This is a genomic window from Burkholderia sp. GW821-FHT14F03 (genome assembly GCF_058803765.1).
This window is the reverse complement of sequence record NZ_JBXAPG010000027.1, coordinates 5,342-63,012: the sequence shown is the minus strand read 5'-3', so window position 1 is coordinate 63,012 and position 57,671 is coordinate 5,342. Positions and strand designations below refer to the sequence as shown.

General features: G+C 67.5%; 43 protein-coding genes and 2 pseudogenes (1 of these 45 cut by a window edge). 20 read left to right on the top strand and 25 right to left on the bottom strand.

Translation table 11 applies throughout. The features are described 5' to 3' along the window. On the bottom strand, positions 1–249 hold the 5' end (the start) of the coding sequence (locus tag AC1RQF_RS19360) for a questin oxidase family protein (RefSeq protein WP_492872734.1). 807 nt of this gene lie to the left of the window's left edge; only the first 249 of its 1,056 coding nucleotides appear in the window; the start codon lies at positions 247–249; its stop codon lies off the left edge, out of view. 522 nt (positions 250–771) lie between these two features. On the opposite strand from AC1RQF_RS19360, the gene AC1RQF_RS19355 reads away from it, so the two are divergent. Both AC1RQF_RS19355 and AC1RQF_RS19350 read left to right on the top strand, forming a co-directional pair. Next, positions 772–2,190: a YeiH family protein gene (locus AC1RQF_RS19355; protein ID WP_492872733.1), complete on the top strand. Its 1,419-nt coding sequence runs from the start codon at positions 772–774 to the stop codon at positions 2,188–2,190. Then, positions 2,187–2,408 carry a hypothetical protein gene (locus AC1RQF_RS19350; protein WP_492872732.1) on the top strand — a complete coding sequence of 74 codons (222 nt, stop codon included), beginning with the start codon at positions 2,187–2,189 and terminating at the stop codon, positions 2,406–2,408. The genes AC1RQF_RS19355 and AC1RQF_RS19350 overlap by 4 nt, the downstream gene beginning before the upstream one ends. A gap of 63 nt (positions 2,409–2,471) precedes the next feature. Here AC1RQF_RS19350 and AC1RQF_RS19345 read toward each other — a convergent pair whose 3' ends face one another. Next, positions 2,472–2,717, bottom strand: a complete 246-nt coding sequence (locus AC1RQF_RS19345; protein ID WP_492872731.1) for a hypothetical protein — start codon at positions 2,715–2,717, stop codon at positions 2,472–2,474. Positions 2,718–2,989: 272 nt separating this feature from the next. Between AC1RQF_RS19345 and AC1RQF_RS19340 the strand changes: the two genes are divergently transcribed. The 4 genes from AC1RQF_RS19340 (at position 2,990) to AC1RQF_RS19325 (ending at position 8,782) form a co-directional block, all read left to right on the top strand. Continuing rightward, entirely contained in the window at positions 2,990–3,679 is a 690-nt protein-coding gene (locus tag AC1RQF_RS19340; protein ID WP_492872730.1) for a response regulator, read from the top strand. Further along, entirely contained in the window at positions 3,676–4,791 is a 1,116-nt protein-coding gene (locus AC1RQF_RS19335) for an ATP-binding protein (RefSeq protein ID WP_492872729.1), read from the top strand. Before AC1RQF_RS19340 ends, AC1RQF_RS19335 begins: the two co-directional genes overlap by 4 nt. A 114-nt stretch (positions 4,792–4,905) precedes the next feature. After that, positions 4,906–7,473 carry a S9 family peptidase gene (locus tag AC1RQF_RS19330; protein ID WP_273996991.1) on the top strand — a complete coding sequence of 856 codons (2,568 nt, stop codon included), beginning with the start codon at positions 4,906–4,908 and terminating at the stop codon, positions 7,471–7,473. 556 nt (positions 7,474–8,029) lie between these two features. Continuing rightward, positions 8,030–8,782, top strand: coding sequence for a hypothetical protein (locus AC1RQF_RS19325; RefSeq protein WP_273996989.1), 753 nt, complete (start codon positions 8,030–8,032; stop codon positions 8,780–8,782). On the opposite strand, the gene AC1RQF_RS19320 is transcribed toward AC1RQF_RS19325, so the two are convergent. Together AC1RQF_RS19320 and AC1RQF_RS19315 are read right to left on the bottom strand one after the other, a co-directional pair. After that, a complete protein-coding gene (locus AC1RQF_RS19320; RefSeq protein WP_273996988.1) occupies positions 8,779–9,858 on the bottom strand; it encodes an ATP-binding protein in 1,080 nt (359 codons plus the stop codon). The two genes, AC1RQF_RS19325 and AC1RQF_RS19320, sit on opposite strands and share 4 nt — an antisense overlap. Beyond that, positions 9,855–10,589 carry a response regulator gene (locus AC1RQF_RS19315; RefSeq protein ID WP_273998440.1) on the bottom strand — a complete coding sequence of 245 codons (735 nt, stop codon included), beginning with the start codon at positions 10,587–10,589 and terminating at the stop codon, positions 9,855–9,857. The genes AC1RQF_RS19320 and AC1RQF_RS19315 overlap by 4 nt, the downstream gene beginning before the upstream one ends. A 135-nt stretch (positions 10,590–10,724) precedes the next feature. On the opposite strand from AC1RQF_RS19315, the gene AC1RQF_RS19310 reads away from it, so the two are divergent. From AC1RQF_RS19310 to AC1RQF_RS19300, 3 genes are read left to right on the top strand one after another with little or no spacing between them, the layout of a single operon-like run. Continuing rightward, entirely contained in the window at positions 10,725–11,876 is a 1,152-nt protein-coding gene (locus AC1RQF_RS19310) for an efflux RND transporter periplasmic adaptor subunit (protein WP_492872728.1), read from the top strand. Between the two features lie 20 nt (positions 11,877–11,896). Beyond that, positions 11,897–15,037: a multidrug efflux RND transporter permease subunit gene (locus AC1RQF_RS19305; protein ID WP_492872727.1), complete on the top strand. Its 3,141-nt coding sequence runs from the start codon at positions 11,897–11,899 to the stop codon at positions 15,035–15,037. Between the two features lie 46 nt (positions 15,038–15,083). Then, entirely contained in the window at positions 15,084–16,520 is a 1,437-nt protein-coding gene (locus tag AC1RQF_RS19300) for an efflux transporter outer membrane subunit (RefSeq protein ID WP_492872726.1), read from the top strand. A 306-nt stretch (positions 16,521–16,826) separates the two neighbouring features. Here AC1RQF_RS19300 and AC1RQF_RS19295 read toward each other — a convergent pair whose 3' ends face one another. Beyond that, positions 16,827–17,909, bottom strand: coding sequence for an extracellular catalytic domain type 1 short-chain-length polyhydroxyalkanoate depolymerase (locus tag AC1RQF_RS19295; protein ID WP_492872725.1), 1,083 nt, complete (start codon positions 17,907–17,909; stop codon positions 16,827–16,829). 253 nt (positions 17,910–18,162) lie between these two features. On the opposite strand from AC1RQF_RS19295, the gene AC1RQF_RS19290 reads away from it, so the two are divergent. Beyond that, positions 18,163–18,855: a hypothetical protein gene (locus tag AC1RQF_RS19290; RefSeq protein WP_492872724.1), complete on the top strand. Its 693-nt coding sequence runs from the start codon at positions 18,163–18,165 to the stop codon at positions 18,853–18,855. Positions 18,856–19,025: 170 nt separating this feature from the next. On the opposite strand, the gene AC1RQF_RS19285 is transcribed toward AC1RQF_RS19290, so the two are convergent. From AC1RQF_RS19285 to AC1RQF_RS19265, 5 genes are all read right to left on the bottom strand, one after another. Then, positions 19,026–19,241: a DUF3820 family protein gene (locus tag AC1RQF_RS19285; protein ID WP_273998437.1), complete on the bottom strand. Its 216-nt coding sequence runs from the start codon at positions 19,239–19,241 to the stop codon at positions 19,026–19,028. A gap of 107 nt (positions 19,242–19,348) precedes the next feature. Beyond that, positions 19,349–19,846: a PIN domain-containing protein gene (locus AC1RQF_RS19280; RefSeq protein WP_492872723.1), complete on the bottom strand. Its 498-nt coding sequence runs from the start codon at positions 19,844–19,846 to the stop codon at positions 19,349–19,351. Then, positions 19,843–21,018, bottom strand: a complete 1,176-nt coding sequence (locus AC1RQF_RS19275; RefSeq protein ID WP_273996981.1) for an ImmA/IrrE family metallo-endopeptidase — start codon at positions 21,016–21,018, stop codon at positions 19,843–19,845. The genes AC1RQF_RS19280 and AC1RQF_RS19275 overlap by 4 nt, the downstream gene beginning before the upstream one ends. Positions 21,019–21,361: 343 nt before the next feature. Then, the gene (locus AC1RQF_RS19270; protein WP_492872722.1) at positions 21,362–22,255 is read right to left on the bottom strand and encodes a dihydrodipicolinate synthase family protein; all 894 of its coding nucleotides are present in this window, start codon (positions 22,253–22,255) and stop codon (positions 21,362–21,364) included. A gap of 32 nt (positions 22,256–22,287) precedes the next feature. Further along, positions 22,288–23,076 carry an aldolase gene (locus tag AC1RQF_RS19265; protein ID WP_492872721.1) on the bottom strand — a complete coding sequence of 263 codons (789 nt, stop codon included), beginning with the start codon at positions 23,074–23,076 and terminating at the stop codon, positions 22,288–22,290. A 157-nt stretch (positions 23,077–23,233) separates the two neighbouring features. Here AC1RQF_RS19265 and pdxR point away from each other — a divergent pair, with 157 nt between their 5' ends. Further along, on the top strand, positions 23,234–24,709 hold the full coding sequence (pdxR, locus tag AC1RQF_RS19260; protein ID WP_492872720.1) for a MocR-like pyridoxine biosynthesis transcription factor PdxR: 1,476 nt from the start codon (positions 23,234–23,236) through the stop codon (positions 24,707–24,709). Positions 24,710–24,736: 27 nt separating this feature from the next. Here pdxR and AC1RQF_RS19255 read toward each other — a convergent pair whose 3' ends face one another. The 3 genes from AC1RQF_RS19255 to sbcD form a co-directional block, all read right to left on the bottom strand. Then, positions 24,737–25,135 carry a DUF1801 domain-containing protein gene (locus tag AC1RQF_RS19255; RefSeq protein ID WP_273996977.1) on the bottom strand — a complete coding sequence of 133 codons (399 nt, stop codon included), beginning with the start codon at positions 25,133–25,135 and terminating at the stop codon, positions 24,737–24,739. Positions 25,136–25,227: 92 nt separating this feature from the next. Next, the gene (locus tag AC1RQF_RS19250; protein ID WP_492872719.1) at positions 25,228–28,728 is read right to left on the bottom strand and encodes an AAA family ATPase; all 3,501 of its coding nucleotides are present in this window, start codon (positions 28,726–28,728) and stop codon (positions 25,228–25,230) included. Continuing rightward, positions 28,725–29,966 carry an exonuclease subunit SbcD gene (gene sbcD / locus AC1RQF_RS19245; protein ID WP_492872718.1) on the bottom strand — a complete coding sequence of 414 codons (1,242 nt, stop codon included), beginning with the start codon at positions 29,964–29,966 and terminating at the stop codon, positions 28,725–28,727. Before sbcD ends, AC1RQF_RS19250 begins: the two co-directional genes overlap by 4 nt. A gap of 163 nt (positions 29,967–30,129) precedes the next feature. Between sbcD and AC1RQF_RS19240 the strand changes: the two genes are divergently transcribed. Then, entirely contained in the window at positions 30,130–30,906 is a 777-nt protein-coding gene (locus tag AC1RQF_RS19240; protein ID WP_492872717.1) for a DUF7868 domain-containing protein, read from the top strand. Between the two features lie 55 nt (positions 30,907–30,961). Here AC1RQF_RS19240 and AC1RQF_RS19235 read toward each other — a convergent pair whose 3' ends face one another. Next, positions 30,962–32,002: a serine hydrolase domain-containing protein gene (locus AC1RQF_RS19235; protein ID WP_492872716.1), complete on the bottom strand. Its 1,041-nt coding sequence runs from the start codon at positions 32,000–32,002 to the stop codon at positions 30,962–30,964. A 505-nt stretch (positions 32,003–32,507) separates the two neighbouring features. Between AC1RQF_RS19235 and AC1RQF_RS19230 the strand changes: the two genes are divergently transcribed. The 5 genes from AC1RQF_RS19230 to AC1RQF_RS19210 all read left to right on the top strand — a co-directional run bounded on the left by AC1RQF_RS19230 (position 32,508) and on the right by AC1RQF_RS19210 (position 42,291). Further along, positions 32,508–32,828, top strand: a complete 321-nt coding sequence (locus AC1RQF_RS19230; protein ID WP_492872715.1) for a hypothetical protein — start codon at positions 32,508–32,510, stop codon at positions 32,826–32,828. 248 nt (positions 32,829–33,076) lie between these two features. Next, the gene (locus tag AC1RQF_RS19225; protein ID WP_492872714.1) at positions 33,077–34,330 is read left to right on the top strand and encodes an efflux RND transporter periplasmic adaptor subunit; all 1,254 of its coding nucleotides are present in this window, start codon (positions 33,077–33,079) and stop codon (positions 34,328–34,330) included. A gap of 21 nt (positions 34,331–34,351) precedes the next feature. Continuing rightward, on the top strand, positions 34,352–37,495 hold the full coding sequence (locus AC1RQF_RS19220) for an efflux RND transporter permease subunit (protein WP_273996970.1): 3,144 nt from the start codon (positions 34,352–34,354) through the stop codon (positions 37,493–37,495). Further along, complete coding sequence (locus AC1RQF_RS19215; RefSeq protein WP_273996969.1) at positions 37,492–40,818, top strand: efflux RND transporter permease subunit; 3,327 nt, start codon at positions 37,492–37,494, stop codon at positions 40,816–40,818. The genes AC1RQF_RS19220 and AC1RQF_RS19215 overlap by 4 nt, the downstream gene beginning before the upstream one ends. A gap of 3 nt (positions 40,819–40,821) precedes the next feature. Next, positions 40,822–42,291 carry an efflux transporter outer membrane subunit gene (locus AC1RQF_RS19210; RefSeq protein ID WP_443111464.1) on the top strand — a complete coding sequence of 490 codons (1,470 nt, stop codon included), beginning with the start codon at positions 40,822–40,824 and terminating at the stop codon, positions 42,289–42,291. A 42-nt stretch (positions 42,292–42,333) separates the two neighbouring features. Here AC1RQF_RS19210 and AC1RQF_RS19205 read toward each other — a convergent pair whose 3' ends face one another. From AC1RQF_RS19205 to AC1RQF_RS19195, 3 genes are all read right to left on the bottom strand, one after another. Next, a complete protein-coding gene (locus AC1RQF_RS19205) occupies positions 42,334–42,981 on the bottom strand; it encodes a hypothetical protein (protein ID WP_492872713.1) in 648 nt (215 codons plus the stop codon). A 214-nt stretch (positions 42,982–43,195) separates the two neighbouring features. Next, entirely contained in the window at positions 43,196–43,972 is a 777-nt protein-coding gene (locus AC1RQF_RS19200) for a crotonase/enoyl-CoA hydratase family protein (RefSeq protein WP_492872712.1), read from the bottom strand. 156 nt (positions 43,973–44,128) lie between these two features. Continuing rightward, positions 44,129–44,701: a hypothetical protein gene (locus AC1RQF_RS19195; RefSeq protein ID WP_492872711.1), complete on the bottom strand. Its 573-nt coding sequence runs from the start codon at positions 44,699–44,701 to the stop codon at positions 44,129–44,131. 296 nt (positions 44,702–44,997) lie between these two features. Here AC1RQF_RS19195 and AC1RQF_RS19190 point away from each other — a divergent pair, with 296 nt between their 5' ends. Together AC1RQF_RS19190 and AC1RQF_RS19185 are read left to right on the top strand one after the other, a co-directional pair. Next, positions 44,998–45,561 (top strand): isochorismatase family protein, encoded by a 564-nt coding sequence (locus tag AC1RQF_RS19190; RefSeq protein WP_273996965.1) that lies wholly within the window; start codon positions 44,998–45,000, stop codon positions 45,559–45,561. Beyond that, positions 45,558–46,556 (top strand): GlxA family transcriptional regulator, encoded by a 999-nt coding sequence (locus AC1RQF_RS19185; RefSeq protein WP_492872710.1) that lies wholly within the window; start codon positions 45,558–45,560, stop codon positions 46,554–46,556. Before AC1RQF_RS19190 ends, AC1RQF_RS19185 begins: the two co-directional genes overlap by 4 nt. Before the next feature lie 142 nt (positions 46,557–46,698). Here the strand turns inward: AC1RQF_RS19185 and AC1RQF_RS19180 are convergent, their stop codons facing one another. The 6 genes and pseudogenes from AC1RQF_RS19180 to AC1RQF_RS19155 form a co-directional block, all read right to left on the bottom strand. Next, entirely contained in the window at positions 46,699–49,074 is a 2,376-nt protein-coding gene (locus tag AC1RQF_RS19180) for a DNA polymerase II (RefSeq protein WP_492872709.1), read from the bottom strand. A 660-nt stretch (positions 49,075–49,734) separates the two neighbouring features. Next, complete coding sequence (locus AC1RQF_RS19175) at positions 49,735–50,091, bottom strand: lysozyme inhibitor LprI family protein (protein ID WP_492872708.1); 357 nt, start codon at positions 50,089–50,091, stop codon at positions 49,735–49,737. Positions 50,092–50,267: 176 nt separating this feature from the next. Beyond that, positions 50,268–50,735, bottom strand: a complete 468-nt coding sequence (locus AC1RQF_RS19170; protein WP_492872707.1) for a hypothetical protein — start codon at positions 50,733–50,735, stop codon at positions 50,268–50,270. Positions 50,736–50,837: 102 nt separating this feature from the next. Then, entirely contained in the window at positions 50,838–50,972 is a 135-nt protein-coding gene (locus tag AC1RQF_RS19165) for a hypothetical protein (protein ID WP_492872706.1), read from the bottom strand. Between the two features lie 131 nt (positions 50,973–51,103). Beyond that, positions 51,104–51,640, bottom strand: coding sequence for a hypothetical protein (locus AC1RQF_RS19160; RefSeq protein ID WP_492872705.1), 537 nt, complete (start codon positions 51,638–51,640; stop codon positions 51,104–51,106). A 236-nt stretch (positions 51,641–51,876) separates the two neighbouring features. Continuing rightward, positions 51,877–52,566: pseudogene (locus tag AC1RQF_RS19155) on the bottom strand (phage late control D family protein); the annotation flags it as partial. A gap of 440 nt (positions 52,567–53,006) precedes the next feature. On the opposite strand from AC1RQF_RS19155, the pseudogene AC1RQF_RS19150 reads away from it, so the two are divergent. Then, positions 53,007–53,318 (top strand): annotated as a pseudogene (locus AC1RQF_RS19150) (type 2 periplasmic-binding domain-containing protein); the annotation flags it as partial. Positions 53,319–53,479: 161 nt separating this feature from the next. On the opposite strand, the gene AC1RQF_RS19145 reads toward AC1RQF_RS19150, so the two are convergent. Together AC1RQF_RS19145 and AC1RQF_RS19140 are read right to left on the bottom strand one after the other, a co-directional pair. Continuing rightward, on the bottom strand, positions 53,480–54,175 hold the full coding sequence (locus AC1RQF_RS19145; protein ID WP_273996959.1) for an OmpA family protein: 696 nt from the start codon (positions 54,173–54,175) through the stop codon (positions 53,480–53,482). Positions 54,176–54,278: 103 nt separating this feature from the next. Next, positions 54,279–57,671, bottom strand: a 3,393-nt coding sequence (locus AC1RQF_RS19140; protein ID WP_492872704.1) for a YadA-like family protein, incomplete at its 5' end; no start/stop codon positions are given.

Genomic DNA, 57,671 nt, shown 5'->3' with positions numbered 1-57,671 from the left:
TTTCGCGTCGCCGAGATGCCGCGCCCAGTCGCGCCGCGCGATGACGGTGTCGACCGGTGGGGCGTCCAGGGCGTATGTGCGCGTCCAATAGTCGAAGAAGGCCCGCAGCCGGGCCGGCGACGCGCCCATCCGGCGCAGCGCGACGAGCGCCATCGGGCAGTGGTTGGTCGTGCCCCGGCCGCCGAGCGCGAAGCGCGCATTGGCGTCGAGCAGTTCGGCCAGGGTCAGGTCTGCATCGCTCTTCCACATGGTTCGGGTTCCGGTTCGAGGAGATGTGTCGCAGTATAGAAGTTGAAGTTAACTTGAACTCAATATGATTTCTTTGTCCGCTTCGTTATCGGCAACGGACGTGCGTGGGCGTACTGCTCGCGGGAACGCGTCGTTGGGCGCGGAGGACTCGCGCGCATGGGTCGCGCGGCGCATGGCGACGATTTGATCGCGCCTTTCCCGCCTGCATCGACCGGGCTTGCCGGGCGCGCCGACGGCGCAATCGCCCTCATGACAAAGGGGACATGGGCGGCGCGCCGATCCGGAAACCGTTCGGTCGCCATTATTGCGCGGGTACGCGGCAAGCCGTCGCCACGGCGCGCGGGGCGTCTCCATTCGACTTGCGCAGGCGGGCATAAGCAAAGACAAATTCGTCATTTCCGGCGTCGCCTTGGCACTTCCATACTGGTTTATTGCGCGAGCCCGCGTGCTTGGCGCGCGAGCCCGCGCACGCGCCGCGTGTGCCATCGTCGCGGCTGTCATCACATCGTCAGGGGGAGCGCCATGAGCGATACGTCGATTCACCGCGCGCATGCGGCGAGCGACACGGCGGCCGGCACGGCCGGACGCCGGCCGTTCGGCACCGAGGACTGGTGGGCCGTCGCGATCGGCCTGTTCGTGATCGTCGTCGCCTATCTGCTGTTCGTCTTCGGCGGCAGCCTCAAGGGGCTCGCGGTCGCGCCGGCGAAGTGGGCGGAGGTCGGGCAGCTGGCCGGCGACCTGGGCCGGCACGCGTCGGGCTATGCCGCGCTGTTCGTCGCGTTCGCGCTCGTGTTCTCGGTGGCGATCGCCGCGCTGCGTTTGCCGGTCGCGCAATTCGTGCCGGGCTTTCTCGTCGTGTTCGCCGTCTCGGCCGCGATCGTCGCGATCGGCGCCTGGGCGCGGGCGAGCGCCTACAATCTCGAACCGCCGCTGCTCGCGCTGCTGCTCGGCCTGCTCGCATCGAACCTGTTCACGCTGCCCGCGTGGCTCGCGCCCGCGTTGCGCGTCGAGTTCTACATCAAGGTGGGCATCGTGCTGCTCGGCGCGACCCTGCCGCTCACCCTCATCGTCTGGGCCGGCCCGGTTGCCGTCGGACAGGCGACGATCGTGTCGCTCGTCACCTTCTTCGTGATCTATGCGGTCGCGCGCGCGTTGTCGCTCGATCGGCGCTTCGCTGCCGTGCTCGGCGTGGGCGGGGCGGTGTGCGGCGTGTCAGCCGCGATCGCGATCGCCGGCGCGGTGCGCGCGCGGCGCGAACAGGCCTCGGTGGCGATCTCGCTCGTGGTGGGATGGGCGATCGTGATGGTGTTCGCGCTGCCGGCCCTCGCGCGCGCGCTCGGCCTGCCGACCGGCATCGCGGGCGCGTGGATCGGCACCTCCGAATTCGCGGACGCCGCCGGGATCGCGGCGGCGCAAGCGTATGGCGATTTCGCGCGGCATGCGCCGGGCACAGTGGCGGGCGCGCCCGATGCGGCCTTGCAGGCGTTCGTGCTGATGAAGGTGGTCGGCCGCGACATCTGGATCGGCATCTGGGCGTTCGTGCTCGCGCTCGTCGCGACCACGCGCTGGGAGCGCGATGCCCAGGGCGAGCCGGTACGGGCCGAGGCGCGCGCGAAGGAGATCTGGACGCGTTTCCCGAAGTTCGTGATCGGTTTCGTGATCGCCTCGGTCTTCGTCACGTGGGTCGCGTCGCACTACACGCTGGCCGACTATCGCAGCATCGTCACCCCCGACTTCGTCGCGCCGATCGTCGCGTTGCGCACCTGGGCCTTCACGTTCTGCTTCCTGAGCATCGGCCTCACGACGCGTTTCGCGTTGCTCGCGTCGACCGGGATCCGGCCGTTCGCGGCCTTCACCGCCGGGGTCGCGGTCAACATCGTGATCGGCTATCTGTTGTCCGCGCATGTGTTCGCGCCATACTGGTCGGCGCTCGGGCAATGAACGCGCGCACGGATCCGGATGCGGCGGTCTGCCGCCATTGCGTGCACTGGCGCGACGATCGCGCGCTGCTCGAGGCGGCCATCGGCGGCCTGGCGTCGTTCGGGTCGGCGTATGGCGCGAGCGTGGGCGACAGCCGCCTGTGCGTGCGGCTGGATCGGCTCGTGTCACCGCGCGACGGCTGTGCCGGGTTCGCGCGCCGGGGAGACGTGAGGGAGTGACGCGGTGGGTGCGATGTCGTTCTTCGTCGCGTCGGCTTCGGGTGGGATGGGACGGCTGCCGCATTACCCTTGTGTACGGCGGAAAGGGAATTGCGCCGTGTCGAAATGCTCGACGAGATAGTTCGCGAACGAACGGACCTTGATCGGAAGATGACGCCGATTCGAATAGGCGACCTGGATTTCGAGGCTGGTAAGTTCGTATTCCTTCAGTAACTCGGCCGGCGCTCCCGACGCGATGTCGCGGGCCACGGTGTATTCCGACAGGCATGGCGATGCCGACTCAGCAGCGCCACCCGTCGTCGACTGCACGCGGTGCGAGCCGTGTCGGCCCGACACTTCCGCCTCGGCGCGCGCGACGCAGCCTGAGCGCGATGCGCCGCGACGCCTGGCGCGATGCGGTGCGGAACGCGCGGAAATCGTGTGTAGTTTCGGTGGAGGCGCAAGAAATATAGTCCCGATTTCGGCGCATCTCATCGCCAGTGTTGAGACAAAATTGAGGTTTCGTGGCGGGCATTGTTCTGTACTCCGGGCAACGCCACCATTGCACGACATTCCCGATTGCTCAACTGCTGGTCCCTACGATGAATTCGCTGATACTGATTGCTGAAGACGAGCCCGAAATCGCGGAGATACTCGAGGCATATCTGGTTCGCGAGGGTTTTCGCACCTATCGCGTCGGCAACGGCCAGGCCGTGCTCGATCTGCATCCGCTCCTGAAACCCGACCTGGTCCTGCTCGACATCAAGCTGCCCGAGAAGGACGGTTGGGAAGTGCTGACCGAATTGCGCCGGCGAGGCAACACGCCCGTCGTGATCATCACCGCGCTCGATCAGGACATCGATCGATTGCAGGGTCTGCGCATCGGCGCCGACGACTACATCTCCAAGCCGTTCAATCCCGTCGAGGTGGTCGCGCGCATCCGCGCCGTGCTGCGGCGCTCCGGCGCCACCGCGAACGGCAACGTGATCCGCGTGGGCAGCCTCGAGATCGATACCGAGAGCTACATGACGAAGGTTCGCGCGGAGGCCGGCGAGACCCTCGTGTCGCTGACGTTGACCGAATTCCGGCTGCTCGCGCACATGGCCAAGTCGCCGAGCCGCGTCTTCACGCGCGGCGAGCTGGTCGACGCCTGCCTGGGCGGCGGCGGCGCGCTCGAGCGCACGGTCGACAGCCACATCAGCCGGCTGCGCAAGAAGCTCGATTGCGCGGGCGCGCCCGGCATGCCGGAAGTGATGCGCGGCGTCGGCTATCGATTGCAGAAAATCCAGTGAACGCGCGCAGCCGGCTCAGCCAGCAGATCGTCCTGTCGATGAGTCTCGCGTCGATCGCCACGACCTTGTTCGTGTTCGTCGGCTCGTTCGTCATCTACGGGGTGGTCTATCGGCTGTCGCCGCCGCGGCACGGCGGCGCGCTCGACAGCGCGATTCCGCAGGCGAACGATTATCTGTTCTTCGCCCTGCTGCTGTTGACGGGGCTGGTCGCCGCCGTGATCGTCGCGACCCGGCTCGCGCGGCGCATTCTGAAGCCGCTCAATTCGCTCGCGGAGAGCGCGCGCCGGATCGCGGCCGGCGACCTGAGCGCGCGGGCCGCGCCCGGCGACCGCTCGCTCGCCGAGACGGCGCTGCTGGTCGACGATTTCAACGCGATGGCGGTGCGCCTGCAGGACATGGCGGCGGAGATGAGCGCGTGGAACGCGGCGGTCGCGCACGAGCTGCGCACCCCGCTCACGATCCTCAAGGGCCGGCTTCAGGGGCTCGGGGATCGCGTGTTCGAACTCGACGACACGCTGGTGCGCAACCTGCTCAGCCATGTCGAAGGGCTGACGCGGCTCGTCGACGATCTGCAGATCGTCACGCTGCAGGACACCGGACGGCTCGACATGAACATGCAGCCGACCGACATCGGGCTCGAGGTGCGCAACGCGGTCGATTCGATCGGCGACACGCTGCACGACGCGGGCTTCTCGGTCGAGCTGCTCGCCGCCGGCGCGGTGCTGCCCTGCGACGGCGCGCGCATTCGCCAGGCCCTGCTCGCGCTGCTCGACAACGCGCGGCGCTACGCGGTGCCCGGCAAGCTGCGCGTCGAACTCGCGGTGCGGGCCGCGAGCGTCGCGCTGCGCGTGGAGGACGAGGGGCCTGGCCTGAGCCCGGAGTTTGCACGCCATGCGTTCGATCCGTGGACGCGCGCGGACGTCTCGCGTTCGCGCCAGTTCGGCGGTTCGGGGCTGGGCTTGTCCGTGGTGCGGGCGATCGCGCATGCGCACGGCGGCCATGCGCGCTATCGCGCCTCGTGCCTCGGCGGCTCGCTGTTCGAGCTGGAGATCCCGCGCCGGGGCCGCTTCGCGCCGCACGCCGGGGCATCCATCGTTCCGCGGCTTTCGTAAAGCGGCCGGCGCGCCGGGCGGACCTCGCGCTATGATGTGCGTCGCCGTTGCGTGGCGCATTCCGGATCGTCGGGATCGGCCACGGGCTCCGATCCACCCTTCCGCGAATTCCAGATGACCCAGCGCTTCATCTCTTTCGTTCCATGCCGCATCGCATTCGCCGCCGCGACGCTCGCGCTGGCCGCCAGCGGCGTCGTCCTGGCCGCTCCGCCGCCGGTGTCCGACGCCGCCGCGTCCATTCCGGCGTCCGGGTATGCGCAGCCGCCCAAGCCGATCCTCGACGTGATGCGCGCGCCGCCCGTGCCGATGCCCGTCGTCAGCCCGACCGGCGACCGGCTGCTGCTCGTGTCGTGGCAGGACTATCCGTCGATTTCCCGTGTCGCCACGCCATTCCTGCGTCTGGCCGGCGTGCGCGTGGAGCCCGGCAATCACAGCCGTCACGACACGGAAGGCGGCTACGGGATCACGCCGTGCGCGACCCGCTTCTCGCTGGTCCATGCGCCGGCCGGCGCGGCGCGCACGGTCGCGCTGCCCGCCGGCGTGTGTGCGAGCCGCCCGCTGTGGAGCGCCGACGGCAAACGCTTCGCGTTCGAGAACACCACGGCCCGCTCGGTCGACCTGTGGATCGGCGACGGCGAGACCGGCGCGGTGCGCCAGGTGGCCGGCGTGCAGCTCAATCCGATGTTTGACGACGAACTCCAGTGGATGCCGGACCAGCATACGCTGCTCGTGAAGCTCGTGCCCGCGCGCCTCGGGCCGCCGCCGCCCGCGCCCGCGCTGCCGGAAGGGCCGAGCATCCAGCAGTCGGACGGCAAGTCCGGCCAGAGCAGCACCTATGAAGCGCGCGACACGCTCAAGAACGCGCACGACGTCGCGCTGTTCGACTACTACGCGGCGTCGCAGCTCGCGCTGGTCGATGCGCGCGACGCGCGCGTCACGCCGGTCGGCGGCGTGGGGCGCTACGACGGGCTCGCGCCCGCGCCGGACGGCCGCCACGTGCTCGTATCGACGATCGGCAAGCCATATTCGTACATCACGACGGCCGAGCGTTTCCCGCACGACTTCGTGGTCTGGGATCTCGCGGACCGCGCGCATCCCGCGACGCATGCGATCGCGTCGCGCCCGCTGACCGACCGGGTGCCGATCGGCGGCGTGCCGCTCGGGCCGCGCGCGTTCTCGTGGCGCGCGACCGAGCCCGCGACGCTGGTGTGGGCGGAAGCGCTCGACGGCGGCGACTGGAACGTGGAGGCGCCCGAGCGCGACCGCGTGATGATGTCGAAGGCGCCGTTCGATCAGCCGCCGCGCGAGGTGCTGCGGCTCAAGCAACGCTACGCGGGCTTCGTCTGGGGCGGGCGGCCCGATCTCGCGCTGCTGTCCGAGTACGACCTGAACCGGCACTGGCGGCGCGGCCTGCTGGTCGACGTCGATGCGGCGCAACCGACGCCGCGCGTGCTGTGGGATCTGTCGACCGACGAGAAGTACGGGAACCCGGGCGTGCCGGTGACCCGCGCATTGCCGAACGGCTTTCGCGTGATGCGCGAGGACGGCGGCGCGATCTTCCTGGCGGGCGCGGGCGCGTCGCCGCAGGGCAACCGGCCGTTCCTCGACCGGCTCGACCTCGCGACGCTCAAGACCGCGCGCCTGTTCCGCAGCGACACGTCGAGCTACGAGCAGTTCATCGCGTTCGCGGGCGCCGACTCGCGCCGCTTCCTGACCTGGCATCAGTCGCCGGTCGATCCGCCGAACGTCCACGTGCGCACGCTGGGCGAGCCGCTCGACGCGCCGGCGACGGGCGAGCCCGCGTTCGCCTCGAATGGCGCGGCGCTCACGCATGTCGAGGACCCGGCGCCGGCGGTGCGGCAGATCAAGAAGCGTCTCGTCAAGTACAAGCGGGCCGACGGCGTGGAGCTGTCGTTCACGCTGTACACGCCGCCCGGCTATCGCGAGGGCACGCGCGTGCCGGCGATCCTCTACGCGTATCCGCTCGACTACGCCGACGAATCGAAGGCCGGCCAGATCAGCGGCTCGCAGGAGACCTTCACCACGTTGAAGAACTACCGGCTGCTGCTGCTGGCGGGCTACGCGATCATCGACAACGTGTCGTTCCCGATCGTCGGCGACCCGAAGCGCGCGTACGACACCTATACGGAGCAGCTCGTCGCCGACGCGAAGGCGGCGGTCGACGAGGCGGTGCGGCTCGGCGTCGCGGACCCCGACCGGATCGGCGTCACCGGTCACAGCCACGGCGCGCTGATGACGGCCAACCTGCTCGCGCATTCGGACCTGTTCCGCGCGGGCGTCGCGACGAGCGGCTCGTACAACAAGACGCTCACGCCGTTCGGCTTCCAGAACGAGCGGCGCTCGGTGTGGCAGGCGCAGGACGTCTACCTGAAGGTGTCGCCGTTCTTCTATGCGGACCGCTTGAAGACGCCGCTGCTGATCGTGCACGGCGCCGACGACGCGAACCCCGGCACGACGCCGTTGCAGGCGAGCCTGCTGTACGAGGCGATCCGCGGCAACGGCGGCACCACGCGTCTCGTGATGCTGCCGCATGAACCGCATTGGTATACGGCGCTGGAGTCGAACGAGCAGCTGGTGGCGGAGATGCTGACGTGGTTCGACCGCTATGTGAAGAACGCGCCGCCGCGCGCGCCGGCCGCGACGAAGCCGGCCGCCGGCTGACAGACGGCGAGGGGCTGGACGCGGGGTGACGTGTCCGGCCCGGAGGCGGGGGCGGGCCGGTGGGACTCCGGTGAGGCGCGGGCGGGTCGGGGGCGCGATCGACGGGCTGGGTCGGGGGCTTCGCGGTCTGTACGGTTGATGGCTCCGGCCTTCGGCGCTGGGCTCACAGCTCACAGCTCGTGGCTCCGGGCCCACGGCCCACGGCCCACGGCCCACGGTCCACGGTCCACGGCCCACGGCCCACGGCCCACGGCCCACGGCCACGGCCACGGCCACGGCCACGGCTCACGGCCCACGGCCACGGCCACGGCTCACGGCTCACGGCCCACGGGCCCACGGCCACGGCCACGGCCACGGCTTACGGCTCGCGGCCTACGGTCTAAGGATCTATGGCCCCCGGCTCCGCGCGGCCCGGCCCAAAAGGCCAAACGCCCCAAACGCCCCCGGGCATATCCCACCCCCGCCCGTCGCTGCGATAATCTCCCCCAACGTCATACCCGGCGCGCCTCCCGCGCGCCGGCCGCCTGTTTCACCCCCCAAGTCATGCAAGGACAACATGGCATCGGATTTCCCCGACGAGATCGCGCCGGGCGCCCGTGATCTGCGGCTGCGCCGGGAGCGCGGCTTCTGGCGCTGGCAACTGGTGAAGTGGTGGATCCAGGGGCACGGAAAGGACGGCTACACGTTCAGGCTGCTGCTGGTCCCGCTCGTCCTGGTGTTCGTCGTGGTGTTCGGCCTGCTGCTGCTCGAACAGATCGTCTGCGCGCTGATCTTCAGCGCCGTGATGACGGTATTCCTGGGCGTCGCCGGCTTTCACGGCACGAAGCGCGAGCTGCTGCTGCGCTCCGCCGCGACGCGCGCGGTCACGAAGGCGCGCGCCAAGCAGGCCGCGGAGCGCTTTTCATCGCTCGGCGTCGGCGCGACGGTGCTCGCGATCTTCGTCAGCGCGACCTCGGTGTCGCTCGCGCTGTACGACCTGCCGCTGCTCGATACCGCGCTCAAGGATGCGTTCTCGATGTTCATCGCGCTCGTGTTCCTGCCGGTCTACGTGTCCGGCGCGGTGCGCAAGCTCGCGGTCGCGCGCATCGAGGAACTGGAGGCCTTGCGCAACGATACGGTCGGCGCGGCGCTGACGCGCGATCGCGCGGGCCGGGTGCGCGCGGTGGCGGTGGTCGGCCCGGCGGCCCGGGCGGAGGTGCCGGTGCGGGCCTATCTGATCCTGCGTTTCGAGCCGCCCGTCACGCAGTTGCTGGAACGCGAGGTCGACGGCGGCACGGCGGCCCGCGAAGCTGCGCGCCCGCCCGGCTAGGCCGCGTGCTTGCGCGCGGGCGGGCCGTCGACCGGCCAGCTCAATTCGAAGCGCGTGCCGCCGCCCGCGGGCTCGCAGCGGGTCTGCCCGCCGTGCGCGTGCGCGATCGCCGCGACCACGGCCAGCCCGAGCCCGCTGCCGCCCGAGCGCACGTTGTCCGCGCGCCGGAACGCCTCGAACACATGCGGCGCGAGTTCGGGCGACACGCCCGGACCGTCATCCTCGACGCTCAACCGACAGACGCCCCGCGCCACCCGCGTGCGGATCCGGATCGCGCCGGGGTCCGCGTGACGCCGCGCGTTTTCGAGCAGCGCGAGCAGCACCTGGCGGATCCGCACCGGATCGCAGCGCGTCGCCCGCGGATCGAGTTCCAGCTCCACGCGCTGACCGGCTTCGCGCAGCGGCGCCTCGAACAGCGTGACGACCGACTGGATGTCGGCGACGAGATCGGTGTGCTGTAGTTGCAGGTCGAGGTGGCCGCTTTCGGCGAGGCTGATCACGCGCAGGTCCTCGATCAGCCGAGCCAGCCCCTCGACCTGGGTCTGCAGGCTGCGGAACTGCGCGGGCTCGGGGCTGAACACGCCTTCCGCGAGCCCTTGCAGCCGGCCGCGCAGGATCGTGACCGGGGTGCGCAGCTCGTGGGCGATCGCCGCGTTCCAGAAGGCCTGCTCCCTGGTCACGCGCTGCAACTGGCCGGCCAGCGCGTTGAAATCGTCGGCGAGCAGGGCGATCTCGTGCAGCGAGCGGTCGCCCGCGATCGCGCGCGCGCCGAGATCGCCCTGCGCGACCCGGCGGATGCCCTCCGCGACCGAGTTCAACGGCACCAGGATCCGGCGCGCGAGCTTGACCGCGACGGCGACCGCCAGCGCGAGGCCGGCCAGCGTGGTCAGGCTCAGCCAGACCCATTCCGGGCCGGTCGGGATCAGCCAGTTGCCGTGCTCGGTGTAGTGGGCCGCCCAGTATTTGAAGGCCACGTAGTAGAACGCGGTCGCGGTCAGCACGACGAGCAGCGTCACGCCCACTGAAATCGCCGCCATCGACAACGCGATCTGGCGGCTCAGGCCATCCAACCTCATTCGGTGCTCCACAGCTTGTAGCCGACGCCGCGCACGCCCACCGGCACGCCCGTGACGCCCAGGTCGTCCAGTTTCTTGCGCAGCTTGCTGACGTGGCTGTCCACCGTGCGTTCCAGCGCATCGCCCTCCGGCAGGCAGGTCGCCATCAGCTCGGCGCGGCTGAACACGCGCTTCGGCGCGCGCGCCAGCTGCGCGAGCAGCTTGAATTCGGTCAGGGTCAGCGTGAGCGTGTGGCGCCGCGCGCCGACCTGCACGACGGCCTCGTGATTGTCCAGGTCGATCTCGAACGGCGCGGCGCGCAGGATGCGCTGCTCCGCCCGCGCGCCCGCCATCGAGCGGCGCAGCACGGCCTGGATCCGCGCGACCACCTCGGCCGGGTTGAACGGCTTGACCACGTAGTCGTCCGCGCCGATGCGCAGGCCCATCAGCTTGTCGAGGTCCTGGTCGAGCGCGGTCAGCAGGATCACGGGCGTGCTGCCGCGATGGCGGATCTCGGCGAGCGCCTGCCAGCCGTCCACCTCGGGCATCTGCACGTCCAGCAGCACCAGGTCGGGCTTGAGCGACAGGTGCAGGTCGAGCGCGCGGCGGCCGTCGGCCGCATGCACGCTGCGATAGCCGCTGCGCGCGAGATAGGCCGCGACGATCTCGGCGATTTCGGGCTCGTCCTCGGCGATGAGGATCAGCGCCTGGCCGTTCTGGGCGGCGTCGGACGGGGAATTGGGATCGGGCATGGCGGGGGCTTCGCGTTTCGGTTGCATCTCCATTGAATCTCCATATTAACGCAGAGGAAACCCCATCGGACCCGTTCACACTGGCGTCCGTGTTGAGCTGGCGATTGGCCGCCGGCAACCTGAGGAACCATTGATATGAAGAACGAACGACTATGCCGCACGGGCGGCGTATGCGCGCTGGTGGTCGCGTTGCTGGCGGGATGTGGACAATCCGAGCAGCAGGCCGGACCGGTCGCGGTGCCGGTGGCCGCGACCGCGGTGAGGCAGGCGCCCCTGCAAATCACCGAGGATCTGCCGGGCCGCGTGGCGGCCGTGCGGATCGCCGAGATCCGTCCGCAGGTGAGCGGCATCGTGTTGCGGCGGATGTTCGAGCAGGGCACCGAGGTGCGTGCGGGCCAATCGCTGTTCCAGATCAACCCCGCGCCGTTCAAGGCCGACATGGATACCGCCGCGGCCGCGCTGCAACGCGCCGAGGCCGCGCTCGCGCGCGCCAAGGTGCAGACCGCGCGCCTCCAGCCGCTCGTCGAGGCGGACGCGATCAGCCGGCAGGTGTATGACGACGCGGTGACGCAGCGCGACCAGGCCGCGGCCGACGTCGCGCAGGCGCGCGCCGCGCTCGCGCGCCGCCAGCTCGACCTGAAGTTCGCCACGGTGGACGCGCCGATTTCCGGCCGCATCGATCAGGCGCTCGTGACCGAAGGCGCGCTCGTCGCCAGCACGGACGCCAACCCGATGGCGCGCATCCAGCAGATCGACCAGGTGTATGTGGACGTGCGCCAGCCGGCGGCGTCGCTCGAAGCGCTGCGCGACGAACTCGCCAGGCACGGCGGCGCGAACGACGGCCTTCCGGTCACGCTGCTGCGCGACAATGGCGAACCGTATGCGATGCGGGGCCGCATCCTGTTCTCGGGCGTCAACGTCGACGCCGGCACCGGCGACGTGCTCGTGCGCGTGCTCGTGGACAACCCGCAGCGTCAACTGCTGCCGGGCATGTACGTGCGTGCGCGGCTCACGCGCGCGAACTACAAGGATGCGCTCACGGTGCCGCAGCAGGCGGTGGTGCGCTCGGGCGGCAAGCCGCAGATCTGGACGCTCGACGCGAAGGGCAACGTGCACCTGAAGCAGATCGAGCTGGGCGAGCTGGCGGAGCGCCGCTACCGGATCCGCGCCGGCGTGCAGCCCGGCCAGAAGGTCGTGGTCGAGGGCATGGAGCGTCTCACCGACGGCGCGGCGGTCACCGCGAGCGACTGGACGTCGCCCGAGGCGGCCTCGGCCGCCCGGCACTGAATCACGGGGAGCACAGCGTCATGGCTCAATTCTTTATCCGGCGTCCGGTGTTCGCGTGGGTGATCGCGCTCTTCATCATCCTGATGGGGCTGATCGCGATCCCGCAGCTGCCGATCGCACGCTATCCGTCGGTCGCGCCGCCGTCCGTCACGATCAACGCCACTTATCCCGGCTCGACGCCGCAAACCATGAGCGACGGGGTGCTGAGCCTGATCGAGCGTGAGCTGTCGGGCGTCAAGAACCTGCTCTACTTCGAATCGTCGGCCGACACCTCGGGCGGCGCGCAGATCACCGTGACGTTCAAGCCCGGCACGGACCCGGCGCTCGCGCAGGTCGACGTGCAAAACAAGCTCAAGGCCGTCGAGCCGCGCCTGCCGCCCGTGGTGCGCCAGAACGGCGTGATCGTGGAATCGGCGTCGTCCGGCTTCCTGATGTTCATCAGCCTGCGTTCCGATTCGGGCCGCTTCAGCGAAGGCGACCTGAACGACTACATGGCGCGCAGCGTCGCGGAGGAACTGCGGCGGATCGAAGGCGTGGGCCGCGTGCAGCTGTTCGGTTCCGAACGCGCGATGCGCATCTGGGTCGATCCGAACAAGCTGATCACCTACGGCCTGTCGATGACCGACCTGACGAACGCGATCGGGCAGCAGAACGTGCAGATCGCGCCCGGCAGCATCGGCGCGAACCCGGCGCGGGAAGGCCAGCGCGTGACCGTGCCGCTGACGGCGCAGGGCCAGCTGTCGACGCCCGAGCAGTTCGCCGCGATCGTGCTGCGCGCCAACGCGGACGGCTCGAAAGTCGTGCTCGGCGATGTCGCGCGCGTCGAGCTGGGCTCGCAGTCGTACAACTTCGTGAACCGCGAGAACGGCACGCCCGCCTCGTTCGCGGCGGTGCAGCTGTCGCCGGGCGCGAACGCGGTCAAGACCGCGGACTCGATCCGCGCGCGTCTCGTCGAGATCGGCAAGGCGATGCCGTCCGGCATGACCTACTCGGTGCCGTTCGACACCTCGCCGTTCGTCAAGATCTCGATCGAGAAGGTGCTGCACACGCTGATCGAGGCCATGGTGCTGGTGTTCCTCGTGATGTACCTGTTCCTGCAGAACGTGCGCTACACGCTGATCCCGGCGATCGTCGCGCCGGTGGCGCTGCTCGGCACCTTCACGGTGATGCTGGCGACCGGCTTCTCGATCAACGTGCTGACCATGTTCGGCATGGTGCTCGCGATCGGCATCATCGTCGACGACGCCATCGTGGTCGTCGAGAACGTCGAGCGCCTGATGGCGGAGGAAGGCCTGTCGCCGAAGGAGGCGACCATCAAGGCGATGAAGGAGATCACGGGCGCGATCATCGGCATCACGCTGGTGCTGACCGCCGTGTTCATTCCGATGGGCCTCGCGAGCGGCTCGGTGGGCGTGATCTACCAGCAGTTCACGCTGTCGATGGCGGTCTCGATCCTGTTCTCGGCGCTGCTCGCGCTGACGCTGACGCCGGCCCTGTGCGCGACCATGCTCAAGCCGGTCGAGCCGGGCCACCACGAGAAGCGCGGCTTCTTCGGCTGGTTCAACCGCCGCTTCGACCGCCTCACGCACTGGTATGAAACCCGCGTCGGCCGCCTGGTCGGCCGCGCGGGCCGCGTGATGCTGCTGTTCGTCGCGCTCTGCGGCGCGCTGGTGATCGGGTTCCGCATGCTGCCGTCGTCGTTCCTGCCGGAAGAAGACCAGGGCTACTTCATCACCAGCTTCCTGATGCCCGCGGATTCGACGAGCGAACGCACCTCGGACGTGATGGGGAAACTGGAGAAGCATCTCGCGTCGCGGCCGTCGATCAAGGCGAGCGTGTCGGTGATCGGCTACGGCTTCTCGGGTTCGGGGCCGAACGCCGCGCTGAACTTCAGCGTGCTGAAGGACTGGGACGCGCGCAACGGCGCGACCGCGTATGACGAAGCGTTGCGCGCGCAACAGGCGATGGCCGGCGTGACGGAAGGGATGGTGATGAGCCTGATGCCGCCCGCGATCGACGAGCTGGGCAACAGCGCGGGCTTCACGATGCGCCTGCAGGATCGCGCGAACCAGGGCAACGCGGCGCTCAAGGCGGCCGAAGCCAAGCTGCTCGAACTGGCGGCGCAAAGCAGGATCGTGACGGGCGTCTATCCGGACAGCCTGCCGGCGGGCACCAGCATTCGCCTCGACATCGACCGGCAGAAGGCCGAAGCGCTCGGCGTGTCGTTCACGAGCATCAGCGACACGCTGTCGGCCGCGATGGGCTCGACCTACGTGAACGATTTCCCGAACGCGGGCCGCATGCAGCAGGTGATCATCCAGGCCGATACGTCGGCGCGGATGCAGCTCGACAACGTGATGAAGCTCTACGTGCGCAACGCGAGCGGCGGCATGGTGCCGCTGTCGGAAGTGGTTCAGCCGGTGTGGACGGAAACGCCGCTGCAGCTGGTGCGCTTCCAGGGCTACCCGTCCGCGCGGATCTCGGGCACCGCGGCGCCCGGCTATTCGAGCGGCGCGGCCATGGCGGAGATGGAGCACCTGGCCGAGCAGCTGCCGAAGGGCTTCTCGGTCGCGTGGACCGGGCAGTCGCTGCAGGAACGCCAGTCGGCGTCGCAGGCGCCGATGCTGATGGCGCTGTCGATGATCGTGGTGTTCCTGGTGCTGGCCGCGCTGTACGAGAGCTGGTCGATCCCGCTGTCGGTGATGCTGGTGGTGCCGCTGGGCCTGATCGGCGCGATCGGCGCGGTGATGCTGCGCGGCCTGCCGAACGACGTGTTCTTCAAGGTCGGGATGATCACCGTGATCGGTTTGTCGGCGAAGAACGCGATCCTGATCGTGGAGTTCGCGAAGCAGCTGCGCGAGGAAGGCAAGGGGCTGATCGAGGCCGCCGTGCAGTCGGCCAAGCTGCGCCTGCGCCCGATCCTGATGACCTCGCTGGCATTCGGCCTCGGCGTGGTGCCGCTCGTGATCGCGACGGGCGCGAGCGCCGAGACGCAGCACGCGATCGGGACCGGCGTGTTCGGCGGAATGGTGACCGCCACCGTGCTGGCGATCTTCTTCGTGCCGGTGTTCTACGTGTTCGTGATGGGCATCCAGGAACGCATCGAAGCATGGCGCGCGGCGCGCAAGCCCGCCGCGCCGGGCCATGCACAGGAGGGTTGAGACCATGTCACGGCCTGTTCTTCACGTTGAGAAAAGAGTGGATGTCATGAGGTTGCTGATTCTTCCCATCGTGCTGGCGCTGTCGGCGTGTTCGCTGGCCCCGACGCTGGTCAAGCCGGACCTGCCGGTGCCGGCGGCCTATACGACGTCGGCGGGCGCCGCCGCGCCCGCGAGCCGGGTGCATGCGGCGGATCTGGGCTGGCGCGGCATGTTCGGCGATCGCCGCTTGCAGCGCTTGATCGAGCTGGCGCTCGAGAACAATCGCGATCTGCGGATCGCGACCTTGAACGTCGAGGCGGCGCGCGCGCAGTACGGGATCCAGCGGGCGGCGCGCCTGCCGTCGGTCGATGCGTCGCTGAGCGGCTCGCGCCAGCGGACGCCGGCCAATGCCGATCTCAATCCGCCGGTGCCCGAGAGCATCCAGAAACAGGTGGGCCTGGGGATCGGGATCAGTTCGTTCGAGATCGATCTGTTCGGGCGCGTCAAGTCGCTGTCGGATGCGGCGTTTGCGCGTTACCTGGCGACCGACGAAGGGCGGCGCGCGGCGCAGATCACGCTGGTCGGGGCGGTGGCGGACGCGTATTTCGCGGAGCGCGCCGCGTTCGAGCAGCGGGCGCTGGCCGAGCACACCTTGGCGGACTGGCAGCAGTCGCTGGATCTCGCGCGGCGCCTGAAGGAGGCGCATCAGGCGAGCGGACTGGATATCGCGCAGGCCGAAGGGCAGGTGGCGAGCGCCGATGCCGATCTGGAAGCGCGCTCGCGCGCCGTGGAGCAGGCGCGCAATGCGCTGCGGCTGCTGGTGGGGCGCGAGTTGCCCACGGATCTGCCCGAGCCGATCCCGCTGAATCAGCAGCCGGTCATCACGCAGCTGCCGGCCGGCTTGCCGTCGGAACTGCTGTTCCGTCGGCCGGACATCCTGCAGGCCGAGCAGAATCTCGTGGCGGCGAATGCGGATATCGGCGCGGCGCGCGCGGCGTTTTTCCCGAGGTTGTCGCTGACGACGTCGCTCGGGTTCATCAGCCCGGCGATGGGAAGCCTGTTCGACGGCGATCATCGCACCTGGGCGTTTTCGCCGCAGGTGACGGTGCCGCTGTTCCAGGGCGGGCGGCTGCGCTCGGAGCTGCGGCTCGCGGAGGTGCGCAAGTCGAGCGCGATTGCGGAATACGAGCGCGCGATTCAGGTGGCGTTCAAGGAGGTCGCGGACGGGTTGGCCGGGCAGGAGACGTTCGGCCGGCAGATCAATGCGCAGACTCGGGTCGTGGTGAGCGCCGAACGGCGCACGACATTGTCGAACCTGCGTTATCGCGCGGGGGTCGAGGGGCGGCTGGAGTTGCTCGATTCGCAGCGGCAGCTGTATGCGGCGCGGCAGACCTTGCTCGATCTGCGGCTGGCCGAATTCAGTAATTCGGTTGCGCTTTACAAGGCGCTGGGCGGCGGGTTGACCGAGGCCGATCTGACCGCGTCGACGGATACGAAGCCCTGATTGGCGGGCGGCGCATGCCGCCGGTTTCGAGAGAAGGTGAGCGTTGGTGGTCTTTGGACAGGGAGTTCTCCTGTCCATTTTTTTTGAAGGTCCGGGACATGTCGCCGGCTGGGGCGCGCGACGCCGGCAAGCAGGGGCCGATAGCCTCGCGCGACGGCCGATGCCGCCCGCGCGGCGCGACGTTTGTCATGGCCGGTCAGCGCTTGCGCGGCAGTGGGTCGGCGCCGCTTGCCCGAGCGGCAAGGTGTCGTTCGAACGGTCGATTCCTCCTGGAATCGCCGCGCATCGCGGGGGGCGCCGGACGCTTCACGTCGAGCCGCGCCGCTGGCGTCGAAAGAAGTCCCACAGCATCGCCGTTGCGTCGGGGCCCTTGTCGGAATGAAACGCTTCGCGAGGATCGCCGCCGCTCCACGCATGGCCCAGGCCTCGAACGATGCAAACCCGCACGACGAGCCGGCCGGATTTCAGGTAGTCCACATAGTCGGCTGCATCGCGGGTGTAGGTTCGCTGCTCGCCGACGCGCAACTCGCCTTCCGCATCGACCAGCCGGTTGAGCCGCGCAAATTCGCTGCTGAGTTGTTCGGCGTTGCGCTTCGCGACGACGGCGTCGAGTTCGCCGTGGACGATGATGGCGGGCATGCCCGGATAGCGGGACAGGTCGACGGACGCCTCGATCAGGCGCAGCGGATCGTCGTGACTGCCGTTGCGCATGATGCGCATGGCGCTCAGGGTGGAATCGGCCGCGCCGAACACGGGCGCCGAGTGCAGGCCCACGGCGGCGAACAGCGCGGGATAGTGGATCCCCAGAACCGTGGCGAGACCCGCTCCCGCCGAGATGCCCGCGAGATGGACGCGCTCGCGGTCGAAGCCGTGTTCCCGGACGACCGCCGCGACGAGCGAGGCGACGGCCGGCGCTTCGGCGTGCTCGGGATGCGCGTGCCAGTGCCAGCATCGATGAGGGTGCGTGGTTTTCGCCTGCTCGGGAAGCAGCACCGCGAATCCGGCGCGATCGGCGAGCTGGCAGATGCGTGTGCCGGCGGCGAACGATTCCACGGTCTGCCGGCAGCCATGCAGCATCACGACGAGGGGCAGCCCCGTCGGCGATGCCGCCGCCGTGGGCGGCAGATACAGTGCGTATGCGAGGTGATTGACGAGATGTCCCGCCAGCGGAGGCGCGGAATGAAACGAGCGGACCCACTGTCCCGCTGTCCGTATCGAAGGCGGGCGAGCCGTGCGTGGTGTGCCGACGCGCGGCGCGGCGACCGGGGGAGCGGTCTTGACCGTCGTCGGTTTGCGCGCGACGGCTTTCCGCTTTCCCGGCCGCACGCCCGTCAGGCTGGAGAGCAGATCGAGACCGCTGAGCCAGACGCTGGTTTTTTTCCTGGGCATGGGAGAGGGCGGTAAGGCGTCGATGTCACGCCGCGATACGGGGTGCGCTCGAAGCCGCACGGCAACCCGCATACTAACGCGGGCCCGTATGCGGTGTGCCGGAGAGCGGCGGTGAGGCCTATTCGAGTCGTGCGTCGACGTTCAATCGACGGCCGCGCCGGAGCCGGGCGCGGATGCCGGGAACCCGGCGCACAGCCGCCATGAGGGCTTTCGGTAGAATCGCGGCAGCCCGGCTAAACAACAACGCGCAAACATGGCTCACGCTCACCGGTTTATCGGCGCTGTCCGCCGCAGCACCCTGCTTCTCGTCGCGGTCGGTGCGCTGTTCGCGCCGCTCGCGTCGCGCGCCGCCGATGCCGCGCCGCTCGGCCAACCCGGCGCGCCGGTGCTGGTGCCGATTCACCTGCCGGAAGGGATCGACCTGAGCCTGCCGGCGGATTGGCTGCTGCTGAGCGACTCCAGAAAGAATCGTCTGCAGCATGACGTGAACGAAGCAGCGAACGGCATCGGCGAGCACCAACTGGCCGCATCGACCCGCACCCTGCTTGCTGCCCGAACCGGCCCCGGGCCGGCAGCGGCGTCGATGTCGATTCAATCCATCGATTTGGCGCCCGGCGCTGCGGATGTCGTGCGACGCGAGGCCCAGCAAGAACCGGAAGCCGTGTCGCGCCTGAATCAAGCGCATCTGCGAGAGGCGTTGACGGCCACGGGTGCCAGCTTGATCCGTTTCGACGGGACGAAGCTGGAGGCGTTCGACGGAAGACCTGCCCTGGTGACCCGCTATGAAAGAAGCAAGGCCGGCGAAGCGCCCAGGACGGTTCGCATCACGGCTGTTTTGACGGACCGCCGTCAGATCGTCATCACGCAGGGCTATTCAAGCTCGAACGGGGCCGAAGGCGCTTCGTTGATCGACAAGATCCGCGACACAATCAAGGTGACCGAGTAGGGTTCCGCGCCGCAGATCGCCGGACGGGGTGGTGCATGCCGCTTCGGGACGTGGGAAAACGGGCGTATCGCGATGCTTCCGGGCCTGCGGGAGGTTTCAGGCGGTTCGTCTTATCGTGATCGACGATCAACGCGGAATCGATGCGGCGTGTCGACGGCGTTTGATTGGCGTTATACGCGTTTGCGCAGCGGTTCGAGCAGGCGGGTCAGCCCGTTGTGGTCGATCTCGTGCATCAGGGCGAGCAAGCGGCCGATCTCGCCTCGCGGGAAGCCTTCGCGAGCCAGCCAATTGAGGTACGGCCCGGGCAGATCGGCAATGAGCCGGCCTTTGTATTTGCCGAAGGGCATGGCGAGGGTGACGAGGCGTTCGAGGTCTGGGGCTTGCATGGGCGTATTGTGCACGGATTTCCATTCCAGGATGTCCGGCATGGCGAGGCGGTTCTCATAGCCCGTGTGCGTTGACGCGGGCCGGCCTCCCCATCCTGCGCGGATGGTCAAAAATGCCATTCCTGCGGATGCATGAATTCTTCGAGATCGATACAGGGAATGCCGAAGTGGGCACAAACGTTGGGAATCTTTGCGGCATGCGGTTTCGGCGTCAGTGACGTGCTCGGTCGTGCCCATCCCTCTTCTGTCACAAGGGTTCCATCGCGAACCTTTGCGCATGCGATAACAAATGGATCCGCGACCGGCATGCCTTTCAAGCGTTGCTGTTGACCAATCAGCGCTTGAAAATGCCGAACCTGGAATATCGTCGCGACGAAGCGAAGCTCCTCGGCATTCGGGGTCAAGAAAATCGCGCGATGTTCCTTGGCCCAATTCAGCACGTCGTCGCTGATAGCCTGACGATCGAGTTCGTTCAGGACCTCACGAGTCGAAATCAACCGATTTTGCGAAACAAGCGCTTCAAGACCCTCCCAGATACGCTTGAAGACACGCGGGTAGAAGTGTTGAAGGGAGCGGATGGAAGTCGTATCGAAGACATAGGTCATGTCTCCGCCCCGTGCAGGACACGCTCTTCAAAGCCGGCGAAATTCCTGGGTTTGATGCCGAGGAAATCCGCAGCCTGCTCCAGGGTCAGTTGGTGCTGGTAGTGCCGGCCAACGACTTCCCGCGCAAAGCGATCGCTCACGTATGCGCCCTGGTTCAGATAGTAGCTGCCGCCGGCCCTCTCTTTTTTCTGCGACGCCCACTGGTCTGCCTTGTCGCGATAGAACGACGCACTGACGCGGCCCTGATCGAGCAGGCAGCGCAGAATGGCTTCGCGGCTCACGCCGTATCGGCCGGCGAGATCTGAAAAATCCCGCTCCGAAGCGGATTCGGCGTTGCCGGGGAGCATGGCCGCATGCCGCGAGAAATCCGCCGACGGAATGAGGACCTCGGCGGCAATGGCGTTGCAGAACCGCTCGATGTTCCTTTCGGCCTGCGGAAGATGATCGATGTAGCCTGGATCGAACTTGCTGAGACCGTTCACGCCGAGCAGTATGTGTGCAAGCTCGTGAAGCATGCTGAACGTTTGCCGGGTCTTCGTCGTGCCGTTGTTCAGGTAGATCAGCGGAAACGTATCGTCGATCAGGCAGAAGCCCGAAATATCTTCCTGCTTGAAGGAAGACTTGAATACAAAAACACCCGCCTCCTCGACGGCTTTTCTCCAGCGCTTCAATGCCAGCTCGTCGCTCTTCCATCCGGACTGCTCTTGCAGCGTGATCCCAAGGGCATCGCGGACGCGTTTTGCCTGCTCGACGATCGGGGCGAGTGGAGAAAGGCGGATCGCTTTCCAGACGGGCGCGTCTGCCGGGTTATGGCCGGCAAATACGTCGTCGAGCGACAGTTGGAAGGCGTGTGCGCGACGGATCTGGAGGTAGGTGTCGCGGGCAAGCGACTGCATGTCGCTCTGGGGAAGTGTTCGGAATTCGCGCTGCGGGGCGTGTTCCTCCGGCGGCGTCGGGAGAAAGAACACAGCCAAGGGGCGCTTGTAGACCTGATACGCGAGCTTTTCCAACTGGGCGTAAGTGGGCGCGTCGTATCCGGCCTCCCAAGCCGCGACATCGGCGGTCGCGACCTTGCACATGATTGCCGCGTCTTCGACTGAAAGACCGACCGTCTCTCTGGCCCATCGAAGCAATTCCGGCTGTAATCCTGCCACGGGTTCGCGTTTGGTCATCGTCGCTCCAGCACCGGGATGGCCGCGCTTTCCGCTTCGGCCCGAAGGACTCCATGTTACTCGCAGCAAGAATCGATGGGTACTCCGCGTATGCACGCGGATGAAGCGACGCCCTGCCACGAAGATGAATCCTCCATCTCCGATGGCATCGCATCGGTGGGTGCCGCGGCTGTTTGCCCGAATGGTGTCATCGGGACTGCGAACGTGCCTCTAGGGAAAAATCACGCTTAAAAATAGTAAATTTTCGCCGCGAAACCGAATCTCGCGACGCGCCAATCGATCCGATCCGGATGCGCAAGCCGCTGCCGAACGCCGCGCATGCGCACCCGTCTCGTCACCGCGCCTACTGAACCTCGCCCGCCTCCGCAAGCAACGCCCGCAGCACCGCCACCTCCGGCGCGGCAAGCGGCGCGAGCGGCGGACGCGGCGCTCCCACCGGAAGGCCGCGCAACGCAAGCCCGGCCTTCACCGTAGTCGGCAGCCCACCCTTCAGAATGAACTGCAACACCGGCAACATCGCATAGAACACCTCTCTCGCGCGCGCCAGATCACCCTCGCGGCACGCGTCATACAAGCGCCTCGGCGCATCGGGCAACAGATTCGGCGCGGCCGTGCACCACCCGGCCGCGCCGGCCGCGAATGCCTCGAGCGCCAGCGGATTGCTTCCGTTGAAAAACGGCACGCGCCCGTCGGTCAGCTGCACGATCCGATGCATGCGCTGAATGTCGCCGGTGCTTTCCTTGATCATCGTCACGTTGTCGATCTCGCGCGCCAGCCTCGCGATCAACTCGGGCCGCATGTCGATGCCGCTCGTCGCCGGGTTGTTGTAGACCATGATCGGTACGCCGATCTTGCCCGCGATCGCGGCGTAGTGCGCGAAGATCTCGTCCTCGCTCAGCGTCCAATACGCGATCGGCAACACCATCACCGCATCCGCGCCGGTGTGCTCCGCGAAGCGCGCGCGCCGGATCGCACGCTGGGTCGTCAGGTCCGAAATGCCGACGATCACGGGCAATCGCTTCGCGACGCGCGTAATCGAAGCCTCGGCAACCTGTTCCCATTCCGCGTCGTCGAGATAGGCGCTTTCCCCGGTGCTGCCGAGCGGCGCGATGCCGTGCGAGCCGCGCGCGACGAGCCGGTCGATCAGCTCGCCGAGCGCGGGCAGATCCACGCCGCCATCGTGGCGGAACGGCGTGACGGGATAGGCGATGATGCCGTGAAAAGCAGGGGAGGTCATGAGGCGTACTCCTGTTCAGTGTCGAAATCGCATCAGTTCACACAGTCGCGATGCGCATCGCTGCGCAGCACCCGGCGCGCGAAATACCCGAAGGTCGCCTGATCGCGCTTCGGCGTGGAAATCCAGTCGTGCGCCTCGCGGCCCAGCTCCGGCGGAATCGGCTTCACCTCGCCCGCCGCCATCGCGAGCAGCTGCAACCGGGCGGCGCGCTCGATCAGCAGCGCCAGCCCGCACGCCTCCTCGACCGTGCGCCCGGTCACGAGCTGCCCGTGATGCGCCAGCAGGATCGCGCGCCGGTCGCCGAGCGCGCCGGAGATGATCTCGCCTTCCTCGTTGCCCACGGGCACGCCGGGCCAGCGTTCAAGGAACGCGCAGTCGTCGTGGAGCGGGCACAGATCCATCTGCGCGATCACGAGCGGCACTTCGAGCATCGACAGCGCGGCCACGTGCAGCGGATGCGTATGGATGATGCAGTTCACATCAGGCCGCGCGCGATAGACCCAGGTGTGGAAGCGGTTCGCCGGATTCGGCATGCCTTCGCCCGACACCAGCTTCAGATCCTGATCCACGTGCACGAGGTTCGACGCGGTGATCTCGTCGAAGCCGAGCCCGAAGCGCTGCGTGTAATAGGTGTCGGGCGTATCCGCCCGCGCGGTGATCTGCCCGGCGAGGCCGGAGTCGTGGCCCTGTTCGAACAGGATCCGGCAGGTCAGCGCGAGTTTCTCGCGCGTGGACCACGGCAGTTCGGGGACGACGGTGCGCATCTGCTGGTGCGCGGTGTCGATCAGTTCGGTCTTGGACAGCGTCAAGGTATTGGCCATCGAAAAACTCCCGGTATCGAGGGGGAAGGCGGGCCGGCGTCGCGGATGGGTGGGCCGGATGCCGGTGCGGAGAAGCCATCCTATGAAGAATCTGGATGATTAAAAACATCCAGATTTATAATTTTTACTGGTCCAGATGAGGAGGAGGAGGGTACGGATGCTGCGCAACTGGAAGCTGCTGCTCAAGCCGGCGCGCGACGCCGACGAATCGATGCACGCGCGCATCGTGCGCGCGATTGCCGACGACATTCGCAGCGGCCGCCTGACGCCGGGCTCGGCCTTGCCCGGCAGCCGCGTGCTGGCCCAGGACCTGGGCGTGAACCGCAAGACGGTCGTGCTCGCCTACGACGAGCTGGCCGCGCTCGGCTGGATCGACACCGAACCCAAGCGCGGCAGCTTCGTGTCGTCGCGGCTGCCGTCGCGCGATACGGCGCGGCCGTGCGAGGACGCACCCGTTTTCGACGCGGGGCTCGCGAACGACGGCGTCGCGCTCGGCCGCGCGGCGATGCGCGCGACGGCCGCCGATGCGCCGCCGCGCGCGTTCGGCGACGGCACGCCGGACACGCGGCTCGTCGCGGTCGATGCGCTGTCGCGGGCGTTTCGTCATGCGCTGGCCGCGACGCGCGCGAATCCGCTCGGCTACGGCGACCCGCGCGGCGAGCCGGCATTGCGCGAGGCGATCGCCGCGATGCTGCGCGCGGAGCGCGCGCTGACGGTCACGGCGGACAATATCTGCGTGGTGCGCGGCAGCCAGATGGGCATCTTTCTCGCGGCCCGCCTGCTGGTGCGCCCCGGCGATACCGTCGCGTTCGAATCGCTCAGCTATCCGCCGGCGCGCGCGGCGTTCCTGTCGTGCGGCGCGTCGCTCGCGTCGGTCGAGCTGGACGAGCATGGCCTCGTGCCGGAATCGCTCGATGCGGTGTGCCGCAAGACGCCGGTGCGCGCCGTGTTCACGACGCCGCACCATCAGTTTCCGACCACCGTGACGCTGCCGGCCGACCGCCGCCTGAAGCTGCTCGACCTCTCGCGCCGGCATGGCTTCATGATCGTGGAGGACGATTACGATCCCGAGTTTCATTTCACGCACAACCCGGTGTTTCCGCTCGCGAGCATGGCGGCGCCCGAGCGGGTGTTCTTCATCGGCTCGCTGTCGAAGGTGCTCGCGCCGGGGCTGCGCATCGGCTTCGTGGTGGCGTCGAAGGCGGTGATCGAGCGCTGCGCCGCGCAGGTCATGCTGATCGACCGGCAAGGCAGCGCGCTGACGGAGCTGGCGTGCGCGGAGCTGATGGCGAGCGGCGAGCTGCGGCGGCACATCCGGCGCGCGCTGAAGACCTACGCGCAGCGCCGCGATCTGTGCGCGACGCTGGTCGAGCGCTGCTTCGGCGACGACGTGCGCTTCACGCTGCCGGCAGGCGGGCTCGCATTGTGGCTGCGCTTCGCCGAGCGCTTGCCGGTGCCCGCGTTCGTCGCGCGCGCGGCCGACGCGGGCATTCCGTTGCTGGCGGGGCGGCGCTTTACCGAGCGGGACGAGGACGTGCAGGCGATCCGGCTCGGGTACGGCAACCTCGATGAGCGCGAGCTGCGCGCGACGTTCCGGCGGCTGGGCTCGATCGCGCGCGCCGTGGCGGGGTGAGGCGCGGCGCGACGGACGCGGGACGGTTCAACGGCGGGTTTTCGACTGATTGAGCTGCACGGCGGCGCGGATGAGCGCTTTCAACGCCGTTTCATCGACCGCGTCGCTTTCGTGGAAATCGATCGCGCGGCGCGTGCTGCCTTCGGGGCTTGCGTTGAAAAGCCCCGCCGGATCCGGCAGCGCCGCGCCTTTCGCGAAGGTCATCTTCACGACGCGTTGGTAGGTCTCGCCGGTGCAGATCAGGCCGTCGTGCGACCAGACGGGCACGCCGCGCCACTTCCATTCCTCGACGACCTCGGGATCGGCCGCGTGGATCAGCGCCCGCAGCCGCGCCAGCAGCGCGCCGCGCCAATCGGCGAGTTCCGCGATGCGCGCGTCGATCAGCCGGGATGCGGACGACGGGTCTTGCGATGCGCTGCGCGTCATGGCTCTGTCTCCTCGTGCGTATGTGGCTCCGGCTCCGGACGACGGGCCGAGCGTCGATTATTCCACTACGGCGGCCGCCGCGCACGCCGTGCCTAGACGACGAGCCGCGAATGCCCGATGCCGCCGCCTTTCTCCACGCGGATCTGCGTGGCGATGCGCTCCTTGAGCCCGTCGACGTGGCTGATGACGCCGATCATCTTGCCGCTCGCGTTGAGCGCATCGAGCGCGTCGAGGGCGATTTCGAGCGTGTCGCCGTCGAGCGTGCCGAATCCCTCGTCGAGGAACAGGGAATCGATCGAGGTCCGGTGGCTCACGAGGTCGGACAGCGCGAGCGCGAGCGCCAGGCTGACGAGGAAGCTTTCGCCGCCCGACAGCGTGCGCGTGTCGCGCGTCACGTCGGCCTGCCAGCGGTCGACGATCTCCAGTTCCAGCTCGCCGCTCGGCTTGCGCCTGAGCAGGTAGCGCGCATGCAGGCGGTCGAGGTGACGGTTCGCGAGCATCAGCAGATGGTCGAGCGTGAGCCCCTGCGCGAACTTGCGGAACTTGTCGCCGCGCGCCGAACCGATCAGCGCGTCGAGATGTTGCCAGAGATCGGTGTCCGCGGTCTGCGCCTGGATCTGTTCGAGCAGCGCCTGCTGGCTGCGGCGCAAGGCGTCGTCGCGCGCGAGCAGGCCGCGCACGCTGCCGAGCTGTTCGTTCAAGCCCGCGGTTTCCTTGTCGAGCGCGTCGATGTGTTCGGTCAGCGTGTCGAGCGTCGCGTCGGTGCGCGCCTGCGCGCGCAGGCCGGCGAGTTTTTCCTGCGCGGCTTGCAGCAGCGCGCGCGCCGTCTGCTGTTCCCGTTCCAGTCCGTGCTTCAGTTCATGCAGGCGCTTGCGTTCGTCGGCGGGCAGCAGCGCGGCGAGGAAGGCCGCGTCGTCGGCGAAGGGGCTGGCGGCGCGTGCGGCGAGCCAGTTGGTTTCCGCCGTCGCGACCGCCGCGCGTTGTTGCGCGTGCGATGTCTCGAGTTGTGCGAGGCGGCCTTCGAGCGCGGTGACGTCGTGCGTGAGGGTGTCGATGCGCGCCGCGCAGACGGCGAGTGCTTGCGCGGGGTCGTCGCGCGCGTCGAGGGCATGCATGTCGGCCGGTTCGTCGTGCGCCACGGCCTGATCCGAACTGAACAGGTCCGCTTGCGGAGCGGACGTGTGAGTGCGCGCGCGCCAGTCGGCGAGCTGGGCGCGGGCGACCTCGCACTGGGTCTGTTGCCGCGAACGCGCTTGCGCCAGCGCTTGCAGGCGCTGCTGGGTCCGCTGCCATTCCCGCCATGCGTCGTCGCGTTCGCGCAGCCAGACGTCGGGATCGTTCGGCAAGGCGTCGCGGGCGAGGTCCGCTTCGGCGAGCGAGGTCAGCAGGGCGGCCTCGTCGCGCGCGTGCGCGGCGCGCAGGTCGGCCAATTCGCGTCCAAGACCGTCCAGCCGCTCGGTCAGTGCCTGGATCGACTGCGTGTGCAGCGCATGCGCGGAGCGTGCCTGTTCGAGCGCCGCGACGTTGCCTGCCTCGGCCTTGCGTGCGCCGTTCAAGGTCTCTTCCGCCTGCTCGACGGCGTCGAGCGTGTGTTTCAGCGCGTCCGTCGCGCGTTCCGCCGCGGTTCGGCCCGTGGCGATCCGTTCGCCGTGCCGCCAGTCGTCCGGCGCGAGCGAGCCGTCCGGCGTCAGCGCGGCGCGCGAGGTGTCCCACTCCTGTTGCGCGGCGGCGAGTTCGGTCAGCAGGGCCGTTTGCTGCGCGCGCTGCTGGTCGTGCGTCGCGCGACGCGCGGACAGCGCCTCGGCGTGCGCGCGGACGTGTTTCTCGGATTCGAGCCGCTCGGCGGTCAGCGCCTGCAACGCGCGCTGGGTCGCCGATACGTCGAGCTTGCTGTATGCCGAGATGGCCGGGTGCTCGGTCGCGCCGCACAGCGGGCATGGCTTGCCCGATTCCAGCCGGTCGCGATGCTCGGCGAGGCTGCGAATCACTTGCTCCTGTTCGAGCAGGGTCTGTTTGTCCGTCACCTGCGTGCTCAGTCGATCGAGCGCCGCTTGCCGCTCCGTCAGTTGCCCCGCATGCACGGCGATCTCCGCCTCGCTCGCGGCCAGGCGCGACGCCAGCGCGTCGCGATCGGCTGCGCGGGCACGTTGCCGCGCGGCCAGCGCGTCGAGCTTCTGCCATGTGCCGCAAGCAAGCTGCGCGGCTTGCCAGTGCTGTCGCAAGCCGATCAGCGTGCGGCCGGCGAGGCGCTGCTCCTGCGCGGCGTGCAAGTCCCGCACGCGCGCATCGGATGCGGCGCGCGCCTGCTCGGCCTGCTGTAGTCGTGTCTGGTGCTGAGCGAGCGCGTCGTGCGCCGCCGTGCGTTTGCGTTCCAGCTCGGCCCGGGTGTTCGCGCGCGCGTCGAGATCGGCGCCGCGCGCCGCGCGCTGCGCGAACTGCTGCCGCCAGGCGCCGATCCGTTCGCCGAGCGTCGCGCGCTGCGCGTGCGTCGCGCACCATGCATCGAGTTCGCGCTGTTCGGCGTCGAGCGCCTGCAACTGCGTTTGCGCGAGCCGGTCGACGCGTTCCGCGAGGTTGACCGCCGTCACATGCGCGCGGCGCAGCGCGGCCGCTTGCGTATCCCGTTCCTGCCGACGGACGGCAAGTTCGCTGTCCGTGTGCCGGAACGCGGCGTCGGCCTGACGGAGCGCCTCGTGGCCGGGTCGCAGCGCTTCGGCGGGATCGCTGGCCGCCAACGTCGCGAGCGCGCCGGCCGATGCGCCGAGCGCCGCGTCCGCTTGCGTCACGCGCGTCTGCGCCGTGTCGGCGGCGGCGCCGGTTTGCGTCAGGTCGAGACGCCATTGCCGATGCTCGCGCAAGGTCGTCGTCTGCCCGGCGAGCGTGGCGAGCTGCTGCGCGACCGTGCCGAGCGCCTGCTGCATCGCGTCGCGCTGCTCGGGCGCGAGCAGATCCATGCCGTCGGCCTGCGCGCGCAGGTGTTTCAGTTTTTCGCGCGCCGCGCCGGTTTGTTCGTAGACGCGCCGCGAAATCTCGCCATAGATTTCGGTGCCCGTCAGTTCTTCGAGCAACTCCGCGCGATCGTTCGCGGTCGCGTTCAGGAAAGCCGCGAAGCCGCCTTGCGCCAACATCATCGAGCGCGTGAAGCGCGGGAAGTCGAGGCGCGTGATCTCCGTCACGCGCTTGAGCTTTTCGCTGACGTGGTTCGTCAGGATCGCGCCGTCGCCCGTGGCCGGATCCACGCGCGACAGCTCCACGCGCGGCGCTTGCAACGCGCCGTCCACCTTGTCGCGCGCGCGGCGCTGGCTCCAGAACGCGCGATAGACCTCGCCGTTCACCTCGAACTCCACTTCCGCGAGGCAGTCTGCCGTGTGCCGCGTCATGATGTCGTTCGCCGATTGCGAGACGGTCTTCAGGCGCGGCGTCTCGTGATAGAGCGCGAGGCAGATCGCGTCGAGCAGCGTCGACTTGCCCGCGCCGGTCGGGCCGGTGATCGCGAACAGGCCGTTGTCGGCGAATGGCGGCTGCGTGAAGTCGATGCGCCATTCGCCGCGCAACGAATTGAGATTCTTGAGACGCAGGCTGCGGATCTTCATGCCGCCCCCGCTTCGGTGTCCGCCACGATCGACCGGTAGCGTTCGGTCAGCGATGCGCGCAAGGCGTCGTCGAGGTTTTCCTGCGCGAGCCGGCGCGCGAACACGTCGTGCGGATCGAGTTCGTCGAGCGTCACGCCCGCGTCGGCGTCGAGCCGCGCGGCCGCACTGCCGCGTTCGCGGCGGATGCGCAGCACCTCCAGCGGCTGCCCGTCGGCCAACGCCTGGATCCGCGCGGGAAGATCGGACAGGTAGTCGTCGTCCGCCACCGTGATTTCGACCCAGGCGGGCCGCTCGGGCGTCGCCTCCCGCGCGATGCGCGGCAGCGCGTCGGCGATGGCCTTCAGGTTGCCGCGCAGCGGCACGAGGCGCTGGAACACCGGCACCGGCAGCGGTGTCGCGGAGCGGAAGCCGGTTTCATCGAGGTCGACGAGCAGAACTTCCTTTTGTTGCGCGGCTTCGTCGAAGCTGAGCGCGATCGGCGAGCCACTGTAGCGCAGGTGTTCATGTCCGCCCACCTTTTGCGGACGATGGATGTGGCCGAGCGCGAGATAGTCGACGGGCGGGAAGGCCGCGGTCGGGAACGCGTCGAGGGTGCCGACGTAGATGTCGCGCACCGATTCGGTCGCGCTCGCGCCCACCGTCGTCAGGTGGCCGGTGGCGATCAGCGGCAGCCTGCGGCCGGTTTCGCGCGAGAGCGTGTCGCGCAGCGTTTGCGCGGCATCGAAGGTGGCCTGATAGTAGCCCTGGATCGCGCGCAGCAACTGTTGCTGCTTGTCGGCGGCGCTCTGGCCGAATGCGCTGTGCATGACGTCGCGCGCGCGGATGAACGGAATCGCGCAGACCACGCAGCCGGGTTCGCCCTGCCGGCCCGCGCCGCGTCGCGGCAGGACGCGGACTTGCGCCTCGGGCGCCTCGGCCGACGGCACGACGCTGGCCGACAGGCATTCGAGCAGCGCGCTGCTTTCGCGCAGCGTGGCGACGGAATCGTGGTTGCCGCCGAGCAGCAGCAGCGCGACGCCCGCTTCGTGCAGGCGCACGACGAGCCGGCTGTATAGCTCGCGCGCATAGCTCGGAGGCGTGCCGGTGTCGAAGATGTCGCCGGCGACGATGACCGCGTCGACCGCGTGCGTCTCGACCTGGGCCAGCAGCCAGTCGATCAGCGCCTGATGTTCCGCCTGGCGGCTCTTGCCCATGAAGTTCTGGCCCAGGTGCCAGTCGGAGGTGTGGAGGAGGCGCATGGTGGGAGGGGAATGAATATCGGTTGGGCGAATGGTAACGGATCGGCGCAGTGGGCGAGGGACGGCGTGCGGCGGACGCGTCGCGTGCGCCGAGGCGGGTCGCCGCTCCGATATCGCGCCGGGACTCGACGGCGTCGGTCCGACGGCTGCATCGAGGCGTCGAATGCAGGAAGCAAGGCCGTATCCGGAGCCGAAGGCTTTCTCATTGCCGACAAATCCGATCGCGCCCATTTCAATCCGCATTGCCCCGACGGCGGAGGACATGCGGCCCGGCCATCCCACCTATGGCCGCGACGAATTCGATCCGTGCATCGATGTCGATTTCTCCTGGGATGAGTCGAAAGACCACGCATATCGAGATCGCGGTGCGCGGCCGGAATCGCCTGGCTTGCCGGGGTCCGGTGCCGGAGCGGCTGCGGTCTCCTGGCGGCGTTCGGACGACGCCATTCGCCACCCGCGCGACCGATCACGACGGCGCGACGCGTATCGGCCGGGGTTCGTCATCGAACGCGCAAGGAGAGATCAGATGCGCATCGGCATGCCTGTTTACGACGACGTCGACATGCTCGACGTGACGGGCCCTTGCGAAATGTTCGGCTGGGGCGGGATCGAAATCGCCATCCTGGCCGAACGGACGGGTTTGCGGCGCTTTCGCAACGGCTTCGGTTTCCAGGTGGACAAGGCGCTGTCCGATGCCCGCGACTGCGATGCGATCTGCGACGGGATGCGGTACTACGTCGACATCACGTCGCATGCCGCCCGGCTGCGCAGTGAAGCCATGCTCCGGGATCGGCAGCTCATCGTTTCGATCCGCCCGCAACGGCCGCTTCCTGTTGGCGTGAGCCTTCATGTCGGCCGGGTGTGCGTGTGCGCGGAGGCGCTCGACGGGCGAAAGGGCGCGTTGTCGCCGGACCGTGGAGGCGATCGCGAAGCACGCTGACGTCGCGCCTCGCCGGCGAGGGCGGCGGCGTGCGCCCGGCGCGCGATGCCGCCGCTCATGTCGCGTGCGCGGACCGTCCGGCTTCCGCGATCTCCTGTTCGATCAACGCCACGAGCGCGGGGCGCGCGGTGCGCTCCGTCGTCACGCCGGCCACCGCGAGCGCGAGGGGCGGCACGTAGTAGACCACCGTGCCCCAGAACCCCGCATGCGAGTAGCAGGTCATGCCGCCGATCGTTCCCACGAACACGCCAAGCCGATACGCATTCGCATCGGCGTGCGAACCGGGCCGCAGCATTTCCTCCAGCGTGCCCGCGTGCTCGAACACGCGGCCGTCGAACAGGTCGAGCGTCAGCCCGGCCAGATCCCGCGCGGACATCACGAGTCCGCCGCCGCCGTAGAGATCCATCGTCGCATTGGCGTCCGTCATGTCGACGCCGTTCAGGAATTGCCGCGCGCGCGGCTCGATCGCGGGCGGCGCGGGCTCGGCGCACTCCCACCACGTCGAGTCCAGTTGCCGCGCGTCGAGGCGCAGCGCCTGCCGCACCGCCGCCGCGAGCGAGGCGCCCGTCACGCGTTCGAGGATGTCGCCGAGCAGCACGTAGCCGGTATCGGAATAGCTGAACTGCGCACCCGGCTCGCTGCGCGGGCCGGCGGCGCTACCGAGCGACAGGCGCACCTGCTCCTCGCGCGTCCACGCATGCGACGGGTCCGTGAGCAGGGTCTCGACGAAGCGCGGATCCTCGCCGTGGTCGTACAGCCCCGCGCTGTGGCTCAACAACTGCCGCACTGTGATCGCACCGGTGCGATAGCCGCCCGCATCGAGCAAGGCGACCAACTCGGGGCTCGCCAGTGTCGCGATCGACGCATCGAGGTCGATCGCGCGCTGTTCCCACAGTTTGAGCGTCGCGGCCGCGACGAACATTTTCGTATTGCTGGCGACGCGCAGCGGCGTGTCGACGCCGAGCGGACGGCCGGTGGACGCATCCGCCGCACCGGCGGCCGCGCTCCAGTTCGCGGATGCGCGCCGGCTCGCGACGCATACCGCCATCGGCGTGCCGGCCCGGGCGAGCGCGGCTGCGATCGTGGCTTGTCTCAAACGATTTCTCCTCGGAACGGTTCAGCGATCGGCCGGCGCATGCGCGCCGGACCGCGGCGATTTCAGACGGATTCCCCGCGGGGGCGATCCGCCATCGCGCGTGTCGTGTGGTGATACGGGATAGTCGGCGATACGCCGGCCATTGCCGCGAGTCGCACCCGGCCCGGCGCATCCGGGCAAGCGGAACGGATAACCGCGGTGACGCATGCTGGACCTCGGGGGAAGGGGCGCGGCGGGCATGGTGCGATGCGTGGCGGGCGCGTGAGCATCGGCGCATGCCCACGCCGGTCCCGCCTCATGCATGGCGAAGCACGATGGTAGCGCAATCGAAAGGAAACGGTCGGGCGGCGAATCCGGATCACCCGCCGCCTTGTGGACAACTCCGCCGCAGCCGCCTCCCGCCCGCGATTGCTATTTTTCGAAAGTTCGCGTTACACCCTCGTAATACCCATTCGCTGTGCGCTCCACTAAATTGAAGGCGTCACGTGTGTGATGAGGGGGACACATGAAAGCAGCACGTTGGGTCGTACTGGGATCGGGCGCGCTGGCCGCGTGCCTGTCGATGCATGCCGCGGTGGCGGGCGTTTCGATCGGCGTGGGGATCGGCCTGCCCGCGCCCGTCTACGTCGCGCCGCCGCCCGTCTATGTCGCCCCGCCCCCGCCGGTGGTGGTCGTGCCGCTGCCGGTGGCCTATGTGCCGGCGGTCGTGCCGGTCGGCGTGCCCGTGGTCGGGGTGGGCGTCGGCATCGGCTGGCACGGCGGCCGCTACTGGGATGGCCGCCGCTGGTGGGGCCGCCAGGAGTGGGCGTCGCACCGTCGCTGGTAAGCAGGGACTGAATCGCGCCGAAGGCGGCGCGGCCATTGCGCAGCGCCGACGCCGCCCCACGCGTTCCGGGCGGCGTTCCGTTCCTCGGCCGCCAGGCGCGCCGCGCCCGCCGTCGCGCCGCGTTGCATCGGCCCCGCTGCGCGCCGGTTCGCGGTGACCCCCAGCCCGTGCGACGGCGCGCCCCGATCGAGCGCGCCGTCTACAATTCAAGCGATCGACGCCGTGAACCGAAGACGCGGGAGACGGATATGAACGAGACGAATGCAGCGCCCCCGCCTCCCTCACGGCGCCATTGGCGCCGTTGGCTTGCCCTCGGCGTGCTGGCCGCGCTGATCGCGCTGATCGTGTTCCACCTGCTGCATCGCGCGCAGCCCGCGCGCCGGCCGACCGCCCAGGTGGTGAGCGTGGCGACCGCGTCGTCGGGCGACATGCCGGTGGCGCTCAACGAGCTGGGCACGGTCACGCCGGTCGCGACGGTGACCGTGCTGCCGCAGCTGAGCGGCTATCTGACCGAGGTCGGCTATCACGAGGGCGAGGAGGTCGCGAAGGGGCAGTTCCTCGCGCAGATCGATCCGCGCCAGTACCAGATCAGCAAGCAGCAGGCGCAGGCCCAGCTCGCGAAGGACCAGGCGAGCCTCGCGCAGGCGCGCGCCGATCTCGCGCGCTACGCGCAGCTCGCGGAACACAAGTCGATCGCCGAGCAGACCTACCAGGACCAGCAGTTCACGGTGCGGCAGGACGAGGCCGCGGTACAGGCCGATCGGGCCAGCATCGCGCAATACGATCTCGATCTCGCCTACTGCCACATCACCGCGCCCGTGGCGGGCCGGGTGGGCCTGCGGCTCGTCGATCCGGGCAACTACGTGACCGCGTCGAGCACGACCGGCATTGTCGTGATCACGCAGATGAAGCCGATGACGGTGCAGTTCACGGTGCCCCAGAACGAACTGTCGGCGGTGTTGCAGCGTGTCGGCGCGGGGGCGAAGCTGCCCGTCGCCGCGTTCAGCAGCGACGGCGACCGCCCGCTCGCCACCGGCACGCTGTATGCGATCAGTAATCAGATGGCCACCGCGACGGGCACGGTCACGCTGCGCGCGTCCTTCGCCAACGAAGACGAGGCGCTGTTCCCGAACGAGTTCGTCAACGTGCGGCTGGAAGTCGACACCCTGCACGACGCGGTGCTGGTGCCGACCGCCGCGGTGCAGAGCGGCGCGCCGGGCAATTACGTGTATCTCGTCAATCCGAACCGGACGGTGTCGGTGCACAAGATCACGCTCGGGCCGAGCGACGGCCGCTACACCGCGATCACGGCCGGGCTGGCCGCCGGGCAGCGCGTCGTCACGGACGGCGTCGACCGCCTGAGCGACGGCGCGTCGATCCAGATCGCCGCGCGCCCCGCCGGCGGCGGCGCGCCGGCCTCGGGCGCGGCCTCGGCGTCCGGCGCGGCGCACGCGTCTCACCCGGCCCGCGCGTCCCGGCCGGCCGCCGCGGGCGCGGCCTGACGGCCCGGGGCGCGCTCGGCGATGAATATCTCGCGCCTTTTCATCCTGCGGCCGGTCGCGACGCTGCTCCTGACGATCGCGATCGTGCTGGTCGGGGTGGTCGCGGTGCGGTTCCTGCCCGTATCGTCGCTGCCCGACGTCGACTATCCGACGATCCAGGTGCAGACCTTCTATCCGGGCGCGAGCCCCGACGTGATGGCCACCACCGTCACCGCGCCGCTCGAGGTGCAGCTGGGCGAGATCCCGGGCCTGCAGCAGATGATCTCGTACAGCTCGGAAGGCGCGTCGGTGATCACGCTCCAGTTCGATCTCGCGGTGAGCCTCGACGTCGCCGAGCAGAACGTGCAGCAGGCGATCAACGCGGCCAACAGCTACCTGCCGACCGGCCTGCCCGCGCCGCCGACCTACGCGAAGGTGAACCCCGCCGACCAGCCGATCCTGACGCTCGCCGTGACCTCGACCTCGATGTCGCTCACGCAGTTGCAGGACGTGGCGAACAACCGGCTCGGCACCAAGATCTCGGAGGTGCCGGGCGTCGGGCTCGTCACCACGGCGGGCGGCCACGTGCCGGCGGTGCGGGTCGAGGCGGACCCGCGCAAGCTGGCGGCATACGGCCTGAACCTCGACGACCTGCGCACCCTGCTCGCCAACGTGAACGTGAGCCAGCCGAAGGGCAATTTCGACGGCCCCGATCTCGACTACACGATCAACTCGAACGACCAGATCACCGATCCGAAGGATTACCTCGACACCGTGATCGCCTACCAGAACGGCGCGTCGGTGTTCCTGCGCGACGTCGCGCGCGTGTCGCAGGCGCCGCAGGACGTCGAGCGCGGCGCGTGGCTGAACCGCACGCCGGCGATCGTGCTGAACGTGCAGCGCCAGCCCGGCGCGAACGTGATCGCGACGGTCGACCAGATCAAGCGGCAATTGCCGATGCTGGAGGCGACGCTGCCCGCCGGCATGGACGTGCGGATCGTCAGCGACAGCACGGGCATCATCCGCGCCTCGGTGTCCGACGCGGCGACCGAGCTGGTGCTCGCGGTGGTGCTGGTCGTGATGGTGATCTTCGTGTTCCTGCGCAACGTGCCGGCGACGCTGATCCCGAGCATCGCGGTGCCGGTCTCGCTGATCGGCACGGTCGCGATGATGTACGAGCTGCATTACTCGATCGACAACCTGTCGCTGATGGCGCTCATCATCGCGACGGGCTTCGTGGTCGACGATTCGATCGTGATGATCGAGAACATCGTGCGCTACCTGGAGGAGGGCATGCGGCCGCTCGACGCGGCGCTCAAGGGCGCGGGACAGATCGGCTTCACGATCCTGTCGCTGACGGTGTCGCTGATCGCCGTGCTGATCCCGCTGTTGTTCATGGGCGGCGTGATCGGCCGGCTGTTCAGCGAATTCGCGGTGACGCTCGCGGTGACGATCGTGATCTCGGCCGTGGTGTCGCTGACCGTCGTGCCGATGCTGTGCGCGCGGATGCTGCGCGCGCAGGCGGAATCGCATCCGAGCCGCTTCGAGCGCTTCAGCGAGCGGATCTTCGAGCGCACGCTGCATGCGTACGAGCGCGGGCTGCGCTGGGTGTTGCAGCACCAGACGCTCACGCTCGTGGTCGCGCTCGCGACGCTGGTGCTGACGATCCTGCTGTACGTGGTGATCCCGAAGGGCTTGTTCCCGGTGCAGGACGTCGGGGTGATCCAGGGCATCAGCGTGGCCGACACGTCGGTGTCGTACGGCGCGATGGTGGACCGCCAGGCGCAGCTCGCCGACGCGCTGCTGAAGGACCAGGACGTTACGTCGCTGACCTCGTACGTGGGCATCGACGGCGTCAACGCGACGCTGAACAACGGCCGCTTCCTGATCAACCTGCGCGCGCACGACGATCGGCCGGCGAGCGCGGAGACGATCGCGCGGCGGCTCCAGCAGGCGGCGGCCGGCGTGCCCGGGGTGCGGCTCTACCTGCAGCCGGTGCAGGACCTGACGCTCGACACGACGATCTCGCCGAACCAGTACCGCTTCGTGCTGCGCGGGCCGACGCAGCAGGTGTTGCAGCAAGTGGTGCCGGCGCTCGTCGCGAAGCTCAAGCAGATTCCGTCGATCGTCGACGTGCAGAGCGATCTCGACGTCGACGGCCTGGGCGTGCAGGTCGAGGTGAACCGGCAGGCGGCGGCGCGCTTCGGCATCACGCCCGCGACCATCGACAACGCGCTGTACGACGCGCTCGGCCAGCGCATCGTGTCGACCATCTTCGAGCAGGCGAACCAATACCGCGTGATCCTGGTCGCGAAGCCCGAGACGATGCCGAACATCGCCGCGCTCGGCGACCTGTACCTGCCGAGCCAGACCGGCAGCAGCGGGCAGGTGCCGCTGCGCCAGATCGCGACGATCCGGCTCACCCGCACGCCGCTCGCGATCAGCCATCTCGCGCAGTTCCCGGCGGTCACGGTGTCGTTCAATCTCGCGAACGGCGCGTCGCTGAGCACGGCGGTCAAGGACGTGCGCCGCGTCGAGCAGGAGGTCGCGCTGCCGCCGTCGATCCAGTCGTCGTTCCAGGGCGCGGCGGCGGCGTTCGAGGATTCGCTGTCGAGCGAGGTCTACTTGCTGGTCGCCGCGCTCGTCGCGGTCTACATCGTGCTCGGCGTGCTGTACGAGAGCTTCATCCATCCGGTCACGATCCTGTCGACGCTGCCCTCGGCCGGGATCGGTGCATTGCTCGCGCTGATGATCGCGGGCGCGGATCTCGACGTGATCGGCATCATCGGCATCGTGCTGCTGATCGGCATCGTCAAGAAGAACGCGATCATGATCGTCGACTTCGCGCTCGAAGCGGAGCGCGAGCACGGCAAGGCGCCCGCCGACGCGATCTTCGAGGCCTCGCTGCTGCGCTTCCGGCCGATCCTGATGACCACTTTCGCGGCGATGCTGGGCGCGCTGCCGATGCTGGTCGGCTCCGGCACCGGCTCGGAGCTGCGGCGTCCGCTCGGGCTCGCGATCATCGGCGGGCTGACCCTGAGCCAGATCCTGACGCTGTTCACGACGCCCGTGATCTACCTGCTGTTCGACCGGATCGCCGAACGCGTCCGGCGGCGGCGCGCGCGCGCGGGCGGCGGTGACGGCGGCATCGTGCCCGACGCGCCGGGCGACGGGAGCGGCGCGTGAACCCGTCCGCGCTGTTCGTCCGGCGTCCGGTCGCGACCACGCTGCTCGCGATCGCGATCCTGCTGGCGGGCGCGCTCGCCTACTTCCGGATGCCGGTCGCGCCGCTGCCGAACGTCGCCTTCCCGGTGATCGTCGTGCAGGCGACGATGGCGGGCGCGAGCCCGGACATCATGGCGGCGACGGTGGCCGAGCCGCTCGAACGACGGCTCGGCACGATCGCCGACGTGTCGGAGTTGACCTCGATCAGCACGGTCGGCTCGTCGCTGATCGTGATCGTGTTCGGCCTGGATCGCGACATCAACGGCGCGGCGCGCGACGTCGAGGCCGCGATCCAGGCCGCGCGCGCCGACCTGCCGACCACGCTGCGCGCGAACCCGAGCTACCGGCAGTACAACCCGGCCGATGCGCCAGTGATGGTGCTCGCGCTGACCTCGGACACGCTGACGAAGGCGCAGTTGTACGACTCCGCCGATTCGGTGATCCAGCAGCAGCTGTCGCAGATCCAGGGGGTGGGGCAGATCACGCTGGGCGGCGGCGCGCTGCCCTCGGTGCGGGTCGAGTTGAACCCCGGCAAGGTCAACAGCTACGGCATCGGGCTGGAGGACGTGCGCGCCGCGCTCAGCGCGGCCAATGCGAACAGCCCGAAAGGGCATCTCGACCAGGGCGGCCATCGCTACGAGATCCTGTCGAACGACCAGATCGGCAAGGCCGCGCCGTATCGCGACCTGGTGGTCGCCTATCGCAACGGCGCGGCGGTGCAGCTGCGCGACCTCGCGGACGTGCGCGACTCGAACGAGAACATCCGCAACGCGGGGCTCTACAACGGCAAGTCGGCGGTGCTCGTGATCGTGTTTCCCGAACCGGGCAGCAACGTGGTGCAGACGGTGCAGCAGATCCGCGCGCGGCTGCCCCTGATCGAGGCCGCGCTGCCCAGCTCGATCCGCATCGGAATCGCGCTCGATCATTCTCAGTCGATCAACGCGTCGGTCGGCGACACCGAGCGCACCCTCGGGCTCGCGGTGCTGCTCGTCATCGGCGTGGTGTTCGTGTTCCTGCTGTCGCCGCGCGCGACGCTGATCCCGGCCGTGGCGCTGCCCTTGTCGATCATCGGCACCTTCGGGCCGATGTACCTGCTCGGCTACAGCATCGACAACCTGTCGCTGATGGCGCTCACGATCGGCACCGGCTTCGTGGTCGACGACGCGGTGGTGGTGCTCGAGAACATCATGCGCTACATCGAGGCCGGGCTCGCGCCGCGCGAGGCGGCGCTGCGCGGCAGCGCCGAGGTGGCGTTCACGGTGGTGTCGATGAGCCTGTCGCTGATCGCGGTGTTCCTGCCGATCCTGCTGATGCCGGGCATCGTCGGGCTGCTGTTCCACGAGTTCGCGGTCACGCTGTCGATCGCGATCCTGCTGTCGATGGTGGTGTCGCTGACCGTCACGCCGACCATGTGCGCCTACGTGCTGACCCGTCGCGCCGCGGATGCGCCGCCCGCGCGCGGCACGCGCTGGATCGCCGCGCTGCTCGAGCGCACGCGCGAGGGTTATGCACGCTCGCTCGAAGCCGTGCTCGATCACACGCGGCTGGTCGGCGTCGTGATGATCGCGCTGCTGATCGGCAACGTGCTGCTGTTCCGGCTGCTGCCCGGCACGTTCTTTCCCGAGCAGGACAACGGCGCGCTGATCGGTCAGATCATCGCCGACCAGAGCATCTCGTTCTCGGCGATGCAGCAGAAGCTCGCGCAGTTGCAGTCGATCGTGCAGAAGGATCCGGCCGTCGCGGCGGTCGCGGGCTTCACGGGCGGCCGCGCGCTGAACACCGCGAACGTGTTCGTGGCGTTGAAGCCGCTCGCGCGGCGCCATGCGTCGGCGACCGAGGTCGTGAACCGCCTGCGGCCGAAGCTCGCGGCGGTGTCGGGCGCGCAGTTGTTCCTGCAGGCGCAGCAGGACCTGCGCATCGGCGGCCGGCAGTCGGCGGCGGAATACCAGTACACGCTGACGAGCGACGATCCGCGGGCGCTGTACACGTGGACGCCGCGCCTCGTCGCCGCGCTCGGCAAGTATCGCGGCCAGCTGACCGACGTGAACTCCGACCTGCAGCAGAACGGCCTGCAGACGATGGTGACGATCGATCGCGCCACCGCGATGCGCTACGGCCTGCAGCCGAACCAGATCGACAGCGTGCTGTACGACGCGTTCGGCCAGCGCACCGTATCGACGATCTACAACCCGCTCAACCAGTATTTCGTCGTGATGGAGGTCGCGCCGCAGTACTGGCAGTACCCGCAGTCTCTGCAGCGGATCTTCGCGAGCACGGCGGCCGGCAACGCGGCCGGCACCGCGCAGACGCAGTATTCGTCGGCGATCGTGCCCGCGGCGGGCGCGCTGCCCGCGACCGGCGCGACCGTCGGCGCCACCGTGACGAGCGGCGGCGCGGGCGGCAACGCGCAGAACGCGAACGCGGAAGCCAATGCGACCACCAACAGCATCTCCAACAGCAAGGGCGGCAGCTCGACGGGCAGCGCGGACAGCACGGCGGCCGAGACGATGGTGCCGCTGCCGGCCTTCGCGACCTTCGAGAACAGCCATACCGCGACCCAGGTCAATCACCAGAGCGGGCTGGTCGCCGGCACCATTTCATTCAACCTGCCGGCGAACGGCTCGCTGAGCAGCGCGGGCGAGGCGATCGCGCACGCCGAACAGGACATCGGCATGCCGGCGTCGGTGCACGGCGCGTTCGCGGGCGCGGCGCAGGCGTTCGCGGGGTCGATGAACACCGTGCCGCTCCTGATCCTCGCGGCGCTCGTGGTCGTCTATCTCGTGCTCGGCGTGCTGTACGAGAACACGATCCATCCGCTGACGATTCTGTCGACGCTGCCGTCCGCCGGCATCGGCGCGACGCTTGCGCTGCTCGTGTTCGGCGTGCCGTTCTCGGTGATCTCGATGATCGGCTTCATCCTGCTGATCGGCATCGTGAAGAAGAACGGGATCATGATGGTCGACGTCGCGATCCAGTTGCAGCGCGACGAGGGCGCGGACGCGCGCCGCGCGATCCACGAGGCGGCCGTGAGGCGCCTGCGGCCGATCATGATGACGACGGCCGCCGCCGTGCTCGGCGCGCTGCCGCTCGCGCTCGCGATCGGGCAGGGCGCGTCGCTGCGCCAGCCGCTCGGCGCGACGGTGATGGGCGGGCTGCTGATCAGCCAGATGTTCACGCTGTACACGACGCCCGTGATCTATCTGTATCTCGACCGGCTGCGCGCGCGTCTCGCCGGCTGGTCGGCGCGGCAGCCGTGGAAACGGCGGCCCGAGACGAGGTCCTGAACGATGAAGCGCCTTCCTGCCGTTTCCGCCCCCCGGGCCCGCGCCGTCGCGTCGGGCGTGGCGGCCGCCGTTGCCGTCGCGCTGGCGCTGGGCGGCTGCATGGTCGGCCCCGACTATCACGCGCCGTCGGTCGCGCCGCCGGCCGCCTACCGCGAGCTGCCCGGCTGGACCCAGGCCGCGCCCGACGCGGACGGCCCGAAAGGCGACTGGTGGACCGCCTTCCACGATCCGCTGCTCGACGAACTGGAGCCGCTCGTCGCGGTGTCGAACCAGACCGTGCGGCAGGATTACTACAACTACCAGCAGGCGCTGGCGCTCGTGCGCGAGGCGCGCGCGGGGCTGTTCCCGACGCTGTCCGCGACCGGGTCGGCGACGCGTCAGCGCAGCGCGGCGGCCGGCGTGAGTTCGATCGGGAACAGCGGCGCGCTCGAAGGCAACGTCAGCTGGTCGCCCGATCTGTGGGGCGAGGTGCGGCGCACGCTCGAGGAGCGCCGTGCGAGCGCGCAGGCGAGCGCGGCGACCTATGCGAACGCAACCTTGTCGGAACAGGTCACGCTCGCGACGACCGTGATCGACCTGCGCGTCACCGATGCGAACATCGATCTGCTCCAGGCGACCGTGAAGGCGTATGAGGATTATCTGCGCGTGATCGCGGACCAGGATCGGGCCGGCACGATCCCGCCGTCCGATCTCGTCACCGCGCAGACCCAGCTCGACAGCGCGCGCGCGAGCCTGATCGCGCTCGACGAATCGCGCGCGAAGTACGTGCATGCGATCGCGGTGCTGGTCGGCCGCACGCCCGAGGACCTCACGGTCGCGCACGACGCGACGCTGCCCGCGCTGCCCGACGTGCCGGTCGGCGTGCCGTCGACGCTGTTGCAGCGGCGGCCCGACATCGCGGTCGCCGAACGGCAGATGGCGTCCGCGAACGCGGCGATCGGCGTCGCGATCGCCGCCTACTATCCGACGATCTCGCTGTCCGCGGCCGCGGGCTTCAGCGCGTCGCCGCTGGCGGGGCTGCTGCATGTCGCGAACTATGTGTGGTCGCTCGGCGGCAGCGCGTCGGAGACGCTGTTCGACGGCGGGCTGCGCAGCGGCGAAGTCGCGGCCGCGCGCGCGACCTACGACGCGGCGGTCGCGAGCTATCGCGGCACGGTGCTGGCCGCGTTGCAGAACGTCGAGGACGATCTCGCGAGCGTGCGGGTGCTGGCGGCCCAGGCCGATGCGCTCGCGCGCGCGGTGACGAACGCGAAACGTGGAGCCGAGATCGCGTTCAACGAGTATCAGGCGGGCACCGTCGACTACACGACGGTTTCGACCGCGCAGGCCACCTTGCTCAATTTGCAGCAGAGCGCGCTGAACGTGCAGCAGCAGCGGCTGGTGGCGGCCGCGACGCTGTTCGGCGATCTCGGCGGCGGCTGGAATGTCACGCGGATCGACACCGTGACGCCGCCGGCGCGCGACGCGGGGTGAGGGCAGGCCGGGTCGGCATCCGCCGTCGCGCCTGAGCGCGGCTCACGCGTGGTATTCGATCCGTTCGGCGAACAGGTGCAGCGCGCGCGACACCTGCTTGCTGAAGTACGCGGGCCGTTCGCGCTCGTAGGCGCGCAACAGCGACGTGCATTCGCGTTCCTCCCAGCGCCAGTACGGCCCCTGTTTCGCGAAGGCCGGATGATCGTGCAGCTGCGGCGGGACGCGATGCTCGTCGTCCCAGCCCCAGAAGTAGCTGTTCGTCGGCCCGGCGAACGCCATGCCGAGCGTGCGGGCGACGATCGGATCGTGGCGGAGCGTGAAGTCGACCACCTCCGTGCGCGCCACGCCGCCGGCGTCGGCATGCTCCGCCTCGATCCAGCAGTGATAGCGCGCGAGCTGCGACAGGTGGCGCGCGGTGCGGCGACGCTCGCGCGTCGTGCACAGCACGTAGAGATTGCCCGCGCCGAAATCCATCACCTCGCCGCCCGCGATGGGCCGGTAGCGCGCGCCGGTCAGCAGGCTCAGGACCCGCGCGCCGACGATCGCGTAGTCGGCGCAGCGCATGTAGCCATGCTTGGTGGTCGATTCCGACACGCTGCGATGAATGACTTCATCGAGGACGGGCTGCACGGCGTGAGGAACAGGGACGGTGAGGATGGGCGGCTGGTCGGGCGCGCTGACTTCTCGCATGGGCGGATGCACTTCGCTTCTTGGTGTTTGCTGGAACGACTTTCGCGAAATGTTACCGACGATTACCAATCGTTACGTGAAGAATGTGTGGCCCTGCGTGGAGATTTGTCGATGAATGGAAAGGATCGTAAGTCATTGGCGATCCGAATCTTACAGATGGCTCGCTATCGGGCGGGGCGAGGCCGGCGCGCATGGCCGGCTCATGGCGTCGGCGTCATTCCGGGAACGTTCCGCCTCGCCCGTGGCCGCCGTTGAAGCGCGCCGCGCCTGTCACGCCTTCGCCGTTCACGATCGGCGCGCCGCGCGCGCCTTCCCGGCGCAGCGCGTCCGCCAGCGGCAGATCCCATTGCGCGTAGGCCGAGTGCCGATCCGCGAGCATGCAGGCGCGCGGGAATGCCGCGATCCGGCGGGCGAGGCGGATGGCGTGCGGCACGCTTTCACCGGCCGGCACGACGTAGTTGGCGAGCCCGATCTGCCGCGCCTCGTCGGCGTCGACGGGGCGTCCGGTCAGGATCATGTCCAGCGCGCGCCCCATGCCGACGATGCGGGGCAGCCTGACCGTGCCGCCGTCGATCAGGGGAACGCCCCAGCGCCGGCAGAACACGCCGAACACCGCATCCTGTTCGACCACGCGGAGGTCGGCCATCAAGGCCAGCTCCAGCCCGCCCGCGACCGCGTAGCCGGAGATGGCCGCGATCAGCGGCTTGGGCAGCGCCATGCGCGTCGGGCCCATCGGCCCCGGCGCGTGCCCGGCCGGGTCGACACGGTTGCGCAAGGCCGGATCGTCGATGACCTTGAGGTCGGCGCCCGCGCAGAAGTGGCCGCCCGCGCCGGTCAGGATCGCGACGCCGAGCGAGGCGTCGGCCGCGAAGCGCTCGAACGCGGCGTTCAGCCGCGCGGCGGTCGGGCCGTCGACGGCGTTGCGGCGGTCGGGGCGGTTGAGGGTGATGATGCAGACCGGGCCGTCCACGTCGAACAGGATGTCGTCCATGCTGGCTCCTTGAGGCGGGATGGGGAAGGGTGGCCCGGCGGGTCGAGGTCGCCCGCGGGCGCCGGCGCGGGCGGGGATAGGAAGGAATATAGGAGAGACTGGCGCGCGGCGCATGAGGGGCGGTCGCTTCGCGCCTCGTCGTGCGGACGCTATGTGTTATCGGTCTCGACGGAGCAAGGCGGCGATGGCGAGCGAGGCCAGCGACAGGCTGACCCAGGCGCCGCCGCCGGCAAATACCCAGCCAAGCGTCGCGAGCGCAATTCGCGATTGGTTGATTGCTATGCCGCTGTAGGCATCTCCCTCGTTGCGCAAGTAAAAGAGATAAAAGAAGCACGGCGTAATCAACAGCAACGCCGCGATCGCCAGCAGATAGCGGGCGTGGCGCTTGAGGTATGCCTGGTGTAAGCGGGCCAGATAGAACGCCCTGTTCCTGAAGTGAAATACCGTCAATATCGGTGTTGTCACGAGCAGCGTCGCGAAATAGAGCGCCGAGATCTCCGGGAATGCCGGGGCGCGACGATAAGCGTCGACCGTGGGAAACCAGGTCGCGACGGCATGCACCCAGCGATCGAGCATTGGCAGACGGTCCAGTATGTCGGTGGGGAGCAGCGACCCGATGACGATGCTGACGAACAGGATCGACAGGAACTCCCAGCTCTTGAGCAACAGCCGCAGTTCATTTTTCGGAAGAGGCGAGAGTGTCGTGTGATTCGGCCTGTCGTTGGTCATCGATATCCTCTTGGTCTTGAAGGAAAGCGTCCCGAAAGGCATTGCGGTTGATAATCCATGCCGCGGATTCACTACCTTGCATCGGGTTGAAACGGATGATCGGCCCTGCTTCGAAGCAGCATAGGTGATGGCGGCGCAGGCTTCATTCCATATCGCGCACACCGTTTCGCCCCGGCGCATTTTCCCTTTCCGCCGCCTTGGCGTAATCTGTCCGCTTTCTGTCCGTGGTCGACGTTATCGAGTGGGGGCGCGCCCGATAAAGTGCAGTCATCGTCCACCACCGAAGGAGCGCTGAAATGTCCACCTCTACCGCCTTGCTCGTGATCGATATGCAGGAGTCGTTCCGCCACCGCCCGTATTTCCGCGAGGCCTTCGTGCAGGCCTACATCGAGCGCCAGCAGGCGCTGATCGACGGCGCCGAGCGCGCCGGCATCCCGGTCGTGCAGATCTATCACGTCATGGACGACGGCCCGTTCTCGCTCGCGTCCGGATTTGTCCGCCCGCTCGATCCGCTGCGCATCCAGCCGACCGTGACGTTCCACAAGCGCCGCCACAGCGCGCTTGTCGGCAGCGGCCTCGAAGACTGGCTCGTGCGCAACGGCATCCGCCGCGTGATCGTGTCCGGAATCCGCACCGAGCAATGCTGCGAAACGACCACGCGCCACGCCTCCGATCTCGGCTATACGGTCGACTACGTCGGCGAGGCCACGCTGACTTTCCCGATGACCGACGCGACCGGCCGCGAATGGAGCCCCGACGAGATTCGCGCGCGCACCGAGCTGGTGCTGGCCGATCGCTTCGCGCGCATCGCGACTGTCGAGGAAGCGCTCGCGGCCGCGACGGAGCCGGTGGCGGGATGAGCGGGCGCGACGCGGCGCGCGTGATCCCGGTCTACGTGGTGGTGCCGCCGCGTGCGTTGCTGCTCGACGTCGCCGGGCCGGTGGAAGTGCTGCGCATGACGAATCTCGCGCAGGCCGGCCTGCGTTTCGAGGTTCGTTTCGTCGGCGCCGCGCCGCGCGTGCACAGTTCGGTCGGGCTCGGGCTCGCCGGTCTCGCGCCGCTGCCGGCGCGGCTGCCCGGTGACGCGATGGTGCTCGTGTCCGGTTCCGTCGATGTGCCGCTCGGCGAGCCGCCGGCCGCCGAGCGCGACGACGAAGACGAGGCGGCGATCGTCGCCTGGCTGCGGCGCGTGATCCTGCCGGGCGTGCGGCTGGTCACGATCTGCGCCGGCGCGATGCTGGCCGCGCGCGCGGGGCTGCTCGACGGCTGTGAATGCACGACCCATCATGAAAACATCGACCGGCTCGCGCAGCTCGCGCCGCGCGCGCGGATCCGCGAGAACCGGTTGTTCGTGCAGGACGGCGAGCGGATGACGAGCGCGGGCGTGACGGCCGGCGTCGACCTGATGCTCGCGATCGTCGCGCAGGAGGCCGGCCATGCGATCGCGCTCACGGTCGCGCGCAAGCTGGTGGTCTACCTGCGCCGGACCGGCGCGGACCCGCAACTGTCGCCGTGGCTCGAAGGACGCAATCACCTGCATCCCGCGATCCATCGCGTGCAGGATGCGGTGGGCGCCGATCCGGCGCGCCCGTGGACGCTGCCGGCGCTCGCCGAGGTCGCGGCCACGAGCCCGCGTCATCTGTCGCGGCTGTTCAACGAGCATGCGGCGATGAGCGTCACCGATTATGTGAACCGGATGCGCGTCGCGCTCGCGCGGCAGCTGGTGGTGGGCTCGACGCTCGACATGGAGCGCGTCGCGGAGCGCAGCGGCTTTTCGTCGGCGCGCCAGTTCCGGCGCGCGTGGGGGCGGGTGTATGCGGCGCCGCCGGCGCGTTTGCGCGAGGCGGAGGCCTGAGGCGTGCGGTGAAGCGCGGCGGGCCGACGCGTACCGGTGCCGACTGCCGGCGCGTTGCCGTGTGATGTCCGCCTTGCGCGTCTTGGCTTCACGCCTGAGCCGGGCATGCGCTCGCGCTCGCACACGCGCCGAATCGCGCAGCTCAAAACAGGCGCTGCTGTCCCGACGTCACCGATTCGAAATCATCGCGCAGGAACGGCAGGATCGCATCGGCGACTGGCTGCAGCTGGCGGCTCACGTAGAACGCATAGTCGATCGGCGAACGCAGCGTTTCGAGCGGCTCGGGGCCGGCCGTGGTCATCACGTAGCTGATCCAGCCGCCGCGCTGGTATTGCAGCGGACGGCCCTGTGCGCGATTGAATTCATCCGCGACCCGCGCCGCGCGCACGTGCGGCGGCACGTTGCGCTCGTATTCGGCGAGCGGCCGGCGCAGCCGCTTGCGATACACGAGCAGTGCGTCGTGCGTGCCCGCCAGCGTGTCGCGCACATAGGTCCGGATGAATTCCTGATAAGGCTCCTGCTTGAACACGCGGCGATACAGCTCGCGCTGGAACCGCTGCGCGAGCGGCGTCCAGTCGGTGCGCACCGTCTCCAGCCCCTTGAACACGAGTTCGTCCGTGCCGTCCGCCGCGCGCGCGAGGCCCGCGTAGCGCTTCTTGCTGCCTTCCTCCGCGCCGCGCACGGTCGGCATCAGGAAGCGCAGGTAGTGGCGTTCGTATTGCAGTTCGAGCGCGCTGTCGAGACCGAAGCGTTCGCGCAGTTGCGCGCGCCACCAATCGTTCACGTGCGCGACGAGCGCGCGGCCGATGCGCGCCGCGTCGGCATCGTCATAGGCGCGCTTGAGCCAGACGAAGGTCGAATCGGTGTCGCCGTAGATCACGTCGTAGCCTTGCGCCTCGATCAGCGTGCGGGTCTCGTGCATGATCTCGTGGCCGCGCATCGTGATCGACGAGGCGAGGCGCGGATCGAAGAACCGGCACCCGGTGGAGCCCAGCACGCCGTAGAACGAATTCATGATGATCTTGAGCGCCTGCGACAACGGCGCATTGTGCTGGCGCTTCGCGGTATCGCGGGTGTCCGACACGCGGCGCACGATGTCCGGCAGGCAGTGACGGGTGCGCGAGAAGCGCGCGCCGAGGAAGCCCGGCACGGAGGCCGCGTCCGACGGATCGCCGAGCCCCGCGATCAGGCCCGCGGGATCGATCAGGAAGCTGCGGATGATCGACGGATACAGGCTCTTGTAGTCGAGCACCAGCACCGAATCGTAGAGGCCGGGCCGGGAATCCATCACGAAGCCGCCCGGGCTGTTTTGCCCGGTCACGTCGCCGAGGTTCGGCGCCACGTAGCCGAGCCGGTGCATGCGCGGCAGGTAGAGGTGCGTGAACGCCGCGACCGAGCCGCCGGTGCGGTCGGCGGGCAGGCCGGTGACGGCCGCGCGTTCGAGCGAGAACGGCAGCAGGTCGGCTTTCTCGAAGATGCGCGTGACGAGTTCGCAATCCTTGAGGTTGTAGCGCGCGAGGGCGGGCTTGTCTTCGTCGAAGCGCCGCTGGATTTCGGCCATGCGCTGATATGGGCTGTCGATCGCCTTGCCTTCGCCGAGCAGCGCTTGCGCGACGGCTTCGAGGCTGAACGACGGGAAGCTCCAGGTGGCGGACTTCAGCGCGTCGATGCCGTCGATGATGAGGCGGCCTGTCGCGCCCGCGAAGAAATGGTCGGGCTGCTGGCCGTGCGCGCGCCAGTCGAGCGCGCTGCCGTCGCGGCCGAGCGTGAGCGGGATGCGGCACGCCTCGGCATGCGCATGCAGCACGCGCAGGTCGAACTGGATCAGGTTCCAGCCGATCAGCACGTCGGGGTCGTGGCGCGCGAACCATTCGTTCAGGCGTTCAAGCAGCGCGGCGCGGCTGTCGCAGTAGTCGAGCCGGAAGTCGAGCGCGGCAGGCTCGCCGTTCGGCGGGCCGAGCATGTATACCTGGCGCTGCCCGCACCCTTCGAGCGCGATCGAGTACAGCTCGCCGGCCGCGCTCGTCTCGATGTCGAGCGATACGCAGCGCAGCGCGGGGCGATAGTCGTCCAGGGGGCGCAGTTCGCCGTCGGTCAGCCCGTCGCCGGATAGCCCGTCGCCGCCGTCCGGCACGCCGCGAAAGCGCACCGGCGCGGTGATGAAACGCTCCATCATGTAACGGTCGGGCGGCTGGATGTCGGCTTCGTAAACATCGACCCCCGCTTGTTCGAGACGCTTGCGCAGCGCGCCGAGCTGACGGTGGCGGCGGCAGTACAGGCCGTCCACGGTGCGGTCGCTGAAATCGCGCAGCGCGAGCGGCCGCAGCTCCGCCTCGTTGCCGATCACGCGCGCGGCCGCGTCGCGCTGCTCGGCCGGCACGAACGCCACCGCTTCCTGCGGGCGCAGGCGCACCCGGCGCGGACCGCTTCCGGTCGCCAGCCAGAATTCGACCTCGATGCCGTCCGGCTGGTCCCGCCAGTGGCGGGTAAGGATGAAGCCCTGCTCGAATTCCGTCAAAACGCTGGTCCGCTCGTCGATGCCTGATCTCGAAATTGTAGCGCCCGGCGAGCGTGTTTCCGCTCGCGTGCGGTCGGTTGGGGGCGGCGGTGGGTACGTTTCTGTCGCCGATCGGGATCGCTTCGTTTGGGTTTCGTGCGGTGATGCTCGCGATGGCGTGGGGGGCTTGTGGGGCTGGTGTCGATCGCGTGGATTCGGGCGACAGGGTATTTGACGGCGAACGAGGTGGCAGGGTGGTGAGACTGGTGGTGGGCCGAATTGCGGAGAGAGGGTAGCGCTGGGTCAATCACAAACACAGGCAGCAGTGGACCAGCATTCGCACTACCTAGGCGTATCCGGTGATTGGGGCCTTGTAATCAAGTTCTGCATGCGTAGCTGAGGTCTCATCTCATCTGCTCGTGAAAAGAATGGCGTTTATGAACGGAGGTACTAGGCGTCTCAAGCTGCCCGGTGGGAGGCGCGCGGTGATCGGCGGCGAGATTTGTTATGTAGTCTTATATACCTTGGTTACGCGCCCTCGTTGTTTCTCGTGCACGTCAAACGAGGCGCGAAATTAGGCCATTGCGAGCGGCATAGCGGCTACCGAAGCGCACTGTATTGAAACCCTACGGTGTAGTCGGCGTAATTTTCAACATGAAATAAATTCACCATGTCAGTTTGCTAGTTATCGAGAAGAGTTTTCAAATATTCAACTCTTTGCGTGGTGATCTCGACGAGGCAGTCTTTCGTAATTAAGCCCGCTCCAGCACCCTGAGATTGAGATGCCTCAGAAGAAATGTAACCGTTGCATTGCTTTTCTCTATAATTGAGCCAAGCTTTTTGAGCTTGCTCAAACTTGTCCTTGTGTTGGGTTGGGATATATATTTTTTGATAAATTGCATTGAGGTCTTTTTTTGATTGATCTAAGGCGAGATCGACGCAGGATAAATCAGTGTAAACATTTCCGCTGGTAGCGCATATTTCGGAAATTGCGCTTAAGGGTAAGAGTGAAATTGTTAGAACAATGATTTTCTTCATAATGCTCTCGATAGGTTGATGAGTGCATGATGCTTCGCTCGGGTTTTATGTAGCGACGTTCGCGATGGCCGGGGGGCTTGTGTGGAACTGGTATGGATCGCGTGGGAACCGAAGACGCTAGATTTTCGATTTATTATTATTGGTTGGTTCTTCATGTAGATATGCTCTGCCTGTTGTCACCAATCTATTTTTTGATGCCCCGGTATCCTTGAGCAAGGAGGCATCGAATGGGCCGTAAAAAAGTCGCCGTCTGGATTTTTTGTGACCTTCCAGCGCAACTTTCCATTGTGCAGTGAAATATCGGAAATACCATTTTTCGCTCCAAGGAATGAGAAAAAATTGACTGTGGCATACAATCCGTCAGGCGACACTGTTCTGTTCAGGTTGCTGGTTCCCTCAGGATCACATTCTATTCGTCGTCCTTCTTCGGTGATAAAGCAATAGCTCCCGTTGATTTGGTGGGCCGATGTTTTGTACAATTTCAGGGTGAAAATGGAGTATGGATTTTTATTTATTTGGTGCATTGAAGTATATCGCCATTCGCCAAGAAGCGGAATCGTATCAGTCTGAGGTGTCTGTGCAATTGCAGCATTTAACCCGAAAAGATAGTGCAGGCCGGTGCAAAGATGTATCAATTTATTCATGGCTGTACCTGGAGGCAGTTGGTAACGCGGCGTAGCCAGCCATCCCAAAAGCGATCTAGCCAGGAGCGTTGTCGACCAGTATTTGTAATGATTTCACCTGATTTAATCGATATTCTGAAGTAACTGATTCTGGTCTTGAGCCGCATTCATTGCTTTGATCGTATTGGGGCCAAGGCTGCCATTTTCGTCTACGCTGGCTTCTATTTTGAATTGAGCATTTTTTTGAATTTGCTTCATTGCGCCATCCGATGTAGTCGTCCAGTTGTACGTCATAAGAGCGATGCGGTTATCGAAAAACTGGCAGAACCTCTGAGGTTCCCAGAATCGTTTCAAGTAAATTGTCTCTGTTTGGCTTTCGGTTATAAATTTTAGTCGAGATCGTTGCTCTGCAGTCTGCTACTTTTTACCCAGCCTCGAACGGGGCTGGTCTTCTTGGAATTTTGGTAAGTGACTAAGGTAAATCCGAAGCGGCTGGTATATGTATCGACGGATTCGCCAGCCAAAATGAAGATTCCCGGCATTTTGCATGAGTAGTTCGGTGCCGAATAAAATTGAAGCCGGCCACTTCCAACGACTGTCATCTCTTTCTCAGAATGAGGTGTGTTGTTGGTGGGTTCTGAGACGCGCTTGTTGAGGTCATCACAGTTCGATTCGGCTGTCGGTTGATTGGGAATGCAGTCCGAAATGAATGCTTGGTATTTGCCTGTATTCACCTTTAGCGTGGACGGATGTTCAGGATCTCTCGTCATATCTAACGCTTTCATTAAATTTGTATCCAAATTCACCCAGCCGATCGATACTTGCTTGTCAAGATTGTCAGGGCTATCCGCAGCAACATATAACCTAACGCTATAGATGCCATTGGAAATGTCCTCAATTTCCACTTGTATTTTTTCTTTGTTCATCGTCGGGTGTTTAAGTGGGGGGGTAATTATATTTTTTAATTTATCGTTGCATGTTTCTGAGGGCGCGTAAGTGCTGTATGGGATAATTTAAATGAATATTAATGATATTATTTTGCGGAATATTTCATGTTATATAAATGGAATGAATTTACGATTTTTGGCGTTATGAGATCAAGTGCTTTTCTGTAGGCTGCCTGAGCATTTGCGTCTTTCGAAAACCATCGCGCATAATTTCCATTGAATTGAGTCAGCCCGTCGAATTCTTCGTTCGCGCCCGCGTGGCTGAACCGAATCTCCGGATCGGGCAGAGACGGGCCGGAGTACAGGTCGTCCATGATGACGACCTGATGTGACTTGCCGTCCTCCGCGAAGTCGAAGCGAGGAAATGCGCCGACCTCTTCCAGGCTCCGATGCACGAAATTCCAGTCGGTTTCCCACTGCACGCGATGCGAGTACGCCCGCATCGGCTCGCGTATCTCGAACGCGTAGTGGCCGTTCGCCTGCGGATGCTTGTCGAACACGTCGATCAAAATCTGCCAGCCGCCGGTTTCCTGCCAGTCGCGCCGGTCGCTGCTGAGCTTGAGGAAGCTGAGCCAGGATGAGAAATGGAGCTGGAAATAGGCGACCGGACCGTCACTTCCCAAGCGGCGTACCCGTTGCACATAACCGTGAATGGGGAGATAGCCGCCGTCCGTCTGGCGAATCCGGAGCGTGACGGGTTGGAACATGAGGGCATTGAGCTTGATCTTGCCGCCGACAACCGATGACGCATCGACGATCACCTCGAAATTGCGCCCGAGCCGTGCGTGAATCTTGACGTACAGCGGTACGAGCCAGTCGTCGCCGAGCGGTGTGTCGAGTTTGACGATGCGATCGAACTGCGCGTAGCCGCCGCGTAGTACGTTCAGCAAGACTTCCCCGGCCATGCGGTCACCCCATTTTATGGAGAGCGAGTTCGACCGCTACCAACATCCCGAGGCCGAGACTGCGTGCGTCATATCAGAAGAAATGCAAAGACCCGACTGCGGGATGGAGATCGAATGCCGGTCTTTTAAATCTCGGGGCGGGTAAGAAGAGGCGCTGGATAATGCTGTCCCGATGCCGGGGGAGCATATCAAAGTCGATTTTTTTGATAGGGAAATAGTGACGATTTTTGACAAATAATGAGGAATGCTTTCAAGCCATTGATTCATTGTCGCGCGATCGTTTCGTCCGGCCGGCGATTCGCGTAGATCGCTTGGGTCATCGAAATCCACACGCTCAAACCATGGCTGCAATCCGCCTATTCCCCTTGGGTCGGCGCGGACAGCATGCGAATCGTCCTAAATCCGGCGCGAGTGCTGCACGGTGGTTCACCACGCGCTGACTGATGCCGCGCCTCGCGAGGCTGTGCGACGCGCATCCTGGCTATGAACCGAGTCTCACGACCCGCCTGCTCGACTGAGCCGTGTGCGTCGGCGGCGGCGAATGGGACGGCCTCGACAAGATGCAGGTGATGCACGAGCGACGCGTCGCCGTGTGCGCGACGGCCCGATCGACCTGGGTCGCTTCACGCTGCTGCACGTGCTGGCGGCCCGCGTCCAGCGCTACCCGCCCCGGCAGCACGCGAGCGGCCGGCATCGACGACATCGACACGCGCGGCGGCCATGAATTCGACCTGTTGAACCACGCGATGCGGCAGACCGAGGCGTGGGGTTGCGCGGGAGATCAGGAACCGGAACGACTGAAAAAGGGCCGACACCGGGGCGTGACGGCCCTGCCATGCACATCCCGCTCGTCGGACGAACACGCCGAGGCGGATGTTCGCGACGCAACGCGCCCTTGGCTCGCGGTAAAGCGCTATTGCCTGTCGATGTCGAGCAAGACGTCGACCCGGCGATTGCTCGCCCGCCCGGCCGCCGTCGCATTCGAGCCGACCGGATCGGCCTTGCCGTAACCGTGGCCGGCGTATTGGCCGGCCTTCAACCCGTGCTCCTGCAGATAAGCCCGCACCGTCCGGGCCCGGCGCTCCGACAGATCCAGGTTGTAGGCATCCGAGCCGACCGAATCGGTATACCCGTTGACCGTCACCGTCTTGATCGAGACGCCGCGCGCCTCGTCGATCAGTCGATCCAGCCGCGCGCGGGCGGCCGGCGTCAGGCTCGCCTGCGCCGTGTCGAAGTTGGCGTCGGTGCTCAGCGTCGTGATGGCCGGCGGCATCGGCGCAACAGGCGCCGGCGCGACGGGCGCGGGCGCGGGCGCCGCCTGCGGCGCGCCGCATTGGAACAGCAGGTTCCGCACGTCTGCCTGGCCGCCCGACGTGGCGCCCAACAGTGATTGCCCCTCCAGCACCCTGACGGGCTGATCCTTGCAGACCGCCTCCGCCGCCTTGCGGCACGCGCCGGGGCCTTCCAGCAGCCCATAGCAGGTCACCCGATACGCCTGCTCGCCGTTCGGCATCGACACCGCGTAGCGGGTGTACGTCGGGCCCGAGGAGGTCGTGCAACCCACGAGCGCCATCGCGCCCAGCAGCATCGCTTGTCTTGCGTTGAACATGATGTTCCTCTTCCTTTGTCTTGGACGATCCGATCCGCATCCGGGTAACGATGAAGTGCGGCGCATCCGAACCGACTCGCATCCGGACGCGCCGCGCCCCACTTCACCACTGGTAGCCCGCACCGACGCCGTACGTGTAGCCGGCGTTGCCGCCGCTGACGCCTCCTCTCAGCTTGATGTTGTCCGTCAGGCGCGCGGTGAAACCGATCGCCACGGCGCTGTAGCCCTGGTAGCTGCCGCCGCCTATCCCCACCGCGATCGTTCTGCCGGCATCCACTTCCGGGATCATCGTCAACGCGGTCGCCGCCGCGATACCCGAGTACGCCGTGCGTGCGACGTTGTTCACCGTCGTTTGCAAGGCCCCCAGCTGGGACACGTTCACCGCGTCGGTCGGGTTCACGCCCGCCGCGACATTGGTGATGCGACGCTCGCTGCCGGGCGCGCCGACCGATACGGTATTGGCCTGATTCGCCACCGAGTTCGCACCGATCGCCACCGCGCCGGCCGCCGAGGTGGTCGCGCCCTGGCCGATCGCCGTGCCGCTCGCGGCCGACACCACCGCGCTCGCGCCGATCACCGTGCCGCCGTCCGAGTTCGCGCTCGCACCGTTGCCGAGCGCCACGCCGTTCGCGCCGGACGCTGCCGCGTTCGGACCGATGGCCAGCGCGTTGAGGCCCGTCGCACCGTTGTTGCCGAAGTTCCCTTGCTGCGCGCCGTTGTCGTTCACGCTGTAGTAGTGGCTGCCGGGCCCGTTCGACAAGGTCGAGGTCGACAACCTGCTGATCGACGTCGACAGCGACGTGAGCTGCGTCGTGTTGGAGCCCTGGCTCGTCGACAACGAGGCGATATCCGACATCGTGGACGTCGACAGGGTGTTGAGCGCCTGGATCGTCGAATACAGCTGCGAGCCGTTGATCGCATCCGTGCTCGACGAGCTCACTTGTCCCGCCGCGACATTCGTCACCTGCCGCTCCGCGCCCGGCGAACCCATGCTCACCACGCTCGCTGGCGTGCTGCCCGCGAAGTTGTAGGTGGCGCCGCCGATCGTCGCGCTGGCCGTCGGATTCGCGGCCGCCGTCGTCGAGCCGTAGCCCAGGGCCACGTCGCCGGCATTGTTCGCCACCGCGTTCGGGCCGATCGCGACGCTGTTCAACCCCAGCGCCTGACTGTCGGGCAGCGTCGAGTTCGCGTGGAAGTACTTGATGCCCCCGCCGTTGGTGATGTTGTTCACGGTGTTGCCGAGCGAGTCGACCGCCTGATCCGTGGCGTACAGCTGCGAACCGTTGACCGCATCCGTACTCGTGGCGCTCAGGCGGCCCGCCGCGACGTTCGTGATCTGACGTTCCGCGCCCGGCGCGCCCACGCTCACCACGCTCGCCGGCGTCGTGCCGGCCAACGTGTAGGTCGTGCCGTTGATCGTCGAGGTCGCTGTCGGATTCGCCGCCGCCGTCACCGAGTTGGAACCCAGCGCGACGTCGTTCGGGTTGTTCGCCACCGCGCCCGAACCCATCGCCACCGAGCCCGCGCCGTTGGCCGTCGAGGTGTTGCCCAGCGCCACCGAACCCTGCCCGATCGCCGTGTTCGCATTGCCCAGCGCCACCGCGCCCTGGCCGTTCGATGTGTTGTTCGCGCCCATCGCGATCGCGCCGGTGCCGGTTGCGCTGTTCGGATCGCCGATCGCCACCGCGCCGTCGCCGTTCGCCGTGTTGCCCACGCCGATCGACACGGCCTGGCCACCGGTCGCCGTCGCGTTCTGGCCGATCGCCACCGCGCCGCCCGAGTTCGCATTGGCGCCGTCGCCGACCGCCACCGCGCTCGCGCCCGCCGCTGTCGCGTTGGTGCCCGCCGCCAGCGCATTGATGCCCGTCGCGCCGTTGTTGGCGTAGTTGCCTTGCTGCGTGCCGTTGTCGTTCACGCTGTAGTAGTGCGTTTTTGCCGCATTGACCGCGGTCGAGGTCGAGGTCGACAGCGAAGCGATCGAGCTGTTCGCCGTCGACAGGCCGGTCGATAGCGAACCGATACCGGTCGAGGTTGAAGTGGACAGCGACGCCACCGTGCTGTTGGTGGTGGACAAGCCCGTCGACAGCGAGCCGATCGAGCTGGTCGCGGTCGACAAGCCGGTCGAGGTGGAGGTCGACAAGCTGTTGATCGCGGTGTTCGTCGCGAACAACTGCGAGCCGTTGATCGCGTCCGTGCTGGTTGCCGTCACTTGGCCTGCCGCCACGTTCGTCACCTGACGTTCCGCACCCGGCGCGCCGACGCTTACCACGCTCGCCGGTGTCGTGCCCGCATAGTTGTACGTTACGCCGCCGATCGTGCCCGTCGCCGTCGGATTCGGCGCCGCTGTCACCGAGTTGGAACCCAGCGCCACGCTGTTCGCGTTGCTTGCCACTGCGTTCTGTCCCAATGCGACTGCTCCTGCAGCGCTGGCGTTCGTGCCATCCCCCACCGCGACTGCGCTCGCGCCTGCTGCCGTGGCGTTCGTGCCCGCTGCGAGGGCGTTGATGCCCGTCGCGCCGTCGTTGTTGTAGTTCCCTTGTTGCGTGCCGTTGTCGTTCACACTGTAGTAGTGCGTCTTCGCCGCGTTGATGGCGGTCGAGGTTGAGGTCGACAGCGACGAGATCGCGCTGTTCGCCGTCGACAAGCCAGTCGACAGCGAACCGATACCGGTCGAGGTTGAAGTGGACAGCGACGCCACCGTGCTGTTGGTGGTGGACAAGCCGGTCGACAGCGAGCCGATCGAGCTGGTCGCGGTCGACAAGCCGGTCGAGGTGGAGGTCGACAAGCTGTTGATCGCGGTGTTCGTCGCGAACAATTGCGAACCGTTGATCGCGTCCGTGCTGGTTGCCGTCACTTGGCCTGCCGCCACGTTCGTCACCTGACGTTCCGCACCTGGCGCGCCCACGCTTACCACGCTCGCCGGTGTCGTGCCCGCATAGTTGTATGTCACGCCGCCGATCGTGCCTGTTGCTGTCGGGTTCGACGCGCTCGTCACCGAACCATTTCCTAGCGCCACGTCTCCCGCGTTGTTCGCCACTGCGTTCGGGCCGATTGCCACACTGTTCGCTCCCAGCGCCTGACTGTCGGGGGCAGTTGAGTTGGCGTGGAAGTACTTGATTCCCTGGCTGTTGATGTTGTTTATCGCTGACCCGACGTTGTTGACGGTGCTCGTCGTGCCGTTCGCGTTGTAGGTCGTATAGGCCGGCGCGCTGATCGTTCCGGTCGCCGGGTTGTAGGTTGCCCCTCCGCCCAAGGCCGACGCCGTACTGCTGCCGAGATTGCCTGTCACGGTCGACAGCGATGCGACCGTGCTGTTCGTCGTGGACAAGCCCGTCGACAGCGATGTGATGCCGGTCGAGGTCGATGTGGATAGCGAAGCGATCGAGCTATTGGCGGTCGACAAGCCAGTGGAGGTCGAGGTCGACAGCGATGCGACCGTGCTGTTCGTCGTGGACAAGCCCGTCGACAGCGATGTGATGCCGGTCGAGGTCGATGT

Coding starts and splice junctions, on each gene's coding strand:
- AC1RQF_RS19355 (WP_492872733.1), top strand. CDS start 772: ATGAGCGATACGTCGATTCACCGCGCGCATGCGGCGAGCGACACGGCG.
- AC1RQF_RS19350 (WP_492872732.1), top strand. CDS start 2,187: ATGAACGCGCGCACGGATCCGGATGCGGCGGTCTGCCGCCATTGCGTG.
- AC1RQF_RS19340 (WP_492872730.1), top strand. CDS start 2,990: ATGAATTCGCTGATACTGATTGCTGAAGACGAGCCCGAAATCGCGGAG.
- AC1RQF_RS19330 (WP_273996991.1), top strand. CDS start 4,906: ATGACCCAGCGCTTCATCTCTTTCGTTCCATGCCGCATCGCATTCGCC.
- AC1RQF_RS19325 (WP_273996989.1), top strand. CDS start 8,030: ATGGCATCGGATTTCCCCGACGAGATCGCGCCGGGCGCCCGTGATCTG.
- AC1RQF_RS19320 (WP_273996988.1), bottom strand. CDS start 9,858: ATGAGGTTGGATGGCCTGAGCCGCCAGATCGCGTTGTCGATGGCGGCG.
- AC1RQF_RS19315 (WP_273998440.1), bottom strand. CDS start 10,589: ATGCCCGATCCCAATTCCCCGTCCGACGCCGCCCAGAACGGCCAGGCG.
- AC1RQF_RS19310 (WP_492872728.1), top strand. CDS start 10,725: ATGAAGAACGAACGACTATGCCGCACGGGCGGCGTATGCGCGCTGGTG.
- AC1RQF_RS19305 (WP_492872727.1), top strand. CDS start 11,897: ATGGCTCAATTCTTTATCCGGCGTCCGGTGTTCGCGTGGGTGATCGCG.
- AC1RQF_RS19300 (WP_492872726.1), top strand. CDS start 15,084: ATGAGGTTGCTGATTCTTCCCATCGTGCTGGCGCTGTCGGCGTGTTCG.
- AC1RQF_RS19295 (WP_492872725.1), bottom strand. CDS start 17,909: ATGCCCAGGAAAAAAACCAGCGTCTGGCTCAGCGGTCTCGATCTGCTC.
- AC1RQF_RS19290 (WP_492872724.1), top strand. CDS start 18,163: ATGGCTCACGCTCACCGGTTTATCGGCGCTGTCCGCCGCAGCACCCTG.
- AC1RQF_RS19285 (WP_273998437.1), bottom strand. CDS start 19,241: ATGCAAGCCCCAGACCTCGAACGCCTCGTCACCCTCGCCATGCCCTTC.
- AC1RQF_RS19280 (WP_492872723.1), bottom strand. CDS start 19,846: ATGACCTATGTCTTCGATACGACTTCCATCCGCTCCCTTCAACACTTC.
- AC1RQF_RS19275 (WP_273996981.1), bottom strand. CDS start 21,018: ATGACCAAACGCGAACCCGTGGCAGGATTACAGCCGGAATTGCTTCGA.
- AC1RQF_RS19270 (WP_492872722.1), bottom strand. CDS start 22,255: ATGACCTCCCCTGCTTTTCACGGCATCATCGCCTATCCCGTCACGCCG.
- AC1RQF_RS19265 (WP_492872721.1), bottom strand. CDS start 23,076: ATGGCCAATACCTTGACGCTGTCCAAGACCGAACTGATCGACACCGCG.
- pdxR (WP_492872720.1), top strand. CDS start 23,234: ATGCTGCGCAACTGGAAGCTGCTGCTCAAGCCGGCGCGCGACGCCGAC.
- AC1RQF_RS19255 (WP_273996977.1), bottom strand. CDS start 25,135: ATGACGCGCAGCGCATCGCAAGACCCGTCGTCCGCATCCCGGCTGATC.
- AC1RQF_RS19250 (WP_492872719.1), bottom strand. CDS start 28,728: ATGAAGATCCGCAGCCTGCGTCTCAAGAATCTCAATTCGTTGCGCGGC.
- sbcD (WP_492872718.1), bottom strand. CDS start 29,966: ATGCGCCTCCTCCACACCTCCGACTGGCACCTGGGCCAGAACTTCATG.
- AC1RQF_RS19240 (WP_492872717.1), top strand. CDS start 30,130: ATGCAGGAAGCAAGGCCGTATCCGGAGCCGAAGGCTTTCTCATTGCCG.
- AC1RQF_RS19230 (WP_492872715.1), top strand. CDS start 32,508: ATGAAAGCAGCACGTTGGGTCGTACTGGGATCGGGCGCGCTGGCCGCG.
- AC1RQF_RS19225 (WP_492872714.1), top strand. CDS start 33,077: ATGAACGAGACGAATGCAGCGCCCCCGCCTCCCTCACGGCGCCATTGG.
- AC1RQF_RS19220 (WP_273996970.1), top strand. CDS start 34,352: ATGAATATCTCGCGCCTTTTCATCCTGCGGCCGGTCGCGACGCTGCTC.
- AC1RQF_RS19210 (WP_443111464.1), top strand. CDS start 40,822: ATGAAGCGCCTTCCTGCCGTTTCCGCCCCCCGGGCCCGCGCCGTCGCG.
- AC1RQF_RS19205 (WP_492872713.1), bottom strand. CDS start 42,981: ATGCGAGAAGTCAGCGCGCCCGACCAGCCGCCCATCCTCACCGTCCCT.
- AC1RQF_RS19200 (WP_492872712.1), bottom strand. CDS start 43,972: ATGGACGACATCCTGTTCGACGTGGACGGCCCGGTCTGCATCATCACC.
- AC1RQF_RS19195 (WP_492872711.1), bottom strand. CDS start 44,701: ATGACCAACGACAGGCCGAATCACACGACACTCTCGCCTCTTCCGAAA.
- AC1RQF_RS19190 (WP_273996965.1), top strand. CDS start 44,998: ATGTCCACCTCTACCGCCTTGCTCGTGATCGATATGCAGGAGTCGTTC.
- AC1RQF_RS19185 (WP_492872710.1), top strand. CDS start 45,558: ATGAGCGGGCGCGACGCGGCGCGCGTGATCCCGGTCTACGTGGTGGTG.
- AC1RQF_RS19175 (WP_492872708.1), bottom strand. CDS start 50,091: ATGAAGAAAATCATTGTTCTAACAATTTCACTCTTACCCTTAAGCGCA.
- AC1RQF_RS19170 (WP_492872707.1), bottom strand. CDS start 50,735: ATGAATAAATTGATACATCTTTGCACCGGCCTGCACTATCTTTTCGGG.
- AC1RQF_RS19165 (WP_492872706.1), bottom strand. CDS start 50,972: ATGAAGCAAATTCAAAAAAATGCTCAATTCAAAATAGAAGCCAGCGTA.
- AC1RQF_RS19160 (WP_492872705.1), bottom strand. CDS start 51,640: ATGAACAAAGAAAAAATACAAGTGGAAATTGAGGACATTTCCAATGGC.
- AC1RQF_RS19145 (WP_273996959.1), bottom strand. CDS start 54,175: ATGTTCAACGCAAGACAAGCGATGCTGCTGGGCGCGATGGCGCTCGTG.